Annotated in this window: 40 protein-coding genes; 24 read left to right on the top strand and 16 right to left on the bottom strand. The window is 70.9% G+C overall.

The genetic code is table 11. From position 1 onward, the window contains the following. The 3 genes from VFF97_RS15835 to VFF97_RS15825 all read right to left on the bottom strand — a co-directional run. The coding region (locus VFF97_RS15835) for a MarR family transcriptional regulator (RefSeq protein WP_325034465.1) at positions 1-362 on the bottom strand (362 nt) is incomplete at its 3' end. Between the two features lie 13 nt (positions 363-375). Further along, entirely contained in the window at positions 376-1,329 is a 954-nt protein-coding gene (locus VFF97_RS15830) for an RNA polymerase sigma-70 factor (protein ID WP_325034464.1), read from the bottom strand. 21 nt (positions 1,330-1,350) lie between these two features. After that, a complete protein-coding gene (locus VFF97_RS15825) occupies positions 1,351-2,127 on the bottom strand; it encodes an SDR family oxidoreductase (RefSeq protein WP_325034463.1) in 777 nt (258 codons plus the stop codon). Between the two features lie 201 nt (positions 2,128-2,328). On the opposite strand from VFF97_RS15825, the gene VFF97_RS15820 reads away from it, so the two are divergent. The 4 genes from VFF97_RS15820 (at position 2,329) to VFF97_RS15805 (ending at position 6,452) form a co-directional block, all read left to right on the top strand. Continuing rightward, a complete protein-coding gene (locus VFF97_RS15820) occupies positions 2,329-3,291 on the top strand; it encodes an alpha/beta hydrolase (RefSeq protein ID WP_325034462.1) in 963 nt (320 codons plus the stop codon). A gap of 41 nt (positions 3,292-3,332) precedes the next feature. Then, positions 3,333-4,073 (top strand): alpha/beta hydrolase, encoded by a 741-nt coding sequence (locus tag VFF97_RS15815; RefSeq protein WP_325034461.1) that lies wholly within the window; start codon positions 3,333-3,335, stop codon positions 4,071-4,073. A gap of 72 nt (positions 4,074-4,145) precedes the next feature. Next, positions 4,146-5,075: an alpha/beta hydrolase gene (locus VFF97_RS15810; protein WP_325034460.1), complete on the top strand. Its 930-nt coding sequence runs from the start codon at positions 4,146-4,148 to the stop codon at positions 5,073-5,075. Positions 5,076-5,279: 204 nt separating this feature from the next. Further along, on the top strand, positions 5,280-6,452 hold the full coding sequence (locus tag VFF97_RS15805) for a low temperature requirement protein A (protein ID WP_325034459.1): 1,173 nt from the start codon (positions 5,280-5,282) through the stop codon (positions 6,450-6,452). A gap of 27 nt (positions 6,453-6,479) precedes the next feature. Here the strand turns inward: VFF97_RS15805 and VFF97_RS15800 are convergent, their stop codons facing one another. The 7 genes from VFF97_RS15800 to VFF97_RS15770 all read right to left on the bottom strand — a co-directional run bounded on the left by VFF97_RS15800 (position 6,480) and on the right by VFF97_RS15770 (position 14,447). Beyond that, on the bottom strand, positions 6,480-7,115 hold the full coding sequence (locus VFF97_RS15800; protein ID WP_325034458.1) for an NADPH-dependent F420 reductase: 636 nt from the start codon (positions 7,113-7,115) through the stop codon (positions 6,480-6,482). A 46-nt stretch (positions 7,116-7,161) separates the two neighbouring features. Next, entirely contained in the window at positions 7,162-8,199 is a 1,038-nt protein-coding gene (locus VFF97_RS15795; protein WP_325034457.1) for a LacI family DNA-binding transcriptional regulator, read from the bottom strand. Continuing rightward, a complete protein-coding gene (locus VFF97_RS15790; protein ID WP_325034456.1) occupies positions 8,192-9,712 on the bottom strand; it encodes a sugar ABC transporter ATP-binding protein in 1,521 nt (506 codons plus the stop codon). The genes VFF97_RS15795 and VFF97_RS15790 overlap by 8 nt, the downstream gene beginning before the upstream one ends. Before the next feature lie 50 nt (positions 9,713-9,762). Next, positions 9,763-10,785, bottom strand: a complete 1,023-nt coding sequence (locus VFF97_RS15785) for an ABC transporter permease subunit (protein WP_325034455.1) — start codon at positions 10,783-10,785, stop codon at positions 9,763-9,765. Next, on the bottom strand, positions 10,782-11,834 hold the full coding sequence (locus VFF97_RS15780) for an ABC transporter permease (protein ID WP_325034454.1): 1,053 nt from the start codon (positions 11,832-11,834) through the stop codon (positions 10,782-10,784). Before VFF97_RS15780 ends, VFF97_RS15785 begins: the two co-directional genes overlap by 4 nt. After that, entirely contained in the window at positions 11,831-13,366 is a 1,536-nt protein-coding gene (locus VFF97_RS15775; RefSeq protein WP_325034453.1) for a sugar ABC transporter ATP-binding protein, read from the bottom strand. The genes VFF97_RS15780 and VFF97_RS15775 overlap by 4 nt, the downstream gene beginning before the upstream one ends. A 91-nt stretch (positions 13,367-13,457) precedes the next feature. After that, entirely contained in the window at positions 13,458-14,447 is a 990-nt protein-coding gene (locus VFF97_RS15770) for an ABC transporter substrate-binding protein (RefSeq protein ID WP_325034452.1), read from the bottom strand. A 285-nt stretch (positions 14,448-14,732) separates the two neighbouring features. Between VFF97_RS15770 and VFF97_RS15765 the strand changes: the two genes are divergently transcribed. Genes VFF97_RS15765 through araA form a run of 3 tightly spaced genes read left to right on the top strand, consistent with a single transcriptional unit; the run spans position 14,733 to position 18,623 of the window. Beyond that, positions 14,733-15,458, top strand: a complete 726-nt coding sequence (locus VFF97_RS15765; RefSeq protein ID WP_325034451.1) for an L-ribulose-5-phosphate 4-epimerase — start codon at positions 14,733-14,735, stop codon at positions 15,456-15,458. Further along, positions 15,455-17,095 (top strand): xylulokinase, encoded by a 1,641-nt coding sequence (locus VFF97_RS15760; RefSeq protein ID WP_325034450.1) that lies wholly within the window; start codon positions 15,455-15,457, stop codon positions 17,093-17,095. Before VFF97_RS15765 ends, VFF97_RS15760 begins: the two co-directional genes overlap by 4 nt. A gap of 25 nt (positions 17,096-17,120) precedes the next feature. Continuing rightward, complete coding sequence (araA, locus tag VFF97_RS15755) at positions 17,121-18,623, top strand: L-arabinose isomerase (RefSeq protein WP_325034449.1); 1,503 nt, start codon at positions 17,121-17,123, stop codon at positions 18,621-18,623. A 13-nt stretch (positions 18,624-18,636) separates the two neighbouring features. Here araA and galK read toward each other — a convergent pair whose 3' ends face one another. After that, complete coding sequence (gene galK, locus VFF97_RS15750) at positions 18,637-19,815, bottom strand: galactokinase (protein ID WP_414684278.1); 1,179 nt, start codon at positions 19,813-19,815, stop codon at positions 18,637-18,639. Next, positions 19,812-20,993 carry a galactose-1-phosphate uridylyltransferase gene (galT, locus tag VFF97_RS15745; RefSeq protein WP_325034448.1) on the bottom strand — a complete coding sequence of 394 codons (1,182 nt, stop codon included), beginning with the start codon at positions 20,991-20,993 and terminating at the stop codon, positions 19,812-19,814. Before galT ends, galK begins: the two co-directional genes overlap by 4 nt. 135 nt (positions 20,994-21,128) lie before the next feature. On the opposite strand from galT, the gene VFF97_RS15740 reads away from it, so the two are divergent. The 3 genes from VFF97_RS15740 (at position 21,129) to VFF97_RS15730 (ending at position 22,788) form a co-directional block, all read left to right on the top strand. Then, a complete protein-coding gene (locus VFF97_RS15740) occupies positions 21,129-21,296 on the top strand; it encodes a hypothetical protein (RefSeq protein WP_325034447.1) in 168 nt (55 codons plus the stop codon). A 71-nt stretch (positions 21,297-21,367) separates the two neighbouring features. Then, on the top strand, positions 21,368-21,823 hold the full coding sequence (locus VFF97_RS15735) for a transporter substrate-binding domain-containing protein (protein ID WP_325034446.1): 456 nt from the start codon (positions 21,368-21,370) through the stop codon (positions 21,821-21,823). 5 nt (positions 21,824-21,828) lie between these two features. Then, a complete protein-coding gene (locus VFF97_RS15730) occupies positions 21,829-22,788 on the top strand; it encodes a cation diffusion facilitator family transporter (RefSeq protein ID WP_325034466.1) in 960 nt (319 codons plus the stop codon). 48 nt (positions 22,789-22,836) lie between these two features. On the opposite strand, the gene VFF97_RS15725 is transcribed toward VFF97_RS15730, so the two are convergent. Together VFF97_RS15725 and VFF97_RS15720 are read right to left on the bottom strand one after the other, a co-directional pair. Further along, entirely contained in the window at positions 22,837-23,979 is a 1,143-nt protein-coding gene (locus tag VFF97_RS15725) for a zinc-binding dehydrogenase (RefSeq protein ID WP_325034445.1), read from the bottom strand. 129 nt (positions 23,980-24,108) lie between these two features. Then, positions 24,109-24,804: an SDR family oxidoreductase gene (locus tag VFF97_RS15720; RefSeq protein ID WP_325034444.1), complete on the bottom strand. Its 696-nt coding sequence runs from the start codon at positions 24,802-24,804 to the stop codon at positions 24,109-24,111. Between the two features lie 85 nt (positions 24,805-24,889). On the opposite strand from VFF97_RS15720, the gene VFF97_RS15715 reads away from it, so the two are divergent. From VFF97_RS15715 to VFF97_RS15670, 10 genes are all read left to right on the top strand, one after another. Then, positions 24,890-25,747, top strand: a complete 858-nt coding sequence (locus VFF97_RS15715) for a sulfurtransferase (RefSeq protein ID WP_325034443.1) — start codon at positions 24,890-24,892, stop codon at positions 25,745-25,747. Further along, positions 25,744-27,159: an NtaA/DmoA family FMN-dependent monooxygenase gene (locus VFF97_RS15710; protein ID WP_325034442.1), complete on the top strand. Its 1,416-nt coding sequence runs from the start codon at positions 25,744-25,746 to the stop codon at positions 27,157-27,159. The genes VFF97_RS15715 and VFF97_RS15710 overlap by 4 nt, the downstream gene beginning before the upstream one ends. 355 nt (positions 27,160-27,514) lie before the next feature. After that, positions 27,515-29,146: a TIGR04028 family ABC transporter substrate-binding protein gene (locus VFF97_RS15705; RefSeq protein ID WP_325034441.1), complete on the top strand. Its 1,632-nt coding sequence runs from the start codon at positions 27,515-27,517 to the stop codon at positions 29,144-29,146. Positions 29,147-29,164: 18 nt separating this feature from the next. Continuing rightward, positions 29,165-30,157: an ABC transporter permease gene (locus VFF97_RS15700; RefSeq protein ID WP_325034440.1), complete on the top strand. Its 993-nt coding sequence runs from the start codon at positions 29,165-29,167 to the stop codon at positions 30,155-30,157. Continuing rightward, positions 30,154-31,107, top strand: a complete 954-nt coding sequence (locus VFF97_RS15695; protein ID WP_325034439.1) for an ABC transporter permease — start codon at positions 30,154-30,156, stop codon at positions 31,105-31,107. The genes VFF97_RS15700 and VFF97_RS15695 overlap by 4 nt, the downstream gene beginning before the upstream one ends. Continuing rightward, entirely contained in the window at positions 31,104-32,732 is a 1,629-nt protein-coding gene (locus VFF97_RS15690; RefSeq protein WP_325034438.1) for an ABC transporter ATP-binding protein, read from the top strand. The genes VFF97_RS15695 and VFF97_RS15690 overlap by 4 nt, the downstream gene beginning before the upstream one ends. Next, positions 32,729-33,781: a putative FMN-dependent luciferase-like monooxygenase gene (locus tag VFF97_RS15685; RefSeq protein WP_325034437.1), complete on the top strand. Its 1,053-nt coding sequence runs from the start codon at positions 32,729-32,731 to the stop codon at positions 33,779-33,781. The genes VFF97_RS15690 and VFF97_RS15685 overlap by 4 nt, the downstream gene beginning before the upstream one ends. After that, positions 33,778-34,377 (top strand): CMD domain protein, encoded by a 600-nt coding sequence (locus VFF97_RS15680; protein ID WP_325034436.1) that lies wholly within the window; start codon positions 33,778-33,780, stop codon positions 34,375-34,377. The genes VFF97_RS15685 and VFF97_RS15680 overlap by 4 nt, the downstream gene beginning before the upstream one ends. Then, a complete protein-coding gene (locus tag VFF97_RS15675) occupies positions 34,374-35,000 on the top strand; it encodes an alkylhydroperoxidase domain protein (RefSeq protein WP_325034435.1) in 627 nt (208 codons plus the stop codon). The genes VFF97_RS15680 and VFF97_RS15675 overlap by 4 nt, the downstream gene beginning before the upstream one ends. Before the next feature lie 97 nt (positions 35,001-35,097). After that, positions 35,098-35,415: an ATP-dependent DNA ligase gene (locus VFF97_RS15670; RefSeq protein ID WP_325034434.1), complete on the top strand. Its 318-nt coding sequence runs from the start codon at positions 35,098-35,100 to the stop codon at positions 35,413-35,415. Positions 35,416-35,440: 25 nt separating this feature from the next. On the opposite strand, the gene VFF97_RS15665 is transcribed toward VFF97_RS15670, so the two are convergent. Further along, positions 35,441-35,842 carry a hypothetical protein gene (locus VFF97_RS15665; protein WP_325034433.1) on the bottom strand — a complete coding sequence of 134 codons (402 nt, stop codon included), beginning with the start codon at positions 35,840-35,842 and terminating at the stop codon, positions 35,441-35,443. Between the two features lie 110 nt (positions 35,843-35,952). Then, positions 35,953-37,158 carry an ROK family protein gene (locus tag VFF97_RS15660; protein WP_325034432.1) on the bottom strand — a complete coding sequence of 402 codons (1,206 nt, stop codon included), beginning with the start codon at positions 37,156-37,158 and terminating at the stop codon, positions 35,953-35,955. Positions 37,159-37,302: 144 nt separating this feature from the next. Between VFF97_RS15660 and VFF97_RS15655 the strand changes: the two genes are divergently transcribed. The 4 genes from VFF97_RS15655 to VFF97_RS15640 all read left to right on the top strand — a co-directional run. Next, positions 37,303-38,634, top strand: coding sequence for an extracellular solute-binding protein (locus VFF97_RS15655; RefSeq protein WP_325034431.1), 1,332 nt, complete (start codon positions 37,303-37,305; stop codon positions 38,632-38,634). 19 nt (positions 38,635-38,653) lie between these two features. Beyond that, complete coding sequence (locus tag VFF97_RS15650) at positions 38,654-39,640, top strand: sugar ABC transporter permease (protein WP_325034430.1); 987 nt, start codon at positions 38,654-38,656, stop codon at positions 39,638-39,640. Between the two features lies 1 nt (position 39,641). After that, positions 39,642-40,508, top strand: a complete 867-nt coding sequence (locus VFF97_RS15645) for a carbohydrate ABC transporter permease (protein ID WP_325034429.1) — start codon at positions 39,642-39,644, stop codon at positions 40,506-40,508. Continuing rightward, positions 40,505-42,178, top strand: a 1,674-nt coding sequence (locus VFF97_RS15640; protein WP_325034428.1) for a glycoside hydrolase family 3 protein, incomplete at its 3' end; no start/stop codon positions are given. The genes VFF97_RS15645 and VFF97_RS15640, both read left to right, overlap by 4 nt.

Genomic DNA, 42,178 nt, shown 5'->3' with positions numbered 1-42,178 from the left:
ACGTGGTAGATGCCGGGCGCGTGGACGCGAAGTGCGTCGCCGTCGGGCGTGAGCGACACCGTGACGGAGCGCTCGTCGCGCGGGTTGCGGGCGCGCTCGACGAGCCCCTGCTTCTCCATTCGCTTGACCAGTGGCGTGATCGTGCCGTAGTCGGACTGCAGGCGCGCGACGAGATCGCCGACGGTGAGGTCGCCGTACTCCCACAGCATCGCCAGGACGAGGTACTGCGGGTACGTCACTCCGAGCGGCTCGAGCAGCGGTCGGTAGACCGCCGTCACGGCGCGGTAGGCGGCGTGCAGGTTGAAGCACACCATGTCGGCCAGGGGCACGGCGGGAGGGGCTTCGGTCTCGGCATCCGTCACATCCCCAACGGTATCAGGAAGTCACGAGTGCGCTATTCACTAGCCTGCTAGGTATTTCGTGCGCGCGTTCGTGGATCGCGACCACCTCGGCGAGCTTCACGGGGTTCATCATCCACATGACCTGGCTGACGGCGTTCGCCTGGATCGTCACCGTGAGCACGGCGAAGATGCGATCGGCGCGTCGGAGCAGCGCGGCGGCGAGGCCGTTCACCTGGATCACCTCGATCGAGACATCCCCCCAGAACCACCGCGAGACCCCGAGGAGGAATCGCACCAGCTTCTCCCTGCCGAGGATCGGGCGGCGCGCGGTGCGGCGCATCACGCCACCACCGTCGGTGTAGCTCACGGCGTCTTCCGCGAGGAGGACTTCGAGCGACTCGGCGTCTCCGCTGCGGGCGGCGCGCAGGAACGCTTCGAAGAACCGGCGATGAGCGGATGCCGCGACCGCCCGCCCGCCGCCGGCCGCGAGGTGCTTGCGTGCGCGGCTCACGAGCTGCCGCGCGGCGACCTCGGTCGTCTCGACGATCTCGGCGATGCGGGCGTACGGGTAGTCGAACGCTTCGCGCAGCACGTACGCCGCCCGCTCGGTGGGTCCGAGTCGCTCCATGAGCAGGAGTGTCGCGAGGCGGAGTGCTTCGCCGCGTTCGGCGCCCAGGGTCGGGTCGTTGGCGGTGTCGACGGGACTGGGCAGCCACGGCCCGATGTAGGTCTCCCGTCGCACGCGGGCGCTGTGGAGGACGTTGATCGCGATCCGGGTCGCGGTCGTGGCCAGGAATGCGTCGGGCTCGCGCACGGCGGCGCGATCGCACTGCTGCCAGCGCAACCACGTCTCCTGCACGACATCCTCCGCGTCGGCGGCGCTGCCGAGCATGCGATATGCGATGCCGAAGAGTCGACCTCGTGCGTGCTCGAACAGCTCCAGGGCATCGGCGTCGATCTGGGCGACGCCCCCCGGTCCGGTGTTCATGTGAGGAGGTTACATCGTGTGCTAGCTAATAGAAAGAGGGGAAATAGTATTCGAGTTGACCTGCCACTCGTGGAAGCGCGTCGCGGCGATGCGCGCGTCGGGATCCGGCAGCAGGTCGTCGGGTCCGAGCCACGCGCCGAAGTACGTCCCGAGGGCGTCGGCGACCACCTCGCGTTCGTCGCGCCGGAACCGCAGCTCCCGCGTGGCGAGGTCCGCGAGATCGAAGATCTCCGGGCCGCCGTACTCGACCGTGCTGTTCACGGGCGACGCGAGCGCGACCTCCACGACGGCGGCCGCGACGTCGTCGGCGGCCATCGGCTGGATGCGCGTGTCGGCGAGCCGGATGATGCCCCCTCGGCTCGCGTTGTCGATGATGTTGCGGATGAACTCGAAGAACTGCGTCGCGTGCACGAGTGAGTACGGCCGTCCGGACTCCACGATGAGCCTCTCCTGCGCGTCCTTCGCCTGGAAATAGCCACCCTCGGCCCGGGCGAGTCGATCCGTGCCGACGACCGAGAGGGCGACGTGGTGGCCGACTCCCGCGGCAGCGCCGTAGGTGAGCAGGTTGAGCGTCGACGCGTAGAAGAACTCCCGCGCGGCGGCCTCGTCGGTGTACGACGAGTTGGACACGTCGACGACGACGTCGGCGCCGTCGAGCGCCTCCTCGAGGCCTTCGCCCGTGTACGAGTTCACGCCCGTCGCGCGCGCCGCAGAGACGACCTCCGCTCCGCTTCCACGCAGCTGCGTGACGACTCGCGACCCGATGAGGCCGGTCCCTCCGATGACGGTGATCTTCATGGTCTGCTCCTTGCTCGGTCCGGTCCGGTGGCAGGGAGCGCCATCGGCTCATGCAGGGCTGACAAGGCGGCGGCCCGATTCGTGACCGCGACGCGCCGCGAGGGCCGACATCGGCCGAATCCGTCACAGGCGGAGCATCCGTGCGGTCGTCTCTGTCAAACGCCGGACCGCAACGAGCTCCACCCCACGGAAGGAATCGACATGCCCGAACACACCCTCGAACCGGAGGCCCGCGCGTTCGCCGACGCGGCCGCGCAGCCGCCGACGCTCGTCGAGCGCGGCGTCGACGGCGCCCGCGCGCTGCTCGACGAGGTCCAGTCAGCTCCCGTCGACAAGCCCGACGTCGACGAGGAGTGGATCACGGTGTCCGCCGCGGTCGGCGACGTGCCCGTCCGCATCGTCAAGCCCGTCGGCTCGACGGGACCCCTGCCGGTCGTGCTCTACGTGCACGGTGGCGGCTGGGTGCTCGGCAACGCCGGCACGCACGACCGCCTCGTGCGAGAGCTCGCGGTGGGAGCCGACGCCGCCGTCGTGTTCGTCGAGTACACGAGGTCGCCGGAGGCGCGGCATCCGGTCGCCATCGAACAGGCGTACGCGACCGCCCGCTGGATCATGGCCGACGGCGAGGCGAAGGGGCTCGACGCGTCACGGCTCGCGATCGCCGGCGACTCGGTCGGCGGCAACATGGCTGCCGTCGTCGCGCTCCTCGCGAAGAAGCGCGGCGATGTCTCGTTCGTGCACCAGTCGCTCTACTACCCGGTGACGGATGCGGCGATGGACACCGCGAGCTACCGCGAGTACGCGGAGGGGTACCACCTGAGGGCCGACGCGATGGCGTGGTTCTGGGACAACTACCTGCCGGATGCCGCGTCTCGCCGCGACCAGACGGCGTCGCCCCTGCGGGCCCCGATCGACGAGCTCACCGGGCTGCCCGAGACGCTGCTCATCGTCGACGAGAACGACGTGCTGCGCGACGAGGGCGAGCAGTACGGCCGCCACCTCATCGAGGCGGGCGTCCGCACGACGCTTGTGCGCTACGACGGCACGATCCACGACTTCATGATGCTCAACCCGCTGCGCTCGTCGGCGGCCACCACCGCAGCCATCGAGCAGGCGATCCACGTCCTCCGCAAGGCGTTCGCACGCGTGATCGTCCCGGCGTGACCCGACTCATCCCATCCCCATCACACAGAGAGAAGAGAACCATGTCCGACAACAAGCCCACCATCGTGCTCGTCCACGGCGCCTTCGCCGAGTCGGCGTCGTGGAACGGCGTCATCGAGCGCCTCCAGGCCAAGGGCGTGCGCGCGGTCGCGGTCGCCAACCCGCTGCGCAGCCTCTCGGGCGACGCGCAGTACGTGCGCGACGTCATCGCCTCGATCGAGGGGCCCGTCGTGCTCGTCGGCCACTCGTACGGCGGCCTCGTCATCACCGAGGCGTCGTCCGGCAACGAGCAGGTGGTCGCGCTCGTGTACGTCTCGGCGTTCGCGCCCGACACCGGCGAGAGCGCCTTCACGCTGTCGACGAGCGCCCCGGGCAGCACGCTCGGCGACGCGGTCGCCGCGTACCCGACCGCCGACGCCGGCCCGGAGCTCGTCATCCGGCCCGAGCTGTTCCACGCGCAGTTCTGCGCCGACGTACCGGAGTCCGTCGCGGCGCTCATGGCCGCGACCCAGCGCCCGGCCACGCAGGCCGCGCTGTCGGAGGGGCTGCCGAGCGAGCCCGGGTGGAAGCGCATCCCCTCGTGGCACGTGTTCGGAGACCAGGACCGCAACATCCCGGTCGCGGTGTTCCGCGTGGGCGCGGAGCGCGCCGGATCGCAGGGGACCACGGAGATCGCGGGCGCGTCGCACGCGTTGAGCGTCTCGCAGCCGGACGCCGTCGTCGCGACGATCGCCGCCGCGGGTCGCGCGTACGTCGAGAGCATCTCGGCGAGCGCGGCGTAGCCACAGGCCAGGCGGTGCCTCGGGGTACGGTCCGGTCCCCGGGGCGCCGCCCTCCACACCGGAGGACTCCTCATGACCCTCTTGACCGCGCCGACGCGGACGGTGTCGGCAGGCGAGCTGTCCATCGCCTACCTCGACGAGGGCGATCCGCACGCGGAGCCCGTCGTGCTGCTGCACGGCTTCCCCTACGACGTGCATTCCTACGACGATGTCGTGCCGCTCCTCGTCGAAGCGGGCTTCCGCGTGCTCGTGCCGTCCCTGCGAGGGCACGGCGCCACGCGGTTCCTCCACGCCGAGACGCCGCGGTCGGGGCAGCAGGCGGCGCTCGGCGCCGATCTCCTCGCGTTCCTCGACGCGCTCGCGCTCGAGCAGCCCGTGCTCGCCGGGTACGACTGGGGCGGCCGAGCGGCGTGCGTCGTCGCGGCGCTGTGGCCCGAGCGGGTCTCGGGTCTGGTGTCGGTCAACGGATACCTCATCCAGGACATCGCCGCCTCGACGACGCCGCTCGCACCCGAGCTCGAAGCGGGCTTCTGGTACTTCTGGTACTTCGCGACCGAGCGGGGTCGCGCCGGGCTCGCACGCGATCCACGCGGTGTCGCCGAGGTCATCTGGCGGCGCAACTCGCCTCACTGGGCCTTCTCGGCCGCAGACCTCGACCGTGCGACCGAGGCGTTCGCCAACCCCGACTACGTGGACGTCGTGATCCACTCGTACCGGCATCGCCTCGGGCTCGCGGCCGGCGCATCCGCCTTCGCCGACCTCGAGCGGCGGCTGGCGGTGCTCCCGTCGATCCCCGTGCCGACGATCACGCTCGACGGAACGGCGGACGGCAACTTCCCCGCGACCGACGGCTCGCAGCACGACCGCTTCTTCACAGGGCCGCGCGAGCACCGGCAGGTCGACGGTGCGGGCCACCACCTTCCGGCGGAGGCGCCGCACGCGTTCGCCGAGGCCGTGTTCGACGTCGCCGAGCCGCCGGGCGACGGAGCCGGGACGCCGTGAAGCCTGCCGCCTTCCTTCTGGCGACTCGCCACGAAGTGCGGGCGGATGCGGCGCTTCCTGGCGGATCGCCACGAAGCGCTCACCTCGCAGGCGGCCTCCCTTTCGGGCGATTCGCCAAGAGGTGCTGGCGGATGCTGCGCTTCCTGGCGGATCGCCACGAAGCGACCCCGGGCGAGTCGGCCCTCGCGCGCCCATAATCGACGGATGACCGACGTCCTCAACCGGGTGGGCCTGCGGCGCATGGTCGCACGCGATCCCTCCGCCGCCCACCGCGTCGCGACGCCGCTCGAGCTGCTCTTCGACCTCGTCTTCGTGGTCGCGGTGTCGCAGGCGTCGCAGAACCTCCACCACCTCATCAGCGACGGGCACATCGGACAGGGCGTCGTCGCCTACCTCATGGTGTTCTTCGCCGTGTGGTGGGCATGGATGAACTACACGTGGTTCTCGTCCGCCTTCGACTCCGACGACTGGCTGTACCGCGTGATGACGGTCGTCCAGATGGCGGGGGTCCTCGTGCTCGCCGCCGGCATCCACGCGGCGATGGTCGACTTCGACTACACCATCGTCACGTCGGGCTACGTCATCATGCGGCTCGCCCTCGTCGCGCAGTGGGTGCGGGCCGCGGCATCCGACCCCGCCTCCCGCGCGACCGCGCTGCGCTACGCCGTCGGCGTCGGGGCCGTGCAGCTGCTGTGGCTCGGCCGCCTGCTGATCGCCGACGCGACCCTCGCGTTCTGGTCGTTCTTCCCGCTCGTCGTGCTCGAACTCCTCATCCCGGTGTGGGCCGAGCAGCGCGGCCGCACGAGCTGGCACCGGCACCACATCGCGGAGCGATTCGGCCTGTTCACCCTGCTGCTTCTCGGCGAGAGCCTTCTCGCGTCGGCGAACGCGATCTTCGACGCGCTGCGCGATGGCGACCACGTCGGCGAGCTCATCGGTCTCGCGATCTCAGGGATCGTCGTGACCGCCGGCATCTGGTGGGTGTACTTCGCGCGCGAGGCGCACGGGCGACTGAACACGCTCCGCGACGGGTTCGCGTTCGGCTATTTCCACTTCGTGATCTTCGCCGCGGTCGGCGCGGTCTCGTCGGGCGTGGAGGTCGAGATCGACCACATCGTCGGCCGGTCCGAGGTGTCGGCGGCCGTCGCCGGCCTCGCGCTCACGCTGCCGGTCGCGATCTTCCTCGTGAGCGTGTGGGCGCTCCTACTGCGACCCGTGATCGCGGCATGGGCGTCGGGGGCGGTGCTGGTCGGAGCCGTGGCGGTGGCGCTGTCGGGGCTCCTCGAGTACGGCGAGTACGTCGTCGGAGCGGCGCTCATCGCGGCGGTGGTCGTCGTGCTCGAGATCGATCGACTGCGGATGCTGCGACGGGGGTGACCCGGGAGGCGAGGTAGGCCGCCGGTCTCAGCGCACCGCGCGGGCGAGGTTCGCGCGCAGCTCGTCCGCCGTCTGGGGCACGACGTACGCGGGCTGGTCGCGCTCGACGCGCCAGCTCTCCTCGAGCGGGCCGATGACGACGGTGTCGAAGCCGAGCTCGTCGTAGATCTTCGTCACGAGCGCGATCGCGTCGTCGAAGTCGCTCGCAGTCGGCAGCGCGCGACGGTTCGCGGTGCCGGCGGGCGACCCCGCCGTGAGGATCTCGGTCGAGCGGATCGAGTTGAACGCCTTGGCGACCTTCGCGCCGCGCAGGTGCCGCTGCAGGAGTCCGCTCGTGGTCGCCTTCTTCTGGTCGAGCTCGGCGATGCGGCCGTCGCGCTCCCAGTAGTAGTTGTTCGTGTCGAGCACGATTTTGCCCGCGAGAGGCTCGGCGGGGATGTCGCGGTACGCCTTCAGCGGGACCGTCACGATCGCCCAGTCGGCGGCGGTCGCCGCATCCGTCGCGGTTCCCGCCCGCGCTCGCGGGCCGAGCTCGGTCACGAGGCTCGCGAGGGTCTCGGGACCGCGCGAGTTCGCGATCACGACGTCGTAGCCGCGCCCGACGAGCCCGCGGGCGAGGGTCGATCCGATGTGTCCTGCTCCGATGATTCCGACGGTCGTCATGCCCATGACAATCGACGGCCGGGCGCACGCATTCCCGGATCGCGGCTCACGGGGCCTCGGGCGCGGCGGTCGAGTGCCGCACGATGAGGTGCGTCGGGATGGGCGTCGCCTCCGTCGTCGTGTCGGGCTCCTCGGCCGCGAGGAGCACCTTCTGCATCATGAGCTCGCCGAGCGCCGCGAAGTCCTGGCGCACGGTGGTGAGCGGTGGATACAGGTATCCCGCCTCGGGGATGTCGTCGAAGCCGACGACGCTCACATCCTCGGGAACGCGCAGACCGCGCTCGCGGAGCGCCGACAGCACGCCGATCGCCATCTGGTCGTTCGCCACGAAGATCGCGGTGCCGGGTCCGACGTCCCACGCGGATGCGAGGCGGTGCCCGCTCGCGGCGGACCAGTCGCCATACGCCGGCTCGGTGAGCTCAAGCCGGTGGGCGGCGAGCTCGTCGCTCCAGCCACGCGCGCGTTCGATGGCATCCGGCGCGGTCGCAGGACCCGCGAGGTGCAGGATGCGCGTGTGTCCGAGCTCGGCGAGGTGGCGCACCGCCGCGCGCGCGCCGCGGTATTGGTCGATCGACACGATGAGCGGGCTCCGGCGCGCGGTCGACGCGCACGCGACGACGGGGATGCTGAGGTCGAGCGACCGCACGAGCTCGAGCACGGCGACATGGACGACCACGAGAACGATCGCATCGACGCGCTGCCGCAGGAGTCCTTCGATCGCCGAGCGCCACGCCTTCGGGTCGTCGGGTGGTGCGCTCACCGTGTCGACGCTGTAGCGGGACTCGCGCGCGGCGTAGTTGAAGTTCAGCGCGACCGACGTCGGGCCGTAGTCGGAGATGCCCGGCGTCACGAGGCCGATCGTGCGCGTGCGCCGCGTGACGAGCGCGCGCGCGGCCGGCGACGGACTGTACCGCAGCTGCGCGATGGCCTGCTCCACGCGTGCACGAGTGGCGGGGCGCACGTTCGGCAGGTCGTTGATGACGCGCGACACCGTCTGGTGCGAGACGCCCGCGAGCCGGGCCACGTCGAAGATGTTGGCGGCCCGCGTCGAGCCGTCTTCGGAGGTCGTGCGCGTGTCAGCCATCGATCTCCTCGGGCCGGGCCACGAGGGCGAGGAGCGAGTCGACGGTGAGCATGCTGGAGGGGAGGGTGTCGACGATCCGGCCGTCGCGCAGGATCGTCACGCGGTTGCCCACGCGCAGCACCTCTTCGAGCTCGGCCGAGATGAACATGACCGAGAGCCCGTTGTCGGCGAGCTCTCCGACGAGGTTCTGCACTTCGACCTTGGCGCCGACGTCGATCCCGCGCGTCGGCTCGTCGAGCACGAGCACTCGCGGCGACAGGGCGAGCAACCGCGCGAGGAGGAGCTTCTGCTGGTTGCCGCCCGACAGGGTTCCTGCCGGGCGGTCGAGATCGGGCGGGCGTATGTCGAGCGCCTCGACCCAGCTCATCGCGAGCTCGCGGCGGCGGTCGGGCCGGATGCGGCGGAACACGCCCTCCTCGGCCTGCAGCGCGAGCGTGATGTTGTCGAGCACGCTGAGGTCGGCGATGATCCCCTCGGTGCGGCGATTCTCGGACGAGTAGACGACGCCGAGGTTGATCGCCCGTTGCGGATGCATTCCGTGCTGCTCCCGCCCGGCGATGCGGATGATCCCCGCGCTCACGCGGTCGGCGCCTGTGATCGCTCGTGCGAGCTCGGTGCGGCCCGAGCCGAGGAGGCCGGCGACCCCGAGGACTTCGCCCTCGATCATGTCGACGTCGGCGTCGCGGATGCCGTTGCCCACGGTGACCCCGCGGGCGCTCAGGTAAGGCTCGCGCGGCATCGTCGGGTCGACCTCGGCGCGGGTCTTCGCGTCGAGGGAGGCTGCGGTGCGCCCGAGCATCGCCTGCACGAGCTCGATGCGCAGCAGCTCGTTGGTGAGGTACTCGCCCACGAGGCGTCCGTCGCGCAGGACCGTAACGCGGTCGCACAGCTCGTACACCTGGTCGATGAAATGCGACACGAACAGCACTGCGACGCCGCGCCGCGTGAGGTCGCGCACGACTCGGAACAGCTCTGCGACCTCGTCCACGTCGAGGCTCGACGTCGGCTCGTCGAGGACGAGCACCTTGACGTCGGTCGAGATCGCCCGTGCGATCGCGACGAGCTGCTGCACGGCCAGCGAGTGCGTGCCGAGGAGCGAGGCCGGATCGATGTCGAGCCCGAGGTCGGCGAGCACGGCCCGCGCCTCCGACCGCATCGTGCGCCAGTCGATCACGCCGAGGCGCCGCGGCTCGCGACCGAGCGCGATGTTCTCGGCGACCGACACGTTCGGGAGCAGGTCGATCTCCTGGTAGACCGTGCTGATGCCGGCCCGCTGCGCGTCCTGCGGCGAAGAGAAGTGCACGTGCTCGCCGTCGAGCGTCAGCGCCCCCTCATCGAGGGGGAGCGCACCGGTGATCGCCTTGATGAGCGTCGACTTGCCGGCGCCGTTCTCGCCCATGAGCGAGTGCACCTCTCCCGGGAACAGACGGAAGTCGACCGCGTCGATCGCCGTGTCGGCCCCGAACCGCACGGTGGCGCCCGTCAGCTCGAGCAGCGGGCGCCTTTCCTCCATTCCGCCATTATCCCGTCGGTCGTGCGCCGTCCAGGTGGCGCGCGGGGCTGTCATCTGCCGCGTCGCTGCGACCTCGCGACGATGAGCCGCTGTACGACGATGAACACGAGCAGGAGCGCGCCGATGATGATCTGCATCCAGGACTGCTCGGCGCCCATGAACGAGATGAGCTTCTTGATCGTGCCGTACACGAGCACCCCGATGAGCGATCCGAGCACGTAGCCCGTGCCGCCCGTGAGGAGCGTGCCCCCGATGACGACCGCCGCGATCGCGTCCAACTCGGTGCCGATGCCGTTGCGCGGATACCCCGCCCCCGAGTACGCGGTCAGCAGCAGACCCGCGAGTCCGCCGCACACGCCGCTGATGACGTACACGAGGACCTTCGTGCGCGCGACGTCGAGACCCATGAGCCGCGCGGACTGCTCGCTCCCGCCGATCGCGTAGACCGTGCGTCCGAACCTCGTCCAGTGCATGACGAAGAACGCGATCGCCACGACGAGCAGCGCGATGATGCCGGTGGGTGTGATGTACCACCCGCCCACCGACCACCGCGTGCGCTGCAGCCACAGGATCGCCGGGTCCTCGACGCGGATCGACGAGAGGCTCACCACGAACGCGAGCCCGCGCGCGAGGAACAGTCCCGCGAGCGACGCGATGAACGGCTGCACGTTGAAGTACTGCACGAGCACGCCGATCAGCAGCCCGATGAGGGCGCCGCCGACGAGCATGATCGGGACCACGAGGAAGGCGGGGAGGCCCTGTGCGAGAAGGCTCGCGCACAGGATGCCGGTGAACGCCATGACGGATCCGACCGACAGGTCGATGCCGCCCGTGATGATGACGAGCGTGAGGCCCACCGCGAGCACGATGAGGTACGCGTTGTCGAGCAGCAGCGCCGACAGGTTGCCGGGCGAGAGGAAGTTCGCGAACCGCACGCGCGCGCCGATGAGCAGCGCGATGAGGATCACGACGGCCGAGAGCGTCGGCATGAGCGACGCGCGGCGGCGCAGGAAGGTCGAGTACCGCGACGCGAACGTCTCGGCCGGCTTGGGTCGGGTGTCGATCGCGGTCATGAGGCCACCTTCGCCTTGTCGATCGAGGAATCGGATGCCGCGCCTCGCGCCCTCGCCCGGAAGGCGCTTCGCGCCCACGCGTGCAGCCGCGGCGACTGCACGATGACGACGACGATCACGACGATCGCGAAGAACACGGGGCTCTGCGCCGACGGGACGCCGAGGAAGAGGATCGTGGACTCGAGTGTCTGGATCGTGAGGACGCCGACGACGGTGCCGGCGATCGTGAACTTGCCGCCCATGAGCGATGTGCCGCCGAGGACGACCGCGAGGATCGCGTAGAGCTCGATGAACAGGCCGGTCGCGTTCGCGTCGGCCGCGCGGATGTTCGCGCTGTAGATGATCCCCGCGATGCCGGCGAGCAGTCCCGTGACCGCGTACGCCGTGAACACGATGCCCCGCGCACGCACGCCGGCGAGGCGGCTCGCCTCGGGGTTGATGCCGACGGCCTCGGTGAGCACGCCCAGGGCGGTGCGCCGCTCGAACAGGGCGATCACGATGATCGCGGTGAGTGAGATGAGGAACGCGACGGGCAGCCCGATGAGGTAGCCGGTCGCGATGAACGAGTACGGCGGGCTGTTGACGGTCGTGATGAACCCGTCTGTGATGAGCAGCGCGACGCCGCGACCGGCGAGCATCAGGACGAGCGTCGCGATGATCGGCTGTATTCCGACGACCGAGACGAGCAGGCCGTTCCACATGCCGAGCGCGAGCGAGACACCGAGCGCGGCGAGCACGGCGACGGCGACCGTGCCGACGCCGGTCGGATCGGACGAGGCGTCGATGATCGTGAGCGCCACCGCTCCCGACACGGCCATGACCGCGCCGACGGACAGGTCGATGCCCCTCGTGGCGATCACGATCGTCATGCCGAGCGCGACGAGCATGAGCGGTGCGCTGTTGCGCAGGATGTCGATGAGCGCCCCGTACAGCTGGCCGTTGCGCACCGTGATGCCGATGAACTGCGGCCGCGCGATCGTGTTGATCGCGATCAGCACGAGCAGGGCGACGATGGGCCAGAACAGGCGATGACGGATGACTCTTCTCATGCCGCGGTCTCGCTCCCGTTGTGTGCGATGACCTCGATGAGCCCGTCGAGGTCGATCTCGCTCGAATCGAGGTCGCCGATCTTCCGGCGATCCCGCATCACGACGACCCGCTGGGCGAGCCGGAGCACCTCTTCGAGCTCCGACGAGATGAAGATGACGCTGAGCCCCTTCGCGCTCAGCTCGGCGACCTTGCGCTGGATGTCGGCCTTCGCACCGACGTCGATCCCGCGCGTCGGCTCGTCGAGCACGAGCAGCTCGGGCGCCGTCGCGAGCCAGCGCGCGAGCAGCACCTTCTGCTGGTTGCCGCCGGAGAGGTTCCCCGCGAGCATCGTCGGGTCGGCCGGTCGCACGCCGAGCGCCTGGATGAGCTCGGCGACGATCGCATCCGCCTCACCCTTTCGCACGCGACGGACGGCACCCCGCTTCGCCTGCACGCCCAGCACGATGTTCTCCGCGACGGTGAGGTCGGGGATGATCCCTTCCGCGCGGCGGTCCTCCGAGGAGAACGCGATGCGGTGATCGATCGCGTGTCGCGGCGTGTGGATGCGCGCGGGCTTGCCGTTCACCTGGATCTCGCCCGCATCCGCGCGATCGGCGCCGTAGAGGAGTCGCACGAGCTCGGTGCGCCCGGACCCGAGAAGCCCCGCGATGCCGACGACCTCGCCTTCGTAGGCGTCGATGTCGACCGGCTCGAGCGTGCCGCGGCGGCCGATGCCCGTCGCCCGGAGCACCGGGGTCCGCGCGCGGTCGATGTCGCGATCGGCGACCGACGACAGCGCCGCCAGCTCGTCGAGTTCGCGGCCGATCATCTTCGACACGAGCTGCGCCCGCGTGAGCTCCGAGGCCGCGTACTCGCCGACGAGCCGCCCGTTGCGGAGCACGGTGATGCGGTCGGAGATCTCGAACACCTGGTCGAGGAAGTGGCTCACGAACAGGATCGCGACGCCCTTCCCGCGCAGATCGCGGATGACCGCGAAGAGGCGCTCGACCTCACCGCGGTCGAGGCTCGAGGTGGGCTCGTCGAGCACGAGCACCTTCGCGTCGAGGACGATCGCGCGACTGATCGCGACGAGCTGCTGGATGGCGATCGAATGCGTCGACAGCTGCGAGCGCGTGTCGAGCTGCAGTCCGAGGCTCTCGAGGTGCGCGGCCGCCTCGCTGTGGGTCGCCTTCCAGTCGATGCCGCCCGCGCTGCGAGGTTCGTGGCCCAGCATGATGTTCTCGCCGACCGAGAGGTTCGGGCAGAGGTTGACCTCTTGATAGACGGTGGAGATGCCGGCCCGCTGCGCGTCGGCCGTCGTCGCGAAGACGCTGCGGCGCCCCGCGACGGTGATCTCACCGGCGTCGATGGGGTAGACGCCGGTCAGCGCCTTGATGAGCGTCGACTTGCCCGCGCCGTTCTCGCCCATGAGCGAGTGGACCTCGCCGGGGCGCAGCGCGAAGTCCACACCGTCGAGCGCGAGCACACCGGGAAAGCGAATGGTGATGCCGGTCATCTCGACGACCGGAGGGACTTCGACGTCCGCTGGCATGTGTCGTGGCCTTTCCGCCCTCATTGTGGACACACGGCCGGGGGAGTGCTCGGATGACCCCCGGCCGCGTGTCGCGTCGTGCTCGTTCGGATCAGTAGGCGCGCGAGTCGATGACCTCGGCGGCCTGCTCCTGCGTGAAGCTCTGGTCCTCGACGTAGTACGCCTTGTCGACGCCCTCGCCGTTGAGCACCTTCTTCACGAGCTCGGCGGCCTGCTCGCCCAGCAGCGGGTTGCACTCGACGATGAAGTTGATCTTGCCGTCGACGAGCGCCTGCATGCCGTCGTGGACCGCGTCGATCGAGATGATCGCGATGTCCTCGCCGGGCACGCCGCCCGCGGCCTCGATCGCCTCGATCGCGCCGAGCGCCATGTCGTCGTTGTGCGCGTAGAGCAGGTCGATGCCGTCGATCCCGTACTTCTGGATGAAGCCCTCCATGACGGTCTTGCCGCCGTCACGGGTGAACTCGCCCGTCTGGGAGTCGATCTTCTCGATCTGGGTGCCCTCGATGGCCGCGTCGAACCCTTCGGCGCGGTCGTTGGCGGGCGCGGAGCCCGTCGTGCCCTCGAGCACGACCATCTTGGTGGGGGTGTCGCCGAAGTTCTCGGCAGCCCATTCACCGGCGATCTCGCCCTCGCGCTTGAAGTCGAGACCGACCCACGTGGCGTACAGGTCGTCCGAGGCGGTGACCGTGCGGTCCTCGAGGATGACGGGGATGCCGGCATCCGCCGCCTCCTGCAGCACGTCGTCCCAGCCGTCTTCGACGATCGGCGCGATCACGATCGCGTCGACGCCCTGGTTGATGAAGTCGCGCACGGCCGCGATCTGCGCGGCGGGGTCGTTGTCGGCCGCGTTGAAGACGAGATCGAACCCGTTCTCCTGCGAGAAGGCCGCCTTCATGGACTCGGTGTTGGCCGAGCGCCAGCCCGACTCGGAGCCCGTCTGGGCGAAGCCGACCGTGATCGTCTCGTCGCCGGCGGCGTCGCCGGAGCCGGTGTCGCCACCGGATGAGCTGGCGCAGCCGGTGGCTGCGATCGCGAGGGCGCCGAGGATCGCGACGGCGCCGAGGAACTTCTTCTTCACTTCCAAAACCTCCTCGTCTTGGTCCGGCACCGGTGCCGGATCGTGGTGCGGGCGCTGACGCTTGGGTTGCGGCCCGTGCGCCAAATGTTAGCCCTCACATTTCCGGTTCCGGCAATGTGTGAGCGATAACATTTCCGTAACAGACTGTCGTCCCGGGTGTCGAAGCACGTCCTCGCCGTGAACGATCTCACGACATGAGGTCGGTTGCAGAGCGCTCGTCAGTCGCCCGGCCGACCTGTTATCGGTAACATCAGCCTTACAACGATGTAACGCGTGGAGGAGCGCATGTCCCCGGAGAACCACCTGGGCCCGAGCACGACGGTCGAGACGGATGCGGTAGCGCGCACGCGCGCCGATGTCGCCCGGCTCCACTCCGAGCTCGTGCGGTACGGCCTGGTCGTCTGGACGGGCGGCAACGTGTCGGGTCGCGTGCCCGGGGCGGACCTGTTCGTCATCAAGCCCTCCGGCGTCTCGTACGACGAGCTCGCTCCCGAGAACATGATCCTGTGCGACCTCGACGGCAACGTGGTCCCCGGCTCGCAGGGCGGCGAGCGCAGCCCGTCGAGCGACACCGCCGCGCATGCATACGTCTATCGGCATATGCCCGAGGTCGGCGGAGTCGTCCACACGCACTCGACGTTCGCGACGGCGTGGGCGGCCCGCGGCGAGGAGATCCCGTGCGTGCTCACCGCGATGGCCGACGAGTTCGGCGGGCCCATCCCGGTCGGCCCCCTGGCCGTCATCGGCGACGACTCGATCGGCCGCGGCATCGTCGAGACGCTCACCGGACACCGCTCGCGCGCCGTGCTCATGCAGAACCACGGCCCCTTCACGATCGGGGTCACCGCGAAAGACGCGGTGAAGGCCGCCGTCATGGTGGAGGACGTCGCCCGCACCGTCCACTACGCACGTGAGGCGGGGCCCGTCATCCCGCTGCCTCCCGACATCATCGACCGGCTCTACGACCGGTACCAGAACGTGTACGGCCAGAAGGAGGACGATCGCCGATGACCGGGACGGACGAGTCGACGGATGCCGCGAACCGCGCGATCCGCGAAGGCCGCACGTCGCTCGGCATCGAGCTCGGGTCGACACGCATCAAGGCGTGCCTCGTCGGCGACGACCCGTCGCACGTGCTCGCCGTGGGCAGTCACGAATGGGAGAACGAGCTCGTCGACGGGCTGTGGACCTACTCGCTCGACGCCGTCTGGTCGGGACTGCGCGCGGCGTACGCCGACCTGGTCGCGGACGTGCGGCGCCGGTACGACGTCGTTCCGCAGACGTACGGTGCGATCGGCGTGTCGGCGATGATGCACGGCTATCTCGCGTTCGACGCCGACGGCGAGCTGCTCGTGCCTTTCCGCACGTGGCGCAACACCAACACGGGCGCGGCCGCCGAGGCGCTGACCGACCTGTTCGGCGTGAACATCCCGCTGCGGTGGTCGATCGCGCACCTGTATCAGGCGGTGCTCGACGAGGAGGCGCACGTCCCCCGCATCCGGTTCCTCACGACCCTCGCGGGATACGTGCACTGGAAACTCACGGGCGAGCGGGTGCTCGGGATCGGAGACGCGTCGGGGATGCTGCCGATCGACTCCGAGACTGCCGATTACGACGAGGTCATGGTCGCGCAGTTCGACGCGCTCGCATCGGCGAGCGCGCTCGCCGCGCCGCTGCGCGAGCTGCTGCCGCGCGTGCTGACCGCGGGCGAGTCCGCGGGCGAGCTCACGGCCGATGGCGCCGCGCTGCTCGATCCGACGGGCGCATTGCGCGCCGGCGTCCGGTTCTGCGCGCCCGAAGGGGATGCCGGGACGGGGATGGTCGCGACCAACGCCGTCGCGCCGCGCACCGGCAACGTGAGCGCGGGAACGAGCATCTTCGCGATGGTGGTGCTCGAGCGGCCGCTCGAGCGCGTCCACCACGAGCTCGACGTCGTGACGACGCCCGCCGGCGACCCCGTCGCGATGGTGCACTGCAACAACGGGGCGAGCGAGCTCGCCGCGTGGGCCCGCGTGTTCGGGCGCTTCGCCGCCGCGGCGGGGCATGAGCTCGGCGACGACGACGTGTTCGAGGTGCTGTTCCGGGAGGCGCTCGAGGGCGACGCGGACGCGGGCGGCGTGCTCGCGTACAACCAGGTCGCCGGCGAGCCGGTCGTCGGCCTCGCCGAGGGGCGCCCGCTCGTCGTGCGCACCCCCGACAGCCGGCTCACCCTTGCGAATCTCATGCGCGCGCACCTGTACGGCGTGTTCGGCACGCTCGCACTCGGCATGCGCGTGCTCGAATCCGAGGGTGTCGGGCTCGACCGCATGCTCGCGCACGGCGGCGTCTTCCGCACGGCCGGCGTCGCCCAGCGGTTCCTCGCCGCGGCGCTGGACGCGCCCGTCGCCCTCGCGCCGTCCGCGTCGGAGGGCGGGGCCTGGGGGATGGCGGTGCTCGCGGCGTACACGCGGTGCGTGCGTGAGGGGTCGGGTGAGGCATCCGGTCTCGCGTCGTTCCTCGAGGAACGCGTGTTCGCGGACGCGACCTTCGACACCGCAGACCCCGATCCGGCAGACGTCGCCGGATTCGCGGCCTACCTCGACGCGTACCGCGCGGGGCTCGACGTCGAGGCGGCCGCCGCCCGCGCCCTGCCACCCACCGGACGCTGAAGCTCGATTCGAAAGGACACCACGGATGACGCTCTCCACCTCGCTCGACGGGTACGAAGTCTGGTTCGCGACCGGCAGCCAGACCCTCTACGGAGAGGAGACGCTGCGTCAGGTCGCCGACCAGTCGCGGAGCGTCGCGGAGGGCCTCGCGGGACTTCCCGTGAAGGTCGTGTGGAAGCCGGTCCTGACCGATCCTGACGGCATCCGTCGCCTCGCCCTCGACGCGAACGCGCGCGACGACGTCATCGGCGTGATCGCGTGGATGCACACCTTCAGCCCCGCGAAGATGTGGATCGCCGGGCTCGACGCGCTGCAGAAGCCGCTGCTGCACCTGCACACGCAGGCGAACGTGGAGCTGCCGTGGGCCGACATCGACTTCGACTTCATGAACCTCAACCAGGCTGCGCACGGCGACCGGGAGTTCGCCTACATCCAGACGCGTCTCGGCGTCGCGCGCAAGACGGTCGTCGGGCACGTCTCGAACCCCGATGTGCTGCGGCAGGTCGAGGACTGGCAGCGCGCGGCCGCGGGATGGGCCGCCGCCCGATCCCTCAAGCTCGCGAGGTTCGGCGACAACATGCGCTACGTCGCGGTCACCGAGGGCGACAAGACAGAGGCCGAGCTGCGGTTCGGCGTGCAGGTGAACACGTGGGGAGTCAACGAGCTCGCCGACGCGGTCGCGCAGGCGACGGATGCCGAGGTCGGCGCCCTCGTCGAGGAGTACGTCGATTCGTACGACGTCGTGCCGGAGCTCCTTCCCGGCGGTGAGCGTCACGAGTCGCTGCGCGACGGTGCGGCGATCGAGGTCGGCCTGCGTTCGTTCCTCGAGGGCGGCGGGTTCGGCGCCTTCACGACCTCGTTCGAGGACCTCGGCGCCCTCAAGCAGCTCCCGGGCCTCGCCGTGCAGCGGCTCATGGCCGAGGGCTACGGCTTCGGCGCGGAGGGCGACTGGAAGACCGCGATCCTCGTGCGGATCGCGAGCGTCATGGGCGCGCGGCTGCCGGGCGGCGCGTCGCTCATGGAGGACTACACGTACGATCTCGCCGCGGGCGACGAGAAGATCCTCGGCGCGCACATGCTCGAGGTGTCGCCGTCGCTCACCACGCAGAAGCCGCGGCTCGAGATCCACCCGCTCGGGATCGGCGGCAAGGAGGATCCGGTCCGCCTCGTGTTCACCGCCGACCCGGGGCCAGCGCTCGTGGTCGCGATGAGCGACATGCGCGACCGCTTCCGTCTGGTCGCGAACGTCGTCGAGAACGTCGAGGCGCCCGACCTGCCGAAGCTCCCCGTCGGACGCGCGGTGTGGAAGCCCGCCCCCGACTTCGCGACGTCGGCCGCATGCTGGCTCGCGGCGGGCGCCGCGCACCACACCGTCATGACGACGGCCGTGGGGATCGACGTGTTCCGCGACTTCGCCGACATCGCGAAGACCGAGCTCCTCGTGATCGACGACTCGACGACCGTCCGCGGGTTCCAGCAGGAGCTGCGCTGGAACCAGGCGTACTACCGCCTCGCGCAGGGCTTCTGACCCGAGGGGCGCGTCACGCGTCTCGGCGCGCGCCGTCGGACGGGGTGACGCTGAAGCACCGTGGTGCCGAGAAACCGGATGCCGCGAACGCCTCGGTCACGGCATCCGTCACGTCCTTCGTGCTCTCGCTCGGCACGACGGCGATCGCGGCTCCGCCGAAGCCCCCGCCCGTCATGCGCGCACCGATCGCGCCCGCGGCGACGGCGGTCTCGACCGCCGTGTCGAGCTCGGGAATCGAGATCTCGAAGTCGTCGCGCATCGAGGCATGGCTTGCGAGGAGGAGGTCGCCGATCGTGCCCGGGCCATGAGCGCGGAGCGCCTCCACGGTGTCGAGCACACGTCGGTTCTCGGTCACGACGTGGCGCACGCGCCGGAAGGAGGCGTCGTCGAGGAGCTCGGCGGCGCGCGCGAGGTCGTCGACGGACAGGTCGCGCAACGCCGTCACGCCCATCACCGCGGCCCCGTGCTCGCAGGCCTCCCGGCGCTCGCGATAGCCGCCCGTCGCGTGCGAGTGGGTCACCCCGGTGTCGATGACGAGCGTGCCGAGGCCTTGCTCGCGGAAGCCGAGGTCGATCACCTCGGACTCGAGCGAGCGGCAGTCGAGGAACACCGCGGCATCGGCGCGACCGAGCATCGCCGCCAGCTGGTCCATGATGCCGGTGGGCGCTCCGACGGCTTCGTTCTCGGCGAGGCGGCCCGCCCGTGCGAGCGCGATCCGGTCGAGGTCGAGCTCCCACAGCTCGTCGAGCGCCGCCGCCACGGCGCACTCGATCGCGGCCGACGACGAGAGGCCCGACCCGACCGGCACGTCCGACGCGATCGCGACGTCGACGCCCGGCAGATCAGCATCGCGCTCGGGCAGCAGAGCCGAGGCAACGCCCAACGGGTAGCGCGCCCACTCCGGCACCGCCTCGCGGCGGTCGGGGAACACGAGGTCGAGCTCGTCGAGCCGCACCTCGACCGTCTCGGCTTCGAGCGTCGAGGCGACGCGGATGCGGCGCTCCGCGCTGCGCGTCGCGGCGGCGTAGGTGCGGCGATCGATCGCGAACGGCAGCACGAAGCCGTCGTTGTAGTCGGTGTGCTCGCCGATGAGGTTCACGCGTCCGGGTGCGGACCACAGCCCGGCGGGCTCGCCGCCGATCGTCGCCGCGAACAGATCGCGCGCGTCGCGCGCCGCCGGCCCGAGAATCACAGGATCACTCCTTCGACTGCTTCGCGCAGGCGTCCGGCGGCCTCTTCGGGCGCGACCTCGGCGGTCCACGCCCACATCGCCGCCTCCGAGCCGGCGAGGTGCTTGAGCTTGTCGGCGGCGCGGCGGGGGCTCGTCAACTCGAGCCGCAGGCGCACGACATCGCGACCCACGTGCACGGGAGCCTGGTGCCACGCCGCGATGTACGGCGTCGGCGTGTCGTAGAGGGCGTCGACACCGCGCAGCAGGCGCAGGTAGAGGGGCGCGAGCTCGTCGCGCTCAGCATCCGTCAGCTCGGCGAAGTCGGCGACATGCCGGTGCGGCAGGACGTGCACCTCGAGCGGCCAGTGCGCCGCGAACGGAACGAACGCGGTCCAGTGCTCGCCCCGCACGATCACGCGCTCCGACGCCTGCTCGAACGCGAGCACGCGTGCGAAAAGGTCGCGACCGGCGCGCGCGATGCTCTCGAGCAGACGCGACGTGCGAGGGGTGACGTACGGGTACGCGTAGATCTGTCCGTGCGGATGCGGCAGCGTCACCCCGATCGCCTCGCCGCGGTTCTCGAACTGGAACACCTGCTCGACGCCGGGCAACGTCGACAGCGCCGCCGTACGGTCCGCCCACGCCTCGATCACGGTGCGCGCGCGGGTGACCGTCTGCGTCCCGAACGATCCCTCGTGCTCGGGGCTGAAGCACACCACCTCGCAGCGCCCGACCGACGTGCGCGTGCGCCCGAGGCCGACCTCGGCGAGATCGTCGAGACCCGTGGGCGGGTCGGCCGCGGGCGGAGTCCCGTCGACGATCTCGCGCAGCGCGGGACCGAAGGCGGGCGAGCGGTTCTCGAACACCGCGACGTCGTACCTCGAAGGCACCTCGGACGGGTTGCCGGGCGACTGCGGTGCGAGCGGGTCGGCGTCGGCGCCCGGGAGCAGCACCCGGTTCTGGCGCGCTGCGGCGACCGTGATCCAGTCGCCCGTGAGCACGTCGAGGCGCATCGTCGCGGTCTCGGGCCGAGCCTCGAGCATGCGCGCATCGACGGCCCGCTCGGGGCCGAGGGTCGTCCCGGGATCGTCGTAGTAGAGGAGCTCCCGCCCGTCCGCGAGGCGTGCCGACCGGCGCACGACGCCGGCGCCGAGCGTCACCGGCGCGTCGGTCGGGGCATGCTGCCTGGCGGTGTCCACGTCGCCACGGTAGCCCGAGAACGAGGCGAAGGTCGCGGCCGCGGCACGTGTAGCCCGCCGTGCCCCCGGAGTCAACCCCCGCGGGATATCTCCCGGTGTGGGCGACGATCGGTTCAGAAGGAGAGGTGGTCTCGAGTGGACAGGCTGATGGTGCCGCACGAAGAACGCCGCTCGGACGCCTCGGACGGCGACGAGAGCGCCGAACAGACGATCGTCCTCGATGACGGAGGCCTCCTCGATGAGGCCGACCTCTTCGAAGAGGCTGCTCTCCGCGACTGGATGGAGCGCTACAGCGCGACCTGAGCGGGGGACGCATGAACGGCCGGGGGGCCGCTCGGTGCACGACGGCGGATCGCCGCGCACCGAAACGGACCGTGGCCGCGGTCACGATGTTGATCGCGGCCACGGTCCTCTCCGGCTGCGGCATCCGGATCCCCGCCGACCCGGACGGGACGCTCGACCGCATCACCGACGGCACACTCCGGGTGGGCGCCTCGCCCAGCGGGTCGCTCGTCGTCACGACGGACGGGCAGCCGGAGGGCTCGCTCGTCGACCTCGTGGAGGGGTTCGCCGAGGAGCGCGATGCGCGCGTCGAGTGGACGGTCGACAGCGAGGAGGACCTCGTCGACGGACTCGCCGCGGGCGGGCTCGACCTCGCGATCGGCGGGATGACCGACAACACGCCGTGGGCCGACCGTGTGTCGGTCACGCGCGGCTACCCTGACGTGCCCGGTGCGGGAGGGGCATCCGTCGTCATCCTCCTGCCCATGGGAGAGAACGCGCTGCAGGCCGCGCTCGAGGCGTACCTCGACGAGGAGCTCTCGCGGTGAAGAGCGTGAAGAGCATCGGGCGCACCGACCTCCCGCCGCAGCAGCAGCGGGTCCTGCGCTCCGCGATCCGGTGGGAGTGGTTCACGATCGCCTACACGATCGTCACGATCGTGCTCATCGCGCTCGTGCTCGGCGGGTCGCAGGCGATGCGCACGGCGTGGATCGAGGACATCCTGTCGCTGCTGCCGCAGATCTCGTTCCTCGTCGCCCTCCTGTTCATCCGGCGCAGGCCGACGCGGGCGTTCCCGTACGGGCTGCACCGCGCGATGGGGATCGGGCATCTCGTGGCGGGGGTCGCGCTGCTGGCCGTGGGCGGCATCCTCGCGTTCGAGGCGATCTCGCTCCTCGTGCGCGCGGAGCATCCGGCGATCGGGACCGTGCGCGTGTTCGGTCAGACCGTGTGGCTCGGATGGTTCATGGTCGCCGTGATGACGGTGACGGCGATCGGCCCGTTCTTCTACGGCCACGCGAAGTCCAAGCTCGCACCCACGCTGCACAACAAGGTGCTGTACGCCGACGCCGACATGGCGAAGGCGGACTGGACGTCGACCGTCGCCTCGATCGTCGGAGTCCTCGGCGTCGGCATCGGCTGGTGGTGGCTCGACGGCGTCGCCGCGCTGTTCATCTCGCTCGGCATCATGTGGGACGGGTGGCGCAACTCGCGCGGCGCGGTGCTCGACCTCATCGACCAGCGGGCGCGGACCCACGACGACAAGCACGTGCATCCCCTCGCCGGCGAGGTGGTCGAACTGCTCGCCGCTCTCCCGTGGGTCGAGGCGGTGTCGGTTCGCATGCGCGACATGGGCCAGGTGTTCCACATCGAGGCGTTCGTCGTGCCTCGCCGCGGCAGCGTGTCGCTCGCCCGTCTTGAGGACGCGCACGAGCGGATCGTCCGGCTCGACTGGAAGGTGCAGGACGTGCAGGTCATCCCCGTCCGCGAGCTCCCCGAAGAGGCGGAGAGATGACGGTCATGGCGGATGCGGCGCCGCTCCGCGATCCGTCGGAGCGGGCGCCTACGACATCACGACGACCGCGCGGCCGGTGATCTCGCCGCGGGAGAGCGCCTGGTACGCGGCATCCGCGTCGTCGAGGGAGTACCGACGCGTGACGAGATCGACCGTGTCGAACTCGCCGCGACGGGCGAGGTCGACGACGGCGGGGAGGTCCTCGCGCGTTCGCGCGCCGAACGATCCCGTGATCGTGTACCCGCGACGCACGAGCGGCGTGATCTCGACCTCGGCCGCCGCGTTGCCCGCGCCGATGCCGATCGCGACCATGCGACCGCCGTCGGCGAGCGTGCGCACGGCCTGCGCGAACGTCGCCGGGTGCCCGAGTGCCTCGAACGCGACGTCGACGCCGCGGCCGTGCGTGAGCTCGCGGACGGCGGTGGCCGCATCCGTCTCTCTCGAGTTCACGACGTGCGTCGCGCCCAGACTGCGCGCGGCTTCGAGCTTCTCGTCCGACACGTCGATCGCGATGATCGGATCGGCGCCCGCGGCGCGGGCGACCTGCACCACGCCGCTGCCGACTCCGCCGACCGCGACCACGGCGACGGATTCGCCACGCTCGACGTGTCCCGCGCGGTGCACCGCGCCGTAGGCGGTGAAGGCGGCGCATCCGAGCACGGCGGACGTCACGGGGTCGAGCCCGTCGGGTAGGCGCGTGAGCGCCGACAGCGGCACGACCGCATACTCGGCGAGCCCGCCCATCGAGTACATCGCGAGGAACGAGCCGTCCGGCAGGGACAGGCGACTGTCGCCGTCGTACAGCGTCCCGCGCAGGCGGTTGTGGCCGAAGAAGCTCGCGCACAGGTCGTCGCGCCCGCGGCGGCACGCGTCGCACTCGGTGCACGGCATGATGAACGCGCCGACCACCTCGTCGCCGACCTCGAGCGCGGCATCCGTCGTTCCGTCGCCGACCTCGACGATCGTGCCGCTGATCTCGTGTCCGAGCACCGCCGGACGGGGGAACGCGACCTCGCTCTTGATGACGTGCAAGTCGGTGTGGCACACGCCGCACGCGCGGACCTTCACGAGCGCCTCGCCGCGCCGCGGCCGCGGCACCGGGATCTCGATCACCTCGAGCGCGGGCCGGTCGTCGCGGAGGACGGCGGCCTTCATCGTCTCGGGAAGCGTGGGCGAGGCGGGCTCGGTCATCGGCGACTCCTCTGTCGGACGGTCCTCATGGCGGTGCTGTGGCGCGTGCGTTCCAGGATCGAGGCGGCCCCGGCGCCCGGCAACAGCGCGTGTCGCTCGGTGAAAAGCGCTCGCGGAGTCGTGACGGCGTCAGCGGGGACCGGGGCGCACCGTCACGTCGCTGATGACGGCGTCGCGCGGCAGGTCGAGCACGGTCAGCACGGTCGTCGCGACGGAGTCGGGGTCGATGAAGGCGCTCGGGTCGTACTCGCGCCCTTCCTGCTCGTGCACGCGCTCCTGCATGGGTGTCGAGGTGCGGCCGGGATAGACGGTCGTGACGCGGATGCCGTACGGCGCCTCCTCGCCGCGCACCGCATCCGCGAGAGCCTTCAGACCGTGCTTCGACGCGCCGTATGCCGCCCACTCCGGATGCGCGGAGAGCCCCGCGCCCGAGTTCACGAAGACGATCTGTCCGCGCGCTGCCCGCAGACCGGGGAGCAGGAGGCGGGTGAGCTCGGCGGGGGCGATGAGGTTCACCGTGAGCTGGTCCGTCCACGATTCGACCGACAGTTCGGCGACGGTTCCGAGGTCGACGATGCCCGCCGCGTGCACGACCGAGTCGATGCGATCCGGCAGATCCGCGGCTGTGATCGCGTCGGCGAGGGAGTCCGGATGCCGCAGTTCTGCCGCGATCGTCGCGGCGCCGTCGAACCTCGCGGCGAGCTGCGCGGCGCGGTCGGCGTCGCGCGCGACGAGGATGAGACGGTCGCCGCGGTCGGCGAGGCGGCGCGCGACGGCCTCGCCGATCCCCGAGCCGGCACCGGTGAGCACGTGGGTTCGAGTCATCCCGTCATCCTCTCTCATGTCGCCGTGTTGCATCGTGTGTCGTCATATGGAGCCGGCCTCCTCGGGGGCGGGCGACCATGACGACATGGCCCCGCTCATCTCCCCCGCTGAGCTCCACGAACTGCTCGGTCGCGATCCGAACGTGCGTCTGCTCGACGTCCGCTGGCGCCTGGACGAGCCCGAGGGGCGCCCGGCCTACTTGGACGGGCACCTTCCGGGAGCGGTCTACGTCGACCTCGAACACGAGCTGGCCCTGCGCGGCGACCCGCGCGAGGGGAGGCATCCGGTCCCTCCTCGCACCGTGCTGGAAGAGGCCGCGCGGCGCTGGGGTCTGCGCGCGGGCGACCACGTCGTCGTGTACGACGACCTGCATGCGGTCGCGGCGGCGCGCGCGTGGTGGCTGCTCACTCGGTCCGGTGTGCCGTCGGTGCGTGTGCTCGACGGCGGCCTGCGCGCCTGGATCGCCGAAGGACTGCCGCTCGAGACCGGAGATGTGCAGCCGCGCCGCGGCACGATCCAGCTCGACGAGCTCGACCCCGACGCGGTCGCCGACATCGACGACGTCGAGGACTGGCCGTGGCGCGGAACGCTCCTCGACGTGCGCGCGCCCGAGCGCTATCGCGGAGACACCGAGCCGATCGACCCGGTCGGCGGCCACGTCCCCGGGGCCGTGAACCTTCCGACGACCGTCCACGTGCACGGCGGGCGGTTCCGGCCGCCCGACGAGCTGCGCGCGGCCTTCGCATCCGTCGGCGCGACCGAGGGGGTGCCGGTCGCCGCCTACTGCGGCTCGGGGATCGCCGCCACCCACACGGCGCTCGCGGGTGCCGTCGCGGGCATCGAGGTGACCGTGTACCCGGGCTCGTGGAGCCAATGGTCGAACACGCGCGGGCGGCTCGTCGCCGTCGGACGCACACCCGCCGCCGAGGTGGTGCCTTCATGACCGAGCCGCTCATCGTGGGCGCCATGGTGCGGACGCTCGGCGCGTATCCGTCGGGCTGGCGGCATCCGGGCGCGCACGCCGATCCGCAGACGGATGCCGCGATCCTCCGCCGCATCGCGAAGCTGGGTGAAGACGCGGGACTCGACTACCTCTTCTTCGGCGACTGGCTGGCGACGGGTCCCGACCTCGAGTTCCGCGACCCCTACCTGTTGGCGCGCATCGATCCCGTGAGCGCGGTGCTCTACCTCGCGGGGATCACCGAGCGCATCGGGCTCATCGCGACGGTCAACACGACGTACGCGGACCCGTATGCGACGGCCCGTGCGACAGCGTCGCTCGATCTGCTCACGGGTGGGCGCGCCGGCGTGAACCTCGTGACGGGCGCCGAGCCGCGCGCGGCCGCGAACCACGGACGCGACGCGCACGCCGACAACGCGACCCGGTACGACCGCGCCGAGGAATTCGTCCACGCGCTGCGCCTGTTGTGGGAGTCGTGGGACGAGGACGCGTGGATCGCCGACCGCCTCACGGGCACGCTCATCGACGAGCGCGGTCTGCGTGCGCCCGAGTTCCGCGGCGAGTACGTGCGGGTCGAAGGTCCGCTCAACGTCGCGCGGCCGCCGCAGGTGCATCCGCCGATCGTCCACGCGGGCACATCCGACCGCTCGCGGGCCTTGGCGGCGACCGAGGCCGACCTCGCGCTCATCGCCTCACCCGACCTCCACACGGCGCGCGAGACGCGGGCACGACTGCGGGCTTCGGCTTCGGCGTCGGGCCGTCGGCCGGACGACCTCAAGGTGATCGCGCCGGTGCTTCCGGTGGTGGCGGAGACGGGTGCCGCGGCCCGCGTGATCGTCGACCGCCTGCTGCTGCTCGTGCCGATCCACGACGGCGAGTCTCCGCACGTCGAGCGGACCGGGTTCCCGGTGAACCGCTCCCTCGCGGCCTTCCTCGACGCGGCCGACCTCGCGCCGGACGACCCATCGCGCCGGGCCGGTGTCGACGAACTGGTCGCGCGCGACGCAGCGGCGCGATTCGGCGAGGCCGCCGCGCGCACGCTCGCGCTCGTCGAGCAGAGGACGGGTCGCCGCGTCGGCGGAGACTTCCCCGTGACGTGGCGGTACCTCATCGCGGCGCACGCGGTTCCGGCAGCGTTCGTCGTGGGCGATGCGTCGACCGTCGCGGACCACTTCGAGCGCTGGAGCGACGAGCGCGCGGCGGACGGCTTCAACGTGCTCTCGGCCTTCCAGCCTGATCAGTTCGAGGCGTTCACCGCGCTCGCGGTTCCCGAGCTGCGACGCCGCGGACTGCTCGGTCGCGAGGGCGAGACGCTGCGCGAGCGGCTCGGGCTGGGCGCGCCGCGGCTGCTGCATGCGCCCGCCGGGGCATCCGCCGCTTCCCTCGGTTCTTGAGCGAGGAGCGCAGCGGGCCGACCGTGTGTCCGCGGCGGCGCTTCGACGGGCTCAGCGACCGGGTGGGAGCGACCGGGGCGCGGCGTCCGCTACGACGCTTCGACGGGCTCAGCGACCGGGTGCGACGCTTCGACGGGCTCAGCGACCGGGGCGCGGGATCCGCGGCGACGCTTCGACGGGCTCAGCGACCGGGTGCGCGCGACCGGCGAAGCGGCATCCGTGTTGCCCACTGTGACCGCGTGTGAACGCGTCTTTCGAGCGGTGACGGGCTGTGTCGTCACACTCGGCGGCGCTCGCCGCGACCTGCGTAGCGTGGCCGCCAGCCTTCCGATCCCCCGATTCCAGGAGACCCGACATGTCCCGTCCCGCAGTTCGCGCCGTCGCCGCACTCGCCGCGATCGCCACCGCGGCCACCCTCGCGTCGTGCGCGTCGAGCAACGCGCCGAGCGGATCGGGTGAGCCCGCCGGCGATCCGGTCACCGGCGGCACCCTGACCTACCTCGAGCACCAGACCTACACGAACCTGTATCCGCCGCAGGCCGGGTTCTACCCGAACGGCGGCATCGTGAACAACATCACGGCGCGCCTGACGTGGCAGAATCCCGAGACGCTCGAGATCGAGCCGTGGATCGCGACCGAGTGGACCGTGAACGAGGACGCGACCGAGTACACGTTCGAGCTGCGCGACGACGCGACGTTCTCCGACGGCACGCCCATCGACGCGGCGGCCGTCGCGAAGAACTTCGACACCTACGGGCTGGGGAACCCCGACCTCGGGCTGACGGTCTCCGAGGCGATCAACAACTACGAGTCGAGCGAAGTCGTGGACGACGACACCGTGACGTTCCGCTTCTCGGCGCCCGCGCCCGGTTTCCTCCAGGCGACGTCGACGATCAACTCGGGGCTGCTGTCGCCTGACACGCTCGACCTGTCGCTCGAGGAGTTCGGCGCGGGCAACGCGACGGAGATCGTCGGCTCGGGGCCGTTCGTGATCACGGACGAGAAGCTCGGCACGGAGCTCACGTTCGAGGCACGCGAGGACTACGACTGGGCTCCGCCGAGCTTCGAGCACCAGGGTCGCGCGTACCTCGACGCGATCCACCTGATCGTGGCGCCGGAGGATTCGGTGCGCATCGGATCGCTCCTCGCAGGTCAGGCGGACTACATCCGCTACGTGCAGGCGTTCGACGAGGCGCGCGTCGAGTCGGCGGGCTTCGAGCTGCACGCCCCGCAGACGCGCGGCGTCAACAACTCGATCGGCCTGCGCTTCACGAACCCGCTGCTCAGCGACGTCCGGGTGCGGCAGGCGCTTGTCGCGGGCGTGGATGCGCAGGAGGTCGTCGACACGATCTTCACCGCGAACTACCCGAAGGCGACCTCGGCGCTCAGCTCGACGGCGCTCGGCTACAAGGACGAGTCGTCGTTCTACGAGTACGACCCCGAGAAGGCCGAGGAGCTGCTCGACGAGGCCGGCTGGGAGCCGGGCTCGGACGGCATCCGCGAGAAGGATGGCGAGCGCCTCTCGCTCACCGTCTACGAGGCGAAGCCGCAGCCGCTGTCGAAGCAGACGCTCGAGCTGATCGCGCAGCAGCTGAAGAGGATCGGCGTCGAGCTGAACGTGAAGTCGGCGGATGCCGGCACCTACGCCGAAGACATCCAGGACCCGCTCAAGACGCCGCTGTACCACTCGATGGTCGGCCGCGCGGACCTCGACGTCATCAAGAGCCAGTACCACACACAGAACCGCGACACGCTCCTGTCGGACGACGCCGAGCTCGACCGGCTGCTGGAGGTCGTGGCCTCGGAGCCCGACCCGGCGAAGCGCGTCGAGGCCTCGCAGGAGGTGCAGGACTACCTCGCCGAGCAGGCGTACGTGATCCCGCTGTTCGAGGAGCCGCAGGTGTACGGCACGGCTCCGTACGTGCACGGCGTCGAGTACGAATCCGTCGGCCGCCCGCTGTTCTACGACGTGTGGCTCGACAAGTAGGTCGCAGGAGCTGAGCCGATGCGCTACGCGCTGAGACGGGCCGGGCAGGCCGCGATCGTGCTGATCGCGGCCTACACGGTCACCTTCCTGCTGCTGCAGCTGATGCCCGGGGATGCGATCCTCATCCGGTACGACAACCCCGAGCTCGGGCTGACGGCGGAGCAGATCCAGCAGATCCGGATCAACTACGGCGTGGACACGCCGTGGTGGCAGCAGTACCTGACGACCCTCGCCGGCTACCTGCGCGGGGAGTTCGGGTATTCGACGCAGTACGGCACGGGCGTGCTCGACCTCATCGGCGAGGCGCTGCCGTCGACGATCGCGCTCGCGGGCATCGGATTCGTCGTCGCGGCGATCCTGGCGGTGGTGATCGCGTTCCTCTCGACGCTGTCGCCGTTCGGGTGGCTGCGCCGCGGACTGCAGGCGATCCCCGGCGTGTTCGTCTCGATCCCCGTGTTCTGGCTCGGCATCCTCTTGATCCAGGTGTTCTCGTTCGGCCTCGGCTGGGTGCCGATCGTGGGCGCCGACCCCGTCGTCGGCCTCATCTTGCCGGTGCTGACGCTCGCCGTGCCGATCTCGGCGCCGCTCGCGCAGATCCTCATCCGCTCGATCGACGAGGTGCGGCTGCAGCCGTTCGTGACCGTCATCCGCGCGAAGGGCGCATCGGAGTCGCGCGTGCTGTGGACGTCGGTCGCGCGCAACGCGATCCTGCCGACGCTGACGATCGCGGGCGTGCTGTTCGGCGAGCTCGTCGGTGGCGCGGTCGTGACCGAGACGGTGTTCGGCCGCACGGGGATCGGGAGGGTCACCGAGCAGGCCGTCGCCAACCAGGACATCCCCGTGCTGCAGGGCGTCGTCGTGCTCGCGGCCTTCACGTTCATCGTCGTGAACCTCGCAGTCGACCTGCTGTACCCCGTGCTCGACCCGCGACTGCGCTCGGGCTCGCGCCGCACGGCGTCCGGCCCCGCGACCGTCGGTGAAGCCCCGACACCGGTGGAGGCATCCGCATGACCGCTCCCGTCCTTCCCCCCGAGATCGACGCCGTCCGCTCGGCGGCGCGCGACGAGGCATCCGGCGTCGTCGCCGATCCGATCGAGGCGGATGCCGCGGCCGAGTCCGGCCGACCCGCGAGGCGCTCGACGATCGCGCGCCTGTTCGCCCGCGGGCGTCGCCCGTCGTGGACACTCGTGCTCGCCGTCGCGGTCGTCGTGATCGCCGTGCTGTGGGCGCTCATTCCGTGGGCGTTCACCGGGTACGACCCGATCCACGGGGTGCCCGCCGAGAAGCTGCAGCCGCCGAGCCTCGAGCACTGGTTCGGCACGGATGCGATCGGCCGAGACCTCTACGCGCGCGTCGTGCACGGCGCGGTGCACTCCCTGTCGGGGGCCCTCATCGCGGTGACCGTCGGGCTCGCCGCGGGAACGATCATCGGGGTCGTCGCGGGGTCGGTGGGCGGGATCGTCGACGAGATCCTCATGCGGATCGTCGACGTCCTGTTGTCGATCCCGGGGCTCCTGCTCATGCTGTCGGTGATCATCCTGCTCGGGTTCGGGACGGTGAACGCCGCCATCGCGGTCGGCGTCGTGAGCGTCGCGTCGTTCGCGAGGCTGTCGCGGTCCGAGGTCGTGCGCGTGCGGCGCAGCGACTACGTCGAGGCGGCGTTCGGCAGCGGCGGGACGTTCTTCTCGGTGCTGCGTCGGCACGTGCTGCCGAACTCGCTCACCGCGGTGATCGGCCTCGCGGCGCTCCAGTTCGGCACGGCGATCCTCGCGATCTCGACGCTCGGATTCCTCGGTTACGGCGCTCCGCCGCCGACGCCCGAGTGGGGGCTGCTCATCGCGGAGGGGCGCAACTACGTCGCGACGGCATGGTGGCTCACGACGCTGCCCGGCCTGGTCGTGCTCGTCGTGGTGCTGAGCGCCAACCGCATCAGTCAGTCGCTCGGAAGGAGCTCGCGATGACCGTGCTCAGCGTCGAAGGCCTGCGTGTCTCGTACGCCGGCCGCTCCGGACGCCGCGAGGTCGTGCACGGCGTCGGGTTCGACGTCACCGAGGGCGAGGTCGTCGCGCTCGTGGGCGAGTCCGGGTCGGGCAAGTCCACGACCGCGCACGCCCTCATCGGCCTGCTCCCCGAGGGAGGGCGGGTCGACGGCGGTGCGGTGCGCCTCGGCGGCGTCGACATCGCGGGGTGGTCGTCGCGCCGTTTGCGTGCCGTGCGCGGAGTGAGTGTCGGACTCGTGCCCCAGGATCCCGTCGCGTCTCTCGATCCCGTGCGTCCGATCGGCGTGCAGGTCGGCGAGATCCTCCGGGTGCACGGCGAGCGCGACGCGCGGGTCGTGAGGGCGCGCGTGCTCGAGCTGCTCGAGCGCGTGGGGCTCGACGACCCCGAGCTGCGCTCGCGACAGTATCCGCACGAGCTCTCCGGCGGCATGCGCCAGCGCGTGCTCATCGCGACCGCGATCGCGCTCAGGCCGCGACTCATCATCGCGGACGAGCCCACGAGCGCACTCGACGCGACCGTTCAACGGCGCATCCTCGACCTCATCGACGGCCTGCGCCGAGAAGAGGGCACGTCCGTGCTGCTCGTGACGCACGACCTCGGGGTCGCCGCCGATCGCGCGCAGCGGATCGTCGTGCTCAAGGACGGCCGCGTCGTCGAGGAGGGCCCTGCGGCCGACATCCTCGCCGGTCCTCGCGACGCGTACACACGGCAGCTGCTCGCCGATGCCCCCGCGCTCGAGACGGGCTTCCGCCGCCCGCCGGCGCCGCTCTTCCTGCGTGACGCATCGGCCGCGGCGGCCGAGAACCCGTACGCGATCACGGCCACCGGACTGGTGAAGGAGTTCGCCGTGCGCGGGCGGGAGCCGTTCCGCGCCGTCGACGACGTGTCGTTCCGCGTGCGCCGCGGTACGACGCACGCGCTCGTCGGAGAGTCGGGGTCGGGCAAGACGACGACCGCGCGGCTGGTGACGCGATTCCTGCATCCGGATGCCGGCAGCATCGACCTCGACGGCACCGACGTCGCAGGGCTCTCACGCTCCGAGGTGCGGGAGCTGCGCCGTCGCATCCAGCTCGTCTACCAGAACCCCTTCTCGTCGCTCGACCCGCGCCAGAGCATCGCGCAGATCGTCGCGGAGCCGCTGCACAACTTCCGCGAGGGCCGTCGGGCCGACCGCGCCGCGCGCGCGGCCGAGCTCATCGACCGCGTCGCTCTCCCGCACGACGTGCTCGACCGCACGCCGCGAGAGCTCTCCGGCGGTCAGCGTCAGCGCGTCGCGATCGCGCGGGCGCTCGCGATCCGCCCCGACGTCGTCGTGCTCGACGAGGCGGTGTCGGCCCTCGATGTCACGGTGCAGGCGCGCATCCTCGAGCTGCTCGAGTCGCTGCAGCAGGAGCTCGGTCTCACGTACCTGTTCATCTCGCACGATCTCGCGGTCGTCCGTCGCATCAGCCACACGGTCTCGGTCATGCGGCGCGGCCGCGTGGTCGAGCAGGGCGCGACCGAGGAACTCTTCGCCAACCCCACCCATGAATACACGCGCGAGCTGCTCGCAGCCGTGCCCGGACGAACGGAGGTCGCGGCATGACCACCGCCCCCACTCTCGCCTTCTTCACGAGACTCCTCGACGACGCGCCCCCCGCCGAGCGCTACCGCCTCGCGACCGACCAGATCCGGCACGCGGAGCGCTTCGGCGTCCAGCGCGCGTGGGTCGCGCAGCACCACTTCCGCGCCGCCGAGGGCGGCCTGCCTTCGCCCTTCGTCTTCCTCGCGCACGCGGCGGCGGCGACGAGCGAGATCCGCCTCGGCACGGGCGTCGTGACGCTGCCGCTCGAAGATCCCGTCCGCGTCGCGGAGGATGCGGTCGTCGCCGACCTCCTGTCGGGCGGGCGCATCGACCTCGGCCTCGGCAGCGGCGGCACACCGTCGTCGTTCATTCCGTTCGGCCTGCACGTCTCCGACAAGGCGGCCGTGTACGACGAGAAGCTCCGCACGCTCCTCCTCGCGCTCGAGGGGCAGGACGTCGGCGGGGGCAACACGCTGTATCCGGATGCCGGGACACTCGGCGCCCGCGTGTGGCAGGCGACCTTCTCGGCGGCGGGCGGCACGCGCGCGGGTGTCCACGGGCACGGCTTGCTCCTCTCGCGCACGCAGCCGCGTCCCGCCGACGACCTGCACGCGTCGCTCGCCGCGATCCAGCAGCCGATCATCGACGCGTACCTCGAAGCGCTTCCCGCCGGCGTCCCGCCTCGCGTCACCGCCTCGCGCACCGTGTTCGTCGCCGACGACCGCGCCGACGCCCTGCGCTTCGCCGAGGTCGGCCTTCGCCGGGCGGCCGAGGGCTTCCGCCGGGCGGGCCAGACGATCCCCGGCGACTCGCTCGACGAGCTCGTCGTCGCCCTCGACACGCACCTCGGAACCCCGGACGAGGTGGTCGCGTCGCTCGCCGCCGACGAGACACTCGCACGCGCGGACGAGATCGCGTTCCAGGTGCACTCGGTCGATGCGCCGCACGACTTCGTCCTGCGCTCGATCGAGCTGTTCGCGACCGAGGTCGCCCCGAAGCTCGGCTGGGCGACGAGCGACAGCAGCCTGGCATCCGCCCTCGAAGGATCCCTCGGAAAGGAGACCGCATGACCGCCCCCATCGTCGACGTCGTCGACACCCTCACGGGCGCTGCGCCCGACGGCGTCGTCACCGCCGTCCGCAGCATCCGTCCCGTCACGCGCGAACAACTGCAGGCCAGCTACGACGCGCTCTTCGACCCCGTCGACGACTCCGACGTCTCGCTGACCGAGCGCGCACTCATCGCGGCGTTCGCGACGCGGCTGACCGGAGCGGATGCCACGGCCGACCACTACGCGCGACTCGCCGCGGACGCGGACGGTAGCGCGGCATCCGTCATCGCGTCCCTTGCGGACCGGGCCGGCACCTCCGGTCCGTTCGGCCGGTATCGCGAACCGGGACTTGCCGCCGAGGGCACCGACGGGCTGCGGTTCTCGGTTCCCGAGGACGCGCGCGCCCAGCTCGGCGACCGCCTCGCGGCGGCGCTCGAGCACACCCACCTGCTCGTCTATCGGCCCCGCGAAGCCGCGGATGCCGCGCTCCAGCGCCTGCTGGACGCTGGGTGGACCGTGTCGGGGATCGTCACCCTGTCGCAGCTGGTCGCGTTCCTCGCGTTCCAGCAGCGAGTCGTCGCGGGGCTCCGCGTGCTCGAGGAGGTCGGCGCATGAGCGAGACATTCGCGACCCAGGTGCACACGTTCACGTACGACGAGCCGCATCCGCATGCGTTCACGCGCGGCGAGGTGGGCTGGCTGCCGTGGCTCGAGCCGCTGCCCGTCGACGAGCTCACCGAGCGCCACTACGACGGACTCGTCGACCGCGCGCGGGCGTCGAGCGACTACTTCCGCCTGCTCGCGCGCGATCCCGAGATCCTGCGGGCGCGCACGCTCGTCGACAAGGACATCTTCTACAACACCGCCGAGGGTCTCCCGCGGGCGGAGCGCGAGCTGGCGGCCGCGGCGGCGTCGCGCGTGAACGGGTGCGTCTTCTGCGCGTCGGTGCACGCGCGGTTCGCGGCGCACTTCTCGAAGCGGCCGGAGCTCGTCGACATCCTCCTGGGTGAGGGGGTGGGGGCCGACCTCGGCGAGCGGTGGAACGCGATCACGGATGCCGCGGCCGCCCTCACCGCGACGCCGATTGCCTTCGGACCGAGTCACGTCGCGCGTCTGCGCGAGGCGGGCTTGGGCGATCTCGAGATCTCGGACGTGATCCACGGGGCGGCGTTCTTCAACTGGGCGAACCGGCTCATGCTGTCGCTCGGGCGTCCCGTCGCACCGCCCGACGAGGCCTGACGGACCACACGGCGCCCGGGGCGGCGCAGCCGTCGCCGGGGCGCCGTCTGCCGCGTCGCGTTTCGCTTGCGCGCCCTGGGCCGCCTATGCTCCTGGCATGGGCAGGTTCATCTATGACGCGTCGGGCAACTCGGTCGAGATCGAGGATCGCTCCCTCGCGCATCTGCGCATCGTCGTGATGAACAAGCTGCGCCGTTCCGAGGCGTTCATGTTCGACGTCGACATGGGCGACGGCAGTGGTCGCCGCAGCTTCTGGATGCACCCGTCCGTGCCCATGCAGTTCCACTTCTACGGCGGGCGGCAGCCGCGCATCAACCGCATGTGGGTCGAAGAGCTCATGCAGGCCGCGAGCGGGCCCAACGGGCTCACGATCGTGCCCGAGCCCGCCGACGAGCCGGTCGTCGAAGAGGGCTGACCCGGTTCGACCCCGCGCGGCGCCGTCAGGCGAGGCTGCGCGACTGCTCGGCCGTCACCGCCGGTGCGGGGGAGGATCCGGAGTCGCCGTCCGCCCCAGGCTCGTCGACGGCGGGCGCGCCGGGCGCATCGAAGTGCTCGGCCACGAGCATGATGCCGCCGGACGAGTTCGCCGAGTTCGCGAGCTCTTCGATCCACTCGCGGCTGAGCTGTGCGGGCTCGGGGTCGTCGAACACGAACCGCAGTGGGATCGAGGGGTGCAGCCAGATCGTGCTGCGTCCTCGCGGCTCGCCTTCGGGGTGGCGCCACGACACGGTGAAACTCTCGTTCCGGCGGAGCTTCGTGGCGATGACCACCTTCAAATGCGCCAGGGCGCGGTCTTCGATGTGGATCGGGGTGCCGGCTCCGCCGTAATAGATCGTGCCCATGCGTTCACCCTAGGCGGCGAAAGCCTGAACGGGCGAAAGATTTCACCTGGTGAGCATCCGTGGGAGGCGGTGTCCACAGTGTGGACAGGGTCGCGCACGCGTGGAGGCGGTCAGGATGCCGTCGCCGCGCGCACCTGGCCTGTGGTGGTATCGCCCGCCAGGGGATCGCGCAGGAGGTCTCCGAATGCGGCCTCGGCGGCCCCGATGAGCAGGCGGTCTTCTGCGAGCACGGCCGTGCGGATCTCGAGGTCTTCAGCGGATGCCGGCATGCACTGCGCGCGCACCGACTCGTCCAGCGCCGCCGGGTCGCTCTCGGCAATCGTCGCGAGGAAGCCGCCGAGGACGACGACGGCCGGATTGAGCACGTTGACGGCGTTGGCGAGAGCGGTCGCGAGGATGCGTCGCTGGCGCGAGACCTCGGCGGTGACATCCGGTGCCTCCGACGCGAAGATCGCGGCGGCGAGCGTCGGCTCGTCGGCGGCGGACAGGCCCACGGCGGCCAGCAGACGCGCTCGGCTCACCTCGTCTTCGAGCACGCCGTCGGCCGCACGGCGGTCGGCGGGGGAGAGGATGCCGGGCCGGTTCTGCCCGAACTCACCCGCATAGCCGGCCGTGCCCCCCACGGGGATGCCGTGCACGATGAGTCCGCCGCCGATGCCGCTCGCACCGCCGTTGAGGTAGACGAGATCGTCGATGCCGCGGCCGGCGCCGAACAGGTGTTCGGCGATCGCGCCGAGCGAAGCGTCGTTGCCCACCGCGGTCGGCAGCCCCGTCGCCTCTTCGACGAGCGTGCGGACGGGAGCGTCGCGCCAGTCGAGGTGTGGCGCGATGCGCACGAGTCCGTCGGCGGCGCGCACGAGGCCGGGCACGGCGACGCCCGCAGCGACGACGCGCGCGTCGCGCAGGACCGTGCCGCGCCATTCGTCCGTGACCTCGGCGATGAGGCGAGCCGCCTCTTCGGGCGACATGAGGTGGTCGACGTCGATGCGTCGCCGTGCCGGGATGCCGCCGTCGAGGCCGACGGCCGCCATCGTGAGGGCGTCCACCTCGGGGTTCGCGGCGATCGCGACGACGCGCGGGTCGGGGGCGACGACGGGGGACGGCCTGCCCACGCGGCGGGACGGGTCGGGGGCACGCTCGATCGTGAGGCCGAGCGCCGTGAGCTCGGCGACGAGGTCGGCCACGGTCGACCGGTTGAGCCCCGTGAGGGCGGTCAATCGCGACCGCGAGAGGGCGCGCTCGAGGTGGGCGAACTGCAGCACGCGCGCGAGATTCGCGCGTCGCACCCCTTCGACGGTGCCTGAGCGGTCGGCCACCTGACCACTGTAGGGGCGGTGGGCGCGATCCGACGCCTGCAACCGCCGAATATGTTGGGCTTGACTCGAAATCCGCCGACTCCTATCCTTGAGCCGTCCAGATCACTTTCGACAACACCGTCGAAACTTTCGAGAGGTTCGAAGATGAACACACGCAGCACGTTGCGGTTCGCCGCGGGCGTCGCCGCGACCGGCCTGGCGATCGGCGCCCTCGCCGGCTGTGCGGCCGGCGGCGGAGGCACCGGCGACGATGGGAACGGCGACGAGGTCACCATCACGTGGTGGCACAACGGCACCGGTGAGCCGCTGAAGTCCTTCTGGGAAGAGGTCGCGGCGGAGTTCGAGGCCGACAACCCCGGAGTCACCGTGGACGTCCAGGCGTTCCAGAACGAGGAGCTCCAGCGCACCCTCATCCCCAACGCGCTGCAGGCGGGCGGCGACGCGGCTCCCGACCTGTTCATGGTCTGGGCCGAGGGCGAGATCAAGTCCCAGGTCGAGGCGGGCTACCTGAAGGACCTGAGCGGCCTGACCGACGTCATCGACTCGATCGGCGGCGCCGGCACCGGCTGGAACGTCGACGGCAAGCAGTACGGCATCCCCTTCCGCTTCGGCATCGAGGGCATCTGGTACAACGCCGACCTCTTCGAGCAGGCGGGCATCACCGAGACGCCCACCACGTTCACCGAGTTCAGCGAGGCGATCAACAAGCTCGCCGACGCGGGCGTCGCGCCGATCGGCGTCGGCGCGGGCGACGGCTGGCCTGCCGCGCACTGGTGGTACCAGTTCGCGATCAAGACGTGCTCCGAGGATGCGCTCAAGGAGGCGGCGGACACCCTGACGTTCGACGACCCGTGCTTCGTCGAGGCGGGCGAGAACCTCAAGGCGTGGATGGACGAGTTCGAGGGTGACCTCCCGTTCCAGCAGAACCCGACCAGCACCCCGGCGCAGAGCGTGCCGAACAGCTCGGCGGGCCTGCTCGCGGCCCAGTCGACGGCGATGGAGCTCATGGGAACGTGGCACCGCGGCGAGGTCGCGAAGCTCGTCCCGGGCGCTCCGGCCGACAACCCGCCCGCACCCGAGTGGCTCGCGTGGATGCCCGTGCCCGACATCGAGGGCGCCGCAGGTGCTCCCGGCGCCGCGCTCGGCTCGGGTGACGCGTGGGGCGTCTACGTCGACGCGCCGGATGAGACGCTCGACCTCCTGGAGTACATCTCGAGCGTCGACGTGCAGACCCGCTTCGCCGAGACCGGAGAGATCCCGACGGTCGCCGGTGCCGAGGCCGGCATCACCGACCCGGTGCTGAAGCAGATCGCCGAGGGCACGGTCAACGCCGAGCTCGTGGTGACGTGGCTCGACACGCAGTACGGTCCCGTCATCGGCAAGGCGATGAACGACGCCATCGTCAACCTGATGTTCGGCAACGGCTCGCCCGAGGACGTTCCTCAGGCGATGAACGACGCGGCCGCGACCCTGTAGTAAGGCGACATCGCACCTCATGACCGCAATCAACGAGGCCGGGCCCGCGCTTGACGCGGGCCCGGCCCCCGTCGGGACCAGGAAGCGCTCGGCGCGCGCCCGCAGGCGCCAATGGGGCGAGGTCACCCTGTTCGCAGGACCGGCGGTTCTCGTCTACCTCCTGTTCGTCCTCCTCCCCGTCGTCCTGGCCGCGTACTACAGCTTCTTCAACTGGAACGGCCTCGGGCCCCTCGAACGCTTCATCGGCTTCGACAACTACGCGCGGGTCCTGACCGACCCGGTGTTCCACCGCTCGGTGGGCAACAACTTCTTCATCCTGTTCCTGTCGCTGCTCATCCAAGGGCCGCTGGCGATCCTCGTCGCGCTCCTCATGAACCGGCGCCTGCGGTTCCGCGGGCTGCTGCGCGCGCTCATCTTCGTGCCGTATGTGCTCAGCGAGGTGACCGCCGGTCTCGCGTGGCAGATCATGCTCCAGTCCGTCCCGCCGGCACGGTACGGGCCCATCGACACGTGGCTGCGGATGATCGGCATCGAGAACCCGCCGGCCTGGCTCGCCGACCCCAACGTCGTCATGTGGACGATGTTCGGCATCCTCACGTGGAAGTACCTCGGCCTCGCGATCATCCTCATGCTCGCCGGGCTCGCGGGCATCCCCGAAGACCTCTACGAAGCCGCCGCACTCGACGGCGCCGGCTGGTGGAAGACCCAATGGCACATCACCGTGCCCCTGCTCGGGCCCACCATCCGCATCTGGGCGTTCCTGTCGATCATCGGCTCCTTGCAGCTGTTCGACCTCGTGTGGATCGTCACGGGCGGCGGACCCCTCCACGCTTCCTCCACGATGGCGGTGTACATGGTCGAATACGGCCTCAACGTGACGCAGATCGGCTACGGCAGCGCCGTCGCGGTCGTGCTGTTCCTCATCTCGCTCGTCGTCGCCCTGGTGTACCAGCGCTTCGCGCTGCGTCGCGACCTGCAGGGCGCCCTCACGACGGGGGTGCGCTGACATGACCGCCGCACTCGAGCACCGCGCGGGCAAGCGCGGCATCGACTGGAGCCAGCCCGTCGTCTACGTCGTGGCGCTCGTGGTCGCCGCCATCGCGATCGGCCCCGTGCTGTACGTCACGATCGCCGGCTTCCGCACGAACCCGGACTTCTTCGCCGACCCCGCGGGACTCCCGAACCCGTGGGTGATCGACAACTACGCGCGCATCCTGAGCGACCCGCGCTTCTGGAACCAGGTGCTCGCGAGCACCGTGACCGCGCTCGGCACGACGCTCGGCGTCATGCTGCTGGGCGTCATGGCGGCGTTCGTGATCGCGCGCTACGACTTCCGGGGGCGCAACTTCCTCTACGCGCTGTTCACCACCGGGCTGCTGTTCCCGCTCACGATCTCGATCCTTCCGCTGACCGTCCTGCTGCGGCAGCTGAACCTGTTCGGATCGTGGTGGGGTCTCATCATCCCGCAGGTCGCCTTCGCGCTTCCGACGACGATCATCATCCTCGTGCCCTTCCTGCGCGCCATCCCGGGCGAGCTGGAAGACGCGGCGGTGGTCGACGGCACGTCGCGCATCGGGTTCTTCTGGCGCATCATGCTGCCGTTGTCGATGCCCGGCCTCATGACGGTCGGCGTGCTCGCGTTCGTCGGCAGCTGGAACGCGTACCTCCTGCCCTTGTTCGTGCTGCAGGCGGGCGGCGCGCGCCCCGAAGACTACACGTTGCCACTCGGCGTGCAGTTCTTCTCGACGGCCTACGGTCAGGACACGACAGGCGTGCTCGCGTACACCTCGCTCGCGATGCTTCCCGCGATCCTCTTCTTCACCCTCGCCGAGAAGCGCATCGTCGGCGGTCTTCAGGGGGCGGTGAAGGGATGACGACGGATGCCTCGACCGAGGCCGCGATCGAGGCGTGGCGTGATGCCGCGCTCCCCGTCGACCGGCGCGTCGACGCCCTCGTGGCCGAGCTGACGCTGGAAGAGAAGATCGCGCAGCTGTACGGCATCTGGATCGCCGCGTCGAACGACGGGGCGGAGGTCGCGCCGAACCAGAACGAGATGACCGAAGACGTCGATCTCGCCGACGTCGCACCGCTCGGGCTGGGGCAGCTCACGCGCACGTACGGCACCGTCCCGGTCGACCCGGCGGCCGGCGCCGTGTCGCTCTTGCGCACGCAGCAGCGCATCGTGTCGGAGTCCCGCTTGGGCATCCCCGCCCTCGCGCACGAGGAGTGCCTCGCGGGCTTCGCCGCGTGGGGTGCGACCGCCTATCCGGTGCCGCTGTCGTGGGGTGCCACGTGGTCGCCCGACCTCGTCGAGCGCATGGGCGCGCGCATCGGCGCCGACATGCGCAAGATGGGCGTCCACCAGGGCCTCGCCCCCGTGCTCGACGTCGTGCGCGACGCCCGGTGGGGCCGCGTCGAGGAGACGATCGGCGAGGATCCGTACCTCGTCGGCACGACCGCGACCGCGTACATCAAGGGCATCGAGTCGGCGGGCGTCGTCGCGACGCTCAAGCACTTCGCGGGCTACTCGGCCTCGAAGGCGGGCCGCAACCTCGCCCCGGTGTCGATGGGCCGTCGCGAGCTCGCCGACGTGATCCTGCCTCCGTTCGAGATGGCGATCCGCGAGAGCGGCGTGCGCAGCGTCATGAACTCGTACACCGACATCGACGGCGTGCCGTCCGCCGCCGACGAGTCGCTGCTCACCGGGCTGCTGCGCGACACGTGGGGCTTCGAGGGCACCGTCGTTGCGGACTACTTCGCGATCGCGTTCCTCGTGACCCAGCACGGCACCGCCGCGGACTGGACCGACGCGGCGCACCAGGCGCTCAAGGCGGGCATCGACGTCGAGCTCCCCGGTCGCAAGACCTTCGGCCCCGCTCTCGTCGAGGCCGTGCGCGACGGCGTCGTGCCGGAGGCGCTCATCGACCGCGCGCTGCGCCGTGTGCTCGCACAGAAGATCGAGCTGGGGCTGCTCGACGGCGAGTCCGGATACGTCCCGCCGGTGCTGCAAGGACGCGAAGGTGCGACGGCCGATGATGTGCGCGGCTCGGTCGACCTCGACCCGGCCGAGAACCGCGCGCTCGCGCGCGAGCTCGCCGAGCGCGCGATCGTGCTCCTGAGCAACGACGGCACGCTGCCACTGCGCTCGCCGAAGCGCATCGCACTCGTCGGACCGAACGGCGACGATCCGTACGCGGTGCTCGGCTGCTACTCGTTCCCGCTGCACGTGGGAATCCACCACCCCGAGTTCGGCGACGGGATCGAGCTTCCGACGCTGCTCGAGTCGCTGCGCGCGGAGTTCCCCGACGCCGAGATCACGTACGTGCAGGGCACGAGCGTCGACGGCGGCGAGCGCGACTTCGACGAGGCGCTCGACGCCGTGCGTGCCGCGGACGTCGCGATCGTCGCCCTCGGCGACCGGGCCGGGCTGTTCGGCCGGGGCACGAGCGGCGAGGGCTGCGACGCCGCCGATCTGAGCCTCCCCGGAGCGCAGCAGGACCTGCTCGAGGCCGTCATCGGCACGGGTACACCCACGATCGCCACG

The organism is Microbacterium sp. (assembly GCF_035687345.1).
Lineage (GTDB): Bacteria > Actinomycetota > Actinomycetes > Actinomycetales > Microbacteriaceae > Microbacterium.
Note: the sequence above shows the minus strand (reverse complement) of the source record. Positions and strands in the feature narration are given on the sequence as shown.

Bases quoted from the DNA above. Each gene is read 5' to 3' on its own strand.
- VFF97_RS15720 (WP_325034444.1), bottom strand. From the start codon at position 24,804: ATGACTCGAACCCACGTGCTCACCGGTGCCGGCTCGGGGATCGGCGAG.
- VFF97_RS15785 (WP_325034455.1), bottom strand. From the start codon at position 10,785: ATGACCGCGATCGACACCCGACCCAAGCCGGCCGAGACGTTCGCGTCG.
- araA (WP_325034449.1), top strand. From the start codon at position 17,121: ATGACGCTCTCCACCTCGCTCGACGGGTACGAAGTCTGGTTCGCGACC.
- VFF97_RS15805 (WP_325034459.1), top strand. From the start codon at position 5,280: ATGACCGACGTCCTCAACCGGGTGGGCCTGCGGCGCATGGTCGCACGC.
- VFF97_RS15715 (WP_325034443.1), top strand. From the start codon at position 24,890: ATGGCCCCGCTCATCTCCCCCGCTGAGCTCCACGAACTGCTCGGTCGC.
- VFF97_RS15695 (WP_325034439.1), top strand. From the start codon at position 30,154: ATGACCGCTCCCGTCCTTCCCCCCGAGATCGACGCCGTCCGCTCGGCG.
- VFF97_RS15700 (WP_325034440.1), top strand. From the start codon at position 29,165: ATGCGCTACGCGCTGAGACGGGCCGGGCAGGCCGCGATCGTGCTGATC.
- VFF97_RS15820 (WP_325034462.1), top strand. From the start codon at position 2,329: ATGCCCGAACACACCCTCGAACCGGAGGCCCGCGCGTTCGCCGACGCG.
- VFF97_RS15645 (WP_325034429.1), top strand. From the start codon at position 39,642: ATGACCGCCGCACTCGAGCACCGCGCGGGCAAGCGCGGCATCGACTGG.
- VFF97_RS15725 (WP_325034445.1), bottom strand. From the start codon at position 23,979: ATGACCGAGCCCGCCTCGCCCACGCTTCCCGAGACGATGAAGGCCGCC.
- VFF97_RS15825 (WP_325034463.1), bottom strand. From the start codon at position 2,127: ATGAAGATCACCGTCATCGGAGGGACCGGCCTCATCGGGTCGCGAGTC.
- VFF97_RS15690 (WP_325034438.1), top strand. From the start codon at position 31,104: ATGACCGTGCTCAGCGTCGAAGGCCTGCGTGTCTCGTACGCCGGCCGC.
- VFF97_RS15830 (WP_325034464.1), bottom strand. From the start codon at position 1,329: ATGAACACCGGACCGGGGGGCGTCGCCCAGATCGACGCCGATGCCCTG.
- VFF97_RS15670 (WP_325034434.1), top strand. From the start codon at position 35,098: ATGGGCAGGTTCATCTATGACGCGTCGGGCAACTCGGTCGAGATCGAG.
- VFF97_RS15650 (WP_325034430.1), top strand. From the start codon at position 38,654: ATGACCGCAATCAACGAGGCCGGGCCCGCGCTTGACGCGGGCCCGGCC.
- VFF97_RS15790 (WP_325034456.1), bottom strand. From the start codon at position 9,712: ATGGAGGAAAGGCGCCCGCTGCTCGAGCTGACGGGCGCCACCGTGCGG.
- VFF97_RS15685 (WP_325034437.1), top strand. From the start codon at position 32,729: ATGACCACCGCCCCCACTCTCGCCTTCTTCACGAGACTCCTCGACGAC.
- VFF97_RS15705 (WP_325034441.1), top strand. From the start codon at position 27,515: ATGTCCCGTCCCGCAGTTCGCGCCGTCGCCGCACTCGCCGCGATCGCC.
- VFF97_RS15760 (WP_325034450.1), top strand. From the start codon at position 15,455: ATGACCGGGACGGACGAGTCGACGGATGCCGCGAACCGCGCGATCCGC.
- VFF97_RS15675 (WP_325034435.1), top strand. From the start codon at position 34,374: ATGAGCGAGACATTCGCGACCCAGGTGCACACGTTCACGTACGACGAG.
- VFF97_RS15815 (WP_325034461.1), top strand. From the start codon at position 3,333: ATGTCCGACAACAAGCCCACCATCGTGCTCGTCCACGGCGCCTTCGCC.
- VFF97_RS15795 (WP_325034457.1), bottom strand. From the start codon at position 8,199: ATGGCTGACACGCGCACGACCTCCGAAGACGGCTCGACGCGGGCCGCC.
- VFF97_RS15680 (WP_325034436.1), top strand. From the start codon at position 33,778: ATGACCGCCCCCATCGTCGACGTCGTCGACACCCTCACGGGCGCTGCG.
- VFF97_RS15780 (WP_325034454.1), bottom strand. From the start codon at position 11,834: ATGAGAAGAGTCATCCGTCATCGCCTGTTCTGGCCCATCGTCGCCCTG.
- VFF97_RS15810 (WP_325034460.1), top strand. From the start codon at position 4,146: ATGACCCTCTTGACCGCGCCGACGCGGACGGTGTCGGCAGGCGAGCTG.
- VFF97_RS15775 (WP_325034453.1), bottom strand. From the start codon at position 13,366: ATGCCAGCGGACGTCGAAGTCCCTCCGGTCGTCGAGATGACCGGCATC.
- VFF97_RS15765 (WP_325034451.1), top strand. From the start codon at position 14,733: ATGTCCCCGGAGAACCACCTGGGCCCGAGCACGACGGTCGAGACGGAT.
- VFF97_RS15655 (WP_325034431.1), top strand. From the start codon at position 37,303: ATGAACACACGCAGCACGTTGCGGTTCGCCGCGGGCGTCGCCGCGACC.
- VFF97_RS15710 (WP_325034442.1), top strand. From the start codon at position 25,744: ATGACCGAGCCGCTCATCGTGGGCGCCATGGTGCGGACGCTCGGCGCG.
- VFF97_RS15800 (WP_325034458.1), bottom strand. From the start codon at position 7,115: ATGACGACCGTCGGAATCATCGGAGCAGGACACATCGGATCGACCCTC.
- VFF97_RS15665 (WP_325034433.1), bottom strand. From the start codon at position 35,842: ATGGGCACGATCTATTACGGCGGAGCCGGCACCCCGATCCACATCGAA.